The organism is Micromonospora sp. C81 (assembly GCF_018070425.1).
Classification (GTDB): Bacteria; Actinomycetota; Actinomycetes; order Mycobacteriales; family Micromonosporaceae; genus Micromonospora; species Micromonospora zamorensis.
The window spans coordinates 172,268-227,858 of sequence record NZ_JAGPXS010000008.1; the positions used below are offsets into that span (position 1 = coordinate 172,268).

The following is a 55,591-nucleotide window of genomic DNA, read 5'->3' on the forward strand; positions in this document are numbered from 1 at the left end:
CCTGCCACAGCTCGGACGAGTCCACAGCGCGCATCTGGTCGGCGCTCTTGATGAAGTAACCGCCACCCTCGAACCGGAACCGGTTCGGGTCGTCGATGTTGCTACCGGTCTGCACACAGAGCAGCACGTCGTGGGCGGTGGCCTGCGCCTCGTGGGTGTAGTGCGAGTCGTTGGTGACCACCGGCGGGATGTCCAGTTTGCGGGCGATCTCGGTGAGCCCCTCACGGACCCGGCTCTCGATGGAGAGGCCGTGATCCATGATCTCCAGGAAGTAGTTTTCCTTGCCGAAGATGTCCTGGTAGCTCGCGGCGACCTTGAGCGCCTCGTCGAACTGGCCCAGCCGCAGCCGGGTCTGCACCGCACCGGACGGGCAGCCGGTGGTGGCCATGATCCCCTCGGCGTGCTCAGCGATCAGCTCCATGTCCATCCGGGGCCACTTGACGTAGTGCCCCTCCATGGACGCGCGCGAGTTGAGGGTGAACAGGTTCTTCAGGCCCCGCGCGTTCTTCGCCCACATCGTCTTGTGGGTGATCGCGCCGTTACCGGAGATGTCGTCGCTCTTCTGCTCCGGCCGACCCCACTTGACCCGTGCCTTGTGGTAGCGCGACTCCGGCGCCACGTACGCCTCGACGCCCAGGATCGGGGTGATCCCGGCGGCCATCGCCTGGTTGTAGAAGTCGTTCGCGCCGTGCATGTTGCCGTGGTCGGTGATCGCCACGGCGGACATGCCGAGCCGCTTGGCCTCGGCGAACAGGTCCTTGAGGCGGGCCGCTCCGTCGAGCATCGAGTATTCCGTGTGCACGTGCAGATGCGCGAACGAATCGGCCATGCCTGGCGCCCCCCGGCGGTGTGGATCTTGTTGGTCGGAGCCGACCGGGACCTACCCTACCGAGGTGATCTCGGCGGCTCCACCGTCCGCGCCGACGGTCGTGGCCCTCGTCTCCTACTCGCCCGCGAGTGCGCCTAGGCTCTTGAGGATGGCGAGGTACTACGACGTGCACCCGGAGAACCCCCAGCCCCGGATCATCGGCCAGGTCGCCGACCTGATCCGCGGTGGTGGGCTGGTCGCCTACCCGACGGACTCCTGCTATGCCCTGGGCATCCAGCTGGGCAACCAGGACGGGCTGGACCGGATCCGCCAGGTCCGCCACCTCGACGACCGGCACCACTTCACGCTGGTCTGCCGGGACTTTGCGCAGCTCGGCCAGTTCGTCCGGATCAGCAACGCGGTCTTCCGGCTGGTGAAGGCGTCCACCCCGGGCAGCTACACGTTCATCCTGCCGGCCACGAAGGAGGTGCCCCGCCGGATGTTGCACCCGAAGAAGCGCACCGTCGGGGTGCGCGTACCCCGGCACACCGTCACCCAGGCGCTGCTGGCCGAGCTGGCCGAGCCGCTGGTGTCGAGCACCCTGGTCCTGCCCGGCGACGACGAGCCGATGACCCAGGGGTGGGAGATCAAGGAACGGCTCGACCACCAGCTCGACGCGGTGCTCGACGCCGGCGACTGCGGCAAGGAGCCGACGACCGTGATCGACCTGTCCGGCCCCGAGCCGGAGATCCTGCGCAGGGGTGCCGGAGACGTGTCCCGCTTCGAGTAACGCGTCGGGTGCCGGACCGTACCGGGGCGCGACGGCCGCACCGGTCGTACGCTCGGGGATCGGCACCGGCGAGCATTGGACACCCGGCATGCCCGACGCGGACGACATCGACGCGCTGGCCCGGTCCGCCGCGCACGGCGACCCGGCGGCCCTGGACGCCCTGCTGCTCGCGGTACGCCCCGAGGTGCTGGGGCTGTGCGCACGCTTCCTACCCAACCGGGAGGACGCCGAGGAGGCCTGCCAGGACACCCTGCTGGCGCTGGCCAACGGGATCACCCGGTTCGAGGGGCGCTCCTCGTTCCGCACCTGGCTGCACCGGCTGACCGCCAACCGGGCCCGCTCGACGTACCGCACGCTGCGCCGCCGCTGGCGGTTGGAGGCCGGCGGCGTACCCGTGCCCGAGCAGGCCGACCCACGACGGACCAGCGTGGTCGCGGGCACCCGCCTCGACCTGCTCGACGCCTTCGACGCGGTCCGCCCCGACCTGGCCGAGGTGGTTGCCCTACGCGACGTCCTCGGGCTGAGTTATCCCGAGATCGCGGCGCTGCTCGACGTGCCGGTGGGCACGGTGAAGTCCCGGCTGCACCTGGCCCGGCGGCAGGTCCGGCAACGACTCGGCGCCGAATGAGCCCCGCCGCGCGACTCCCCTGGATCCGCTGGCTCCTCGCCGGTGGCGTCGCCCTCGTGGCCGCCGTGGCGGTCGCGGCCTGCGGCGGCGCCGACGCGGTCGCGCCGCTGCCCGTGCAACCACCCGCCGAGTCCCGACCGTCGCCGACCCCCTCGGCGATCCCGGCGCCCACCGCATCTCCGTCCCGACCGCCGTCGACCAGCGGGCGTCCGGTCGCGGCACCGCCCGCACCGACCACCGCCAGGGGTACGCCGCACCGCCCGGCCGCCACGTCGACCGGGCCGACCACGAGCTGCCAGGGGGCCGTGCGCTACGACCTGCCGCTGGCCGAGACCGAGCTTGAGCTGCTGCGGTCCCTCTGCTTCGCCGCCGGCGCGGTGCTGCGGATCCAGGGCATCGGCCCCGGCCTGGTCACCGTCGACCGCCCGGAGCTGGTCTCGCAGAACTACGAGGCCGGCGTGGTGGACATCCGGTTCGTCCGCCCCGGCACCGTCGACGTCACGATCCCCCAGCAGGACCGGGAGCACATCATCACCGTGGTGGTCCGCTAGCCCGCCGCGATCTGACCGGCCCGCGCATGGTCGCCCGTCACCACGGAGCGCCGTTCAGCGCACCCGCACGCCGGCGAGCAGCCCGTCCACGAAGTCGGGTCCGCCGTCCAGCGGTGGCACGACCTGCACGTACACCAGAGCGCCGCGGGCGGGATGCAGGCCGGCCGACTCGACGATCCGCGGCCGGTCCCGGTCGCAGCGGTACGCCACCACGGTCCACTCGACGCCCGCCTGGCGGGTGGTGCGCACCGGCGCGGACGTGCAGTCCCCGTGTGTGCGCCCGGCCAGGAACCCGGCCGGCGTGGTGCGCGCCGCCGTGCTGACGGAGACGCCGACGAACGCGCCGGGCACCCCGGGGTCGGCGGCCCAGCGGCGGGGCTGCGGCGACATCACCAGCGCCGGTTCCGCTTCGCCGTCGGCGTCGTACTGACCGGCCCAGGTCGCCCCGGTGGCCGACCAGCCGTCCGGCAACGTCACGGTGAGCGGTCCGGCGGTGTAGGTGTCGCGTTCGGCCCCGGTGCCGCCCGGCTCGGCGCCCACGACGGCGACGGCCGCGACGGCCGCCCCGGCCAGCAGCATCCGGTACGGGCGACGGGCCATCGGCGACGACTGCCGGACGGGATCGACGGCCCGGTCGAGCGCGGCGTGCAGCGCGGCGGCGTCCGGATAGCGGTCGCCGGGCCGGTGAGCGGTGGCCCGGACGAGCACCGCCGCTACCCGTGGCGACACGCCGTCGCGCAGTCGCAGGGCGCCGGCCGACCTGGGCGGGTCGGGCCCGGGGGCCGCGGCGAGCAGGCGGATCCCGAGCCGTCCGAGCCCGTACACGTCGGCGCGGGTGTCGATCACCGCGCCCGGGTCGTCCTGCTCCGGCGCCATGTAGCCGGGCGTACCGGCCCGGGCGGTGAGGCCGGAGGCGGCGGCGAGCGCCTTGGCGAGACCGAGGTCGGCGATCAGCACCCGCTCGGCGCCGGAGGTCGCGCCGGTGGACTCGACGCCGGAGGCGTTCCCGCTGGGTTCCGCGCCGGAGGGCGACCCGGTGGGTTCCGGGCCGGAGGGCGCCGGAGTGGAGTGGAACAGGATGTTGCCGGGGGTGAGGTCGCGGTGCACGACGCCGTGGCGGTGCAGCACGCTCACGCCCGCGCAGATCTCGCCGAGCAGGCGCAGCGCCGCAGGCACGGAAATCTCAGCGAAAGCCAGCCGGTCCCGGAGGCTGCCCCCGTTCGCCCAGGCCAGCACGGCGTACGGCCGTCCGTCGGGCAGCTCACCGACGGCGTGCACCCGGACCAACCGCTCGTGCTCCAGCCGGCGCAGCAGCCGCGCTTCGTCGCGGAAGCGTTCCCGGACCCGCAGGTCGTGGCTCCAGTTCTCGGCCAGCACCTTGATCGCCACGTACCCGTCGAGCACCGGGTCGTAGCCCAGCCAGACGGTCGCGAACGATCCGACGCCCAGCAGCCGCTCGATGGAGTAGGGCCCGATCCGTTGCGGAGCCGTCACCGCGTCACCCCCGGCCAGCACGGTCGGTCGGCGTCTCTCTGCACAGTAGACCGGGCTGGTCGGAAAGCCGACGAACCGTTGGGCCGGGCGCGGTGACTAACAGGGCAGAGACCCATCACCGAAGGAGCGCATGATGAACCGACCCTCGATCCTCCTCACCACCGCCGCGCTGGCGCTCGGCACACTCGTCCCGCTGGTCGGCGCCGGTCCGGCCTCGGCGGCTCCGGTGTCGGGCGGCACCGCGCCGGCCTCGACGCACGGACCACTCGCCGCGGCCGGGCACAGCCACCCGCAGGTGCTCGGCGTCGGCGGCGCCGGGGCGTACCGGATCGGCGCCGACCTGGCGGCGCTCACCGCGGCCGGGCGCATTGGCTGGACGGCGACGGCCTGTGGCGGGGTGGTGCACGCCGGCGTGACCGGTTCCTGGGCCGGGGTGCTCATCCTGGCCTTCCGCGACGGCCGGCTGGTGGAGGTCGGTACGGCCACCGCGCCGCCACGATCCCCCGCCGGAGCAATGGTCGGCATGTCCTTCGACGAGTTGGAGGACATCTACGGCCGGCGGGGTTCGCTGATCCGCAACGACGCGGGGGACGCCGAGGCTTACCTCGTGCGGGTCGGCTCGCGGGTCGAGCTGTTCACCGGGCATCCGATCCGGCCGGGCGTGGGCTACTTCCAGGTCGGCCCGGCCAGCTTCGTCGAGCGGAACTTCCGGCAGGGCTCGACCTGCTGATCCGTGTCAGATCTCGGGGCGTCCGGCCCGTGCCGGGCGCCCCTCGTGCTGCCCGGCACGGCCACCCGTCCAGTGCATCTGTGAGTGACACGATGCTATTGGCGTAGACAACACTGTGCGCCACACAGTATGGTGTGACACATGGTTAGCGAGGACGTTCTACGGACGCACCTACAGGAGTTGCGTCGAGGCACCGTCGTGGTGGCCAGCCTGGTCGCGTTGCGCCGACCGGACTACGGCTACGCACTGCTGCAACGGCTCACCGACCACGGCTTCCCGGTCGACGCCAACACGCTCTACCCGCTGCTGCGCCGCCTGGAGGACCAGGGGCTGCTGACCAGCGAGTGGAACACCGCGGAGAGCCGGCCGCGCAAGTTCTACCGGACCAGCGACGAGGGCGAGTCGATGCTGACCCGGCTCCTCGACGACCTCGCCGCCGTACAGACCTCCATCACCGGGCTGATTCAAGGAGCCGACCGATGAACACCCTGACCGACCGCTACCTCGCCGCCACCCTGCGCTCGGTGCCCACCCAGCGCCGGGACGAGATCGCCAGCGAGCTGCGCGCCTCGATCGAGGACATGATCGAGGATCGGACCGGCAGCGGCCGGGACGCCCCCACCGCCGAGCGGGAGGTGCTCACCGAGCTGGGCAACCCGGACGAGTTGGCCGCCCGGTACGCCGATCGCCGGTTGCAGCTCATCGGCCCGACCTACTACCTGGTCTGGCTGCGCCTGCTGAAACTGCTGCTCAGCTTCATCCCGGCGCTCGTCGGCACGATCGTCGCCATCGTCAAGGTCGCCGAGGGCAGCGGTTTCGGCGCCATCGGGCCAGGTCTCGTCGTCGCCCTGCACGTGGGCGTGCACATCGGTTTCTGGCTTACCCTGACCTTTGCGATCATCGAACGCTCCCAACCGGCCGTGGACCTGCCGGACTGGACGGTCGACCAACTGCCCGACGTCCCGGCGCACCGCGACGTGTCCCTCGCCGACACCATCGCGTCGGTGGTCGTTCTGGTGGGCACGATCGGCTACCTACCGTTCCAGCACTACCGGTCCTGGGTACGCGACACCGACGGCGACAACATCCCGATCCTCGACCCGGCGCTGTGGTCCTTCTGGCTGCCGGCACTGATCGTCGTCCTGCTCGGCACCCTGGTGTTCGAGATCGTCAAGTACCGGATCGGGCAGTGGAACTGGGCGCTGTTCGGGACCAAGGCGCTGCTCAACCTCGCGTTCTCGGTGCCGCTGGTGTGGCTGGCGCTCTCCGACCGGCTGCTCAACGCGGACCTGGGCGAGCGGCTGAGCTGGCTGGCGGACGCGGACAACCGCAACCTCATCGGGGTCGCCATCGCGGTCGGCACAGCCGCGATCCTGGTCTGGGACCTGATCGACACCGCTCTGAAGACGCGCCGCCAGACGGCGTGAGCGACACCCGACACGACGGCCCGGCGCGCACCCCACGCCGGGCCGTCGCCCGTCGGCAGGAGCTGGCGGCGGCCCCGCCCGGTGGACGGGCACCGGGGGTTCCGTGGCATCGTTCCTGGATGAGCACGTCATCGCGAGAGGACTGGCGCCGACCCGGCCCGACGGCAGAGCAGCGTCGGGTCGACCTCTGGCTCGGCCTCGGGGTGACCGCGCTGGCCCTGGTGAGCCTCACCCTGGCCCGCAGCACCGGGGCGTTCATGCTGGGTCCGCCGCCGTCCGGGCCGGAGCAGCTGTTCTGGACCGTCGCGGTGACCCTGCCGCTGATCTGGCGGCGACGCTGGCCGGCCGCGACCCTGCTGATCATCTCGGTGGCGTTCATCGCCGCGCAGGCGCGCTCGGCCCCGGAGACCCAGTTCTCCTCGTGGGCCCTGTTCTGCGCCCTCTACACCGTGGGCGCCTGGGGGCAGGACCGTCAGCGGTCCCGCCGGCTGCGGATCGGCGTGATCGCCACGATGTTCGCCTGGCTGGGGATCTACTACGCGGTGTCCATCGACCACATCCCGCCCGGCGCCTTCGCCGACGCCGTCGGGCCGGTGCCACCGGTGCTCGCCGCGATGGTCACCGGCGTCCTGGTCAACGTGCTGGTCTTCGGTTTCGCGTACTTCTTCGGCGAGACCGCCTGGGTCGCCGCGCGCCGCGAACACGAGCTGCGGACCCAGGCCGAGGACCTGCGCCGGTCCCAGGCCGAGGCTCGGGAACGGGCGGTGCTCGGCGAACGGGTCCGGATCGCCCGGGAGCTGCACGACGTGGTCGCCCACCACGTGTCGGTCATGGGGGTGCAGGCGTCCGCCTGCCGCCGGGTCTTCGACCGCGACCCTGGCAAGGCCCGCACGGCCCTCACCGCCATCGAGCAGAGCGCCCGCACCGCCGTCGACGAGCTGCGTCGGATGCTCGGCGTGCTGCGGGCCCCCGCCAACGCCGACGCCGAGCCGCCAGCGACCGGCGGCGTCGAACGGATCGGCGAGCTGGTCGAGCGGGCCCGAGCCGCGGGCCTCACGGCAACCCTCGGGGTGTACGGCGACGCGGTCGCGTTGCCCGAGTCGGTCTCGCAGGCGGCCTACCGGGTGACGCAGGAGGCGGTGACCAACACCCTGAAGCACGCCGGAGCGAACGTGTTGGACGTGCGGGTCCGGTACCTGGCCCGCGAGGTGGAGGTCGACGTGACCGACGACGGACGAGCTGGCCGCCAGGTCAACGCCCTCGGGCTGGGCCTGATCGGGATGCACGAACGGGTCAGCGCCCACGACGGCGACCTGGAGGCCGGGCCGCGCGCCGGTGGCGGCTGGCGGGTACGCGCCCGCTTCCCACTGCCGGCAGCGGCGGACCCGCCGGTGGGCGCACAGCGGGCGCCGAGCGACGAGCAGCAGCCGGTCGTCGACACGGCGCGTTCGGCATGAGCGCCGCACCGACCGGCGAGACGTCGGCCCCGGGTCCGACCGTCCGGGTGCTGCTCGCCGACGACCAGCACCTCGTCCGCACCGGCTTCCGGGTCATCCTCGAGGTGGAGGACGACATCGAGGTGGTCGGCGAGGCGGCCGACGGCGAACGGGCCGTCACCATGACCCGAGCCACCCGCCCGGATGTCGTACTCATGGACGTGGAGATGCCCGGGATGGACGGCCTGGAGGCCACCCGGCAGATCACCGCCGACGGGCCCGGTGGGCCGGCGGTGCTGATCCTCACGACCTTCGACCGCGACGACTACCTCTTCGCCGCGCTGCGGGCCGGTGCCAGCGGCTTCCTGCTGAAGAACGGCACGCCGGAGGAGCTGATCGAGGCGATTCGTGTGCTGGCCAGGGGCGACGGCCTGCTCGCCCCGGAGATCACCCGGCGGGTGATCTCCACGTTCGCCCGTCCCGGTGACCCGGCGGGCACCGCCCACCGGGGACCGGAGGCCGACGCCGCGCTGGCCGGGCTGACCCCGCGGGAACGGGAGGTGCTGGTGCTGCTCGCCGGCGGGTCGAGCAACGCCGAGATCGCCGCGAGCATCCACCTGGGCGAGGCGACGGTGAAGACGCACGTGAGTCGGGTGCTGGCCAAACTGGGCCTGCGCGACCGGGTCCAGGCGGTGGTGTTCGCGTACGAGAACGGGGTGGTCCGGCCCGGCGGGTGACCGCCATCCGTCGTAGGACGGACCCACCCGCTCAGTCCTCGGACGGACGGCGTGACGCCGCATTCGATCTAGCGTGGATGCGTGACCAGAACGCTTCGCCTCGACGGCGTCGACCGCAGTTTCGGCGACCGGCAGGTGCTCAAGAACGTGTCCTTCGAGGTGGCCGCCGGCCGGATGACCGGCTTCGTCGGCGCCAACGGCGCCGGCAAGACCACCACCATGCGGATCATCCTGGGTGTGCTGTCCGCCGACGCCGGCGAGGTGAGCTGGGGTGGCAGGACCCTGACCCGGCAGGACCGCCAGCGCTTCGGTTACATGCCGGAGGAGCGCGGCCTCTACCCCAAGATGACCACCCGGGAGCAGGTGACCTACCTGGGCCGGCTGCACGGCCTGGACGCACCGGCGGCTCGGCGCGCCACCGACACCCTGCTGGAACGGGTCGGGCTCGGTGCGCGCGGCGACGACCTGCTGGAGACGCTGTCGCTGGGCAACCAGCAACGGGCCCAGATCGCCGCCGCGCTGGTGCACGACCCCGAGGTGCTGGTGCTCGACGAGCCGTTCTCCGGCCTCGACCCCCTCGCCGTCGACACCGTCGTCACAGTGCTGCGGGAACGCGCCTCGGCCGGAGCGCCGGTGCTCTTCTCCAGCCACCAGCTCGACGTCGTGGAGCGCCTCTGCGACGACCTGGTGATCATCGGCGACGGGGTGATCCGCGCCGCCGGCAGCCGGCAGCAACTGCGCGACTCGTACACCGTGCCCCGCTACGAGCTGGTGGTGGCCGGCGACGCCGGCTGGGTACGCGACCAGCCAGGGGTCACCCTGGTCGAACTGGACGGTGCTCGAGTCGTCTTCGACCTGCCGGCCGGCGCCGACGAACAGCCCGTGCTGCAGGCGGCCCTCGCCCGCGGCCCGGTCCGCGCCTTCCGCCCGGTCAGCCCCTCGCTCACCGAGATCTTCCGAGAGGTCACCCAGTGAACGTCACCCAGGCCACCCGGCTGGTCGCCGAACGCGAGATCCGCGTCAAACTCCGCGACCGCACCTTCCTGTTCGGCACCCTCTTCTTCCTGCTGATCGCGGCGGCGGGCACCATCCTGCCGCCGCTGCTCTCCGGCGGTCCGGACACTGTGGCCGTCACCCAGGAGGCAGCCGGGCCGCTGCGGGACGCCGGACTCGACGTCCGCGTGGTCGCCGACGACCGGGCCGCCGAGCAGGCCGTCCGCGACGGTGACGTGGACGCGGCGGTGGTCTCCGGTCCGAAGGTTCTCGCGATGGACGAGTCCCCCACCGACGTGGTCCAGGCGCTGAGCACCTCGCCGCCGGTGCAGTTGCTCGACCCGGACGCGGTCGACCCGGTGGTGGCGTTCCTGGTGCCGTTCGTCTTCGCGTTCGTCTTCTTCATCACGTCGCAGACCTTCGGCCTGCAGATCGCGCAGAGCGTCACCGAGGAGAAGCAGACCCGCATCGTGGAGATCCTGGTCGCGGCGGTGCCGGTGCGGGCGTTGCTGGCCGGCAAGGTGGTGGCCGGCGGCATCCTGGCGTTCGCACAGATCGCGCTCATCGCCGTGGTGGCGGTGCTCGGCATGCAGATCGGCGACAGCGGTGGCCTGCTCAGCCTGCTCGCCCCGGCGATCGGCTGGTTCGTGCCGTTCTTCCTGCTCGGTTTCGTGCTGCTCGCCGCGATGTGGGCGGCAGCCGGCGCGCTGGCCAACCGGCAGGAGGACATCGCCGCCGTGTCGACACCCGTGCAGTTCGCCGTGATGCTGCCGTTCTTCGCGGTGATCTTCCTGAACGACAACGCCACGGCGATGCGGGTGCTGTCGTACCTGCCGTTCTCGTCGCCGACGGCCATGCCACTGCGGCTGTTCACCGGTGACGCGGCCACCTGGGAACCGATCGTCTCGCTGGTCATCCTGCTGGTCGCGGCCGCTGCGTTCGTGATCGCCGGGGCCCGGGTCTACGAGGGTTCACTCCTGCGCACCAACGGCCGGACCTCGCTGCGCGCCGCCTGGCGGGAGCGCGAGACGATCGGCTGAGTCGACGGTTCGCCCCACGCGGGCGCCGGTGTCCTGACGGATGCCGGCGCCCGCCGCCGTACGGGCCCGTTCCGAGCGCTGTTCGGAGGCCGTGAACAGCGCGAACGCTCCTACGTTGAGCCGATCCTCACGGCAACGACCTGGTCGTCGCCGGTCCCTGGACCGGAAAGGCTCTCGATGTCCCCACCGATCAACACACGGCACCTTCGTCGCCTGCTCAGCGTGGTGCTCGCGGTCGCCCTCGCCAGCACCCTCACGGCCCTCGTCCGGCCCACGCCGGCCGCCGCCGCCCCGGGCGACCTCATCCTCAACGGCACGTTCGACAACGGCAGCACCCAGCCCTGGTGGACCCGGCTCGCCTCGACCAGCACGACGGTCAACGCCGGGCAACTGCGCGTCCGCACCAGCGCGACGGTCGGCAAGCCCGTCTGGGAGGACCTGGTCGGCCACTTCGAGTTCGGAGTGACGGCCGCGCAGCCGTACCGGTTGCAGTTCGACGCCGCCGCGGACGTCAGCCGCTCCCTGCGCGTCTCGGTCTCCCGGGCGGACACGCCCTTCACCTCCGCCGTCGACCAGAGCGTCGCGCTAACCCCCACGATGCGCCGGTTCACCTTCGACTTCACCTCCGCGTTCGGTGACCCGAAGGCGGTGCTCCTGTTCCACCTCGGTGGCCAGGCCTCCTCGACGGTCCGGTTCGACAACGTCTCGCTCAGCCCTTTGGCCGTCGACCCGGCCACCGATCCGATCCTGTACTGGAACGGCGTGCTGCTGCGCACCTACCAGGCGCTGGACCTGCCGCCCACCTCCTCCTCCCGGGAGGCCGCCATCCTGCACGCGGCGATGCACGACGCCGCCGTCTCGGTCACCGGCGTCGGAAATCCCTACCGGGTACGGGTGCCTGTCAGTTACCCGGGCACCATGGACAACGTCGTGGCGCCGTCCCTGCACGCCGCCATCGACCGGGCCGCGTACGACGTGCTGACCGCCCTGTACGGCGGTCAGGGCCAGTCCTACACCCAGGCCCTCGCCGGCGCTGTCGCCCTCCGGCCGTCGGGGGTGAACGCCGCCGAGGTCGCCCGTGGTGACACCGTCGGCGCGGCGGCGGCCACCGCCAACCTCCAGGCCCGCGCCAACGACGGCTCCGGCAACAACACGCCGTACCAACTGGACGCCGTGCCCGGGTCGTGGCGGCCGACCAACGGAAAGGCGGCGGTCAGCCCGAACTGGGGCCTCGTCACCCCGTTCGCGCTCACCTCCGGCCGTCAGTTCCGCCCCGGGCTACCCGCCGGGGTGACCGGAGGTTACGCCGACCTGCTCGGCGAGCAGGAATACCGCGACCAGGTGCAGGAGATCCGTGACTACGGCGGTCAGACGTCGTCGCTGCGGACCCCCGAGCAGACGCAGATCGCGTTCTTCTGGGCCAACGACCTGGGAGGTACGTACAAGCCACCGGGTCAGCTCTTCTCGCACACCCGGATCGTGTCGGAGCAACGTCAGCTCGGCATCCTGGCCAACGCCCGGCTCTTCGGGCTGGTCGCTCTCGCGCTCGCCGACGCCGCCATCGCCGCCTGGGACGCCAAGTACCAGACACCGATCGACCTGTGGCGGCCGGTGACGGCCATCGAGGCGATGGGCGGCGCCGGTTGGCAGCCGCTGTCCCAGGATCGCGCCGGGATGCCGTACACGCCGGCCTTCCCGGCCTACATCTCCGGGCACGCCACCTTCGCGGGGGCCTGGTCGGCCGTGATGAAGAGGTTCTTCGGCACCGACGCGATCGCCTTCGACGCCACCACCGACGACCCGCACGCGGAGGGCGTGGTCCGGCACATGCCCGGCTTCGACCACGCCGCCGAGGAGAACGCGCTGAGCCGCATCTACCTCGGCGTGCACTACCGGTTCGACGCGGACGCCGGACTCGCCACCGGCCGTTCCGTGGGCGCGCACGTGTACGCCAACCGGCTGCGGCCGTGAGCCGTCGGTCGGTGTGACGGGGGATGCTGCCCGCCCGGTCCGTGGACCCGGGCGGGCAGCATCACGCGTCACCGCGACGCCGTGCAGTGCCAGTGGCCAAAATCGCCGGTACGCGACCAGACGTGCCGGGCCGCCCCGATGCTCCAACCCGGGTCCAGCGCCGTCCGCCGGTCGACGCCCAACCGGGACAACTCCATGTCGCTGAACTGGAACAACCCCCAGCGCCGCGACCCGTCCCCGGCGATCTCCACGCGGTACGGGTCCAACCCGGACAGGCAGCGCGCCAGCTGCACCGCCCCGCCCGGGTCCTCCGGGAAGACCCGCCGCACCTCCTTGCCGATCCGGTCCTCCGTCCAGGTGGGCGGCACCTTCACCGCGCCGGACAACTCGTCGAGCACCCGCCCGTCCGCCGTGCCGCTGACCGGCAGGCCACCGAACGCCTGGAAGACGATCAGTCGGCTGGTGGTGTCCGGGCCGAACCAGCCGTCCACGGGCACCTCCAGTCCGCCCGCCACCAGACGCTCCTGGAGGTCCAGCACGCACGGGCCGTACATGCCCTGGCGCAGGATCAGCGGACAACCGTCGGACGGCGAGCTGTCGACGGTGGCGGCGGCACCAGGGAGCAGCACCCCGGACGCCCCGACCGTGAGCACGCCGAGCACGGCGAGCAGCGCGAGCCGAAGCCAACGGCGGGTCGGCCAGGGCGCGGTGACCCGCGGCGGCGGCGTCGGCCGGACCGGGCCGACGACGGTCCCGGCCGGTGCGCTGTTCGCAGCCGGTGGGCTGTTCGCAGCTGGTTCGCTGTTCGCGGCCGGTGCGCCGTCCACGGCCGGTGCGCTGTTCGCGGCCTGCTGGGGTGCCGCGGGTGGCGACGAGGTGGTCGGCACCGCCTGGTTCTCCCATCGATCCCGCTCGCCGAGCTGGGCCTCGATGTTCCGGCGCGTCTCCACCCACCGCCGCACGTCGGCGGGCGTGGTGCCGCAGGCCACCAGCAGGGCCACGACGGTGCGCTCCCGGGGCAGGGTGGTCCGCCCCAGCATCGTGGCGAGAGTGCTCGGCGGTAGCCAGTGCCCGGCCGCCGAGGCCTGCCTGGTGATCTCCCGGTAGGTCAGACCGGAACGCCGACGCACGTCGCGGAGCAGTGCGACGTACTCCCCCGCCGTGGCCACGTGCGTCAGCGGATCCCGGGCAGCGTCATCCATCGGATCTCCCCGTGTCGTTGATGTCGTCGGGCCCTGAATCGGTGCCCATTCGAATGCGCCAGCCGCACACCGATCAGCGGCGCGGCCATTGAGGACAGACGGTAGATAAGCCCGTCGGCGAGAACAATGCCCTGGTCAGCGCGGTGCGATGTCCGGGCAGCTCAGGACGGCATGTCCGGATCTTGTCCGACCATCTCGGACAGTCACCCCGGGCCGCCTTGCCCCCACCCGTCCCGGGTCTGGACAATCGTGCGATGACCACGGGGGAGCTACGACCGGACGAGGCGACCGACCCGGCCGAGTTCGTCGACATGCTGCGCCGGCTCAAGGACCGGTCGCGACTCACGTACCGACAGTTGGAGCAACGCGCGGCGGCGAGCGGTGACGTGCTGGCTCGCAGCACCGCCGCCGACATCCTGCGCCGATCCACACTGCCTCGACCCGAGGTGGTGGCCGCGTTCGTCCGGGCCTGTGGCGCGGAGGATCAGGTGGAGACGTGGCTGCGGGCGCGGCACCGGCTCGCGGTGGGCACCTACGCGCCGACACCGCCCCCGCCGGTGTCGCCCGCGCCGGACCGCCAGCCGGTCGACGGCGCCGCAGCCGACCACCAGACCGCCGACGGCGTCGCACCCGACCTCCGTCCATCCATCGGCACGGGGGCGGGGAGCGCGAGTGCCACCCGACCGCGCTGGTTCGCGCGGCCGGTGCCACTGATGCTGCTCGTCGGCGTCCTGCTGGCGGCGCTCGGCGTGGGCATCTGGACGCAGCGCCCCGACGACGACGAGCGGCGAACGGCACAGCTCACCGACCCGAGCACATCGGCAGGTGGGAGCCCGCCGGCCACGTCGGCGGGCGAGACCCCCTCGGCCACCCCCGAGAGCAGCGCCAGCCCGACCATCGGCCCAGACGCGCTCCTGAGCCAGATCCGTCCCGCCCGCAGCCCGCAACTCTGCGTCAGCGAGGGGCGTGACCGCACCGGCGAGTACGGCAGCCAGGTGGCGGTGCAGATCTCCTGCGCCGAGGCCACCCCGCCGGACACCTATCTGGAGCCGGCGGCCGGCGGGCTGTACTTCATCAAGTGGAACCACCCGGAGCACGGGCCGGGCTGCCTCACCGTCCGGGGCGAGAATCCCGGCCGGAATATGCTCGAACCCGTCACGAAGTGCAGCCAGGCCAACTGGTCCCAGCTGTTCCGCTTCGAGCCGACCGGGTCCGCGCCGACCTCGTACCGCATCCGGCCCACCCGCACGGACCTGTGCGTCGGGCTGCGCGACGATGACACGGAGGTGTCGGCCGAGGCGCTGGTCGAGCCGTGCACGAACGGCCCGGACCAGGTGTTCCTGATCGACGCGCTGCCGAAACGCTGACGCTCGGGGGTCGGCGGGCTGCTCAGCGGGCGGGCGGCACCTGGTCCCAGCCGGTGGGCAGCGGGGGCACCGACCAGGCCGGATCGGGGTGCCATTGCGCCCACGCCGGGTCCCACCAACGCTCGCTCGCGTCGAGCAGCGCCGCGATCCGGTCACCCTCGGCCTGGATCGCGTCAGCCATCCCGGGGTAACGCCCCTCGACGAGGCGCTGGGCGAACATCTCCACGTCCTTCCAGACGTACCGGTCGGCGTCCGCGCCCCACCACAGGTCCAGCTCGTGGTCGAGGGTGTCCACCCCGATCGGCGTACGACGCACCGGGTCCTGCAGGTTGAAGTACCAGCCGGCGAAGTCGCGCCCCGGCCCCGTCCAGAACACGTCGACCGAGTGCGCCTCGCCGGGGCGTTGCAGCATCAGCTTGCCGTGGCCGGACCAGGAGCGGTGCCCGGCGGTCTCCCACGGGTGCCGTCCGCACGGAAAGACGCCGGTCTCCGGGAAGCCGAACTCGGCTCCCGGTGGAAGGTAGAGGGCGAGCAGGTCGGGCGAGTCCTCGACGCAGATCGTCGGGCAGGCGAACCAGACCTCGCCCCGCAGCACCTCACGGCGCACCACCGTGTCACCTGGCGCGAACCGTTCTGCCGCCACTTTCCCACCTCCACGTTCGACGCCATCGCCTGGTCCACCCGGCTTTGCGAAAGTCGGGGTGTCCCAGCGCGAGGGACACCCCGACCTCCGTGGTTCCGAGTGGACCGCTCTCAGGCGTCGACCGCCGCCATCACGTCGTCGCTGATGTCGAAGTTCGCGTAGACGTTCTGCACGTCGTCGCAGTCTTCCAGGACGTCGATCAGCTTGAAGATCTTGCGGGCGCCCTCTTCGTCCAGCGGGATGTTCATGCTGGGGATCAGGGAGGACTCCGCCGACTCGTACTCGATGCCGGCGTCCTGTAGCGCAGTCCGCACCGGGACCAGGTCGGTCGGCTCGGAGACCACCTCGTACGCCTCACCGAGGTCGTTGACCTCCTCGGCGCCGGCGTCGAGGACCGCCATCATCACGTCGTCCTCGCTGGTGCCCTCCTTGGGCACGATCACCACGCCCTTGCGGGAGAACATGTACGACACCGAGCCGGCGTCGGCGAGCGAGCCGCCGTTGCGGGTCAGCGCCGTCCGCACCTCGGTGGCCGCCCGGTTGCGGTTGTCGGTGAGGCACTCGATGAGCATGGCCACGCCGTTCGGGCCGTACCCCTCATACATGATCGTCTGCCAGTCGGCGCCGCCCGCTTCCAGGCCGGAGCCGCGCTTGACGGCGCGGTCGATGTTGTCGTTCGGCACCGAGCTCTTCTTCGCCTTCTGGATCGCGTCGAAGAGAGTCGGGTTGCCGGTGGGGTCGCCGCCGCCGATCCGCGCGGCCACCTCGACGTTCTTGATCAGCTTGGCGAACATCTTGCCGCGCTTGGCGTCGATGACGGCCTTCTTGTGCTTGGTCGTCGCCCACTTTGAGTGGCCGGACATCTTCTACCTCCGTTGCTACCCGCCGTCTGCATCGACCGCACCGCTCACGCCCCACTCCCGCCGGCGCACGCGGAGGTGCCGGTCAGCTCTGGCGGAAGCCTGGCGGGCAGATGGCCCTGCCGAATCTCCGCAATCCTACCGACGTCCCCCGGGTCGCTGTCATGCACCGCGCGCGGCGACTCCGTCCCGTCCCCCCAGACCGGGGCAGACGGGACGAAATCCGCGATGGGCTACGACCCCAACAGCGCACGATCTGCCGGACGAAGCACCCGCGACCAGGTCACGACCTCGGCGAGCATCGTGGACAGCTCCGCTTCCCGACCGTCACCCGGCGCGAAGCGGCCGGCGGTCCGGTCACCAGGGTCGGCCCCGGTGAAGTCGAAGTCAGTGAAGATCGACAGCGCCACTCCGGTCGGCGCCACCACCGTCCGCACCTCGGTCAGAATCGCCCGCAGGTGATCGGCGGCCCGGGTGCCGCCCTGCACGCCGTAGCTCAGCACCCCGGCCACCTTGTCGGTCCACTCCGCGTACAGGAAGTCGATGCCGTTCTTGAGCGCTGCCGGTATCGAGCGGTTGTAGTCCGGGGTGACGAAGACGAAGGCGTCGCAGCCGTCCACCACCTCCGCCCACCGCCGGGTGTGCGGATGCCGGTAGTCGCCGAACAGCGCCGGCACCGGCTCGTCCAACAGTGGTAATGCCTGCTCGGCGAGGTCCACCAGTGTGAAGACGGCGTCCCCGGCGCGTACCGCCTCGTGCCGCTCGGCCACCTCCATGACCCAACGGGCGACCGCCGCGCCGCGCCGACCCGGGCGGGTGCTGCCCACGATCACACCGATCCGCAGCGGTCCTGTGCTCTGTGCGTTTCTCATGCCCCCGATCCTGCGAGCCACGCGGCGGCGGGGGGAGACCGCCGCGAGGATGGCCCTGCCGGGGCCACCCACCGGCCGACGCCGACTGCCAGACTGGCTCGGTGATGGACGGAGAGCTGGGCGCCTTCCTGCGCAGTCGCCGCGAAGCGCGGCGGCCGGCCGAGGTCGGCCTCCCCGAGGGCCCCCGCCGACGCACCCCCGGGCTGCGCCGGGCCGAGCTGGCGACGTTGGCGCAGGTCAGCGTGGAATACCTGACCCGACTGGAACAGGGCCGCGACACCCGGCCATCGCCGGAGATCCTCGCCGCGCTCGCCGACGCGCTGCGCCTGGACAGCGCCGACCGCGAACACCTGCGGCAACTCGCCTCAGCTCAGCACGCCCGACAGCTCTGCTCGGGCGACCGGCCGACGGTGTCCCGCACCGTCCGGCCCACGGTCCGCGCCATGCTCGACGCGCTGCGCGACACCCCGGCGTACGTGCTCAACCGGCTCGGTGACGTGCTGGCCTGGAATGAGCCATTCGACGTGCTCGCCCGCCCGCTCGGCCTGCTGGACGGGTCGCGACCGAACCTGGTCTGGTTCGTGCTGACCGACGAGCGGGCCCGTGCGCACTATCCGCAGTGGTCGGCGCTGGCCGACCAGCAGGTCGCGGAGCTGCACCTGCTGCGCCGGGGCGATCCGGCCAGCGACGCCTTCGCCGAGCAGCTGGCCCGTACGGTGGGCGCGCCGTTCGTCGACCGTTGGCGGCAGCGACCGGTCACCGCCGCGCGTACCGGTCTGCTGACGGTGCGCCATCCGGCGGCGGGGCTGTTGCGCCTCAACGTCGAGACCCTCGAGCTGGCCGATGCCGACCCGCAGCGCCTGGTGGTGCAGTTGCCCGCCGACGCCGCCACGGCGATCGCGCTCGACCAGCTGGCCGGCCGCCGCCCGGGGCAGCTGCGGGCGGTCGCCGGCTGAGCAACGGGGCACGGCCGTCAGGAGGCGGCCCGCACCAGGTCCACGAAGTACGCGTGCACGCGCAGGTCACCGGTCAGCTCCGGGTGGAACGAGGTGGCCAGCAGGTTGCCCTGCCGGACCGCCACGATCCGGTCGGCGGCCGGGCCGCCGGTCACCGTCCCGATCACCTGGACGCCGGCACCGACCCGCTCGACCCAGGGCGCGCGGATGAACACCGCGTGGAACGGCTCCCCCGGCACCCCGGCGATCTCCACCGGCGCCTCGAACGAGTCGACCTGCCGGCCGAACGCGTTGCGCCGGACGGTCATGTCGATGCCGGCGAAGCCCCGCTGGTCCGGTCGGCCGTCCAACACCACCGTCGCCAGCATGATCATGCCCGCGCAGGATCCGTAGACCGGCATGCCGTCGGCGATCCGCTTGTCGATCGGCTCGCGCATCTCGAAGATGTCGGTGAGCTTGCTGATGGTGGTGGACTCACCCCCGGGGATGACCAGGCCGTCGACCGAGTCCAGCTCGGTCGGACGCCGGACCGGGCGGGCGTCCGCGCCCGCCGCGGCCAGTGCCGCGACGTGCTCGCGGACGTCCCCCTGGAGCGCGAGAACGCCGATCACGGGTGCCGTCACGTTCACACAGTTCCTCTCCGGTTCACGCCGCCCGAAGGAGCGCTCACCAGCCGCGCTCGGCCAGGCGGTGCGGCTGCGGGATCTCGTCGACGTTGATGCCGACCATCGCCTCGCCGAGACCCCGGGAAACCTTGGCCAGCACGTCCGGGTCGTCGTGGAAGGTGGTGGCCTTGACGATCGCGGCGGCCCGCTGGGCCGGGTTGCCGGCCTTGAAGATGCCGGAGCCGACGAAGACGCCCTCCGCGCCGAGCTGCATCATCATCGCCGCGTCGGCCGGAGTGGCGATCCCGCCGGCGGTGAACAGCACCACCGGCAGCTTGCCGCTCTCGGCGACCTCCTTGACCAGGTCGTACGGCGCCTGCAGCTCCTTGGCCGCGACGTACAGCTCGTCGGTCGGCAGCGAGGACAGCCGGGCGATCTCCTGACGGATCTTCCGCATGTGGGTGGTGGCGTTGGAGACGTCACCGGTGCCGGCCTCACCCTTGGAGCGGATCATGGCCGCGCCCTCGGTGATCCGGCGCAGCGCCTCGCCCAGGTTGGTCGCGCCGCAGACGAAGGGCACCGTGAAGGCCCACTTGTCGATGTGGTTCGCGTAGTCGGCCGGGGTCAGCACCTCGGACTCGTCGACGTAGTCGACGCCGAGCGACTGGAGGATCCGCGCCTCGACGAAGTGACCGATGCGGGCCTTGGCCATCACCGGGATGGAGACCGCCTCGATGATCCCGTCGATCATGTCGGGGTCGCTCATCCGGGACACCCCGCCCTGCGCGCGGATGTCGGCGGGCACCCGCTCCAGGGCCATCACCGCGACGGCGCCGGCGTCCTCAGCGATCTTGGCCTGCTCGGCGTTGACCACATCCATGATCACGCCGCCCTTGAGCATCTCGGCCATGCCACGCTTCACGCGGGCGGTGCCGACGACGGGGGCGGTACCGGTGTTCGAGACGGTGTTTTCGGGCACGGGTCATCGCTCCTTGGACGGGCTCCTGGGGGTGGCAGCGAAAATGCTACGCGCGGGTCAACGCCGCACCGACAGCCAATCAGACCCCCGGTGGCCTGCTCTGTGGCACCGATCACCGGCCCACCGGGTCAGCTCGCGGGCACGTCCGCGGGCACCGTCAGGGTCGGGTCGTCGATGTCGAAGTAGCGCGGCCACTCCCGACCCCGCCCCATCCGCAACAACCGCACCAGCGGCCGGCTGCGCGCCGAACGGGCGTCCCGCACCAGGTCGGTGTGCACCTGGCGGGACAGCGCGAGCCGGCGACTGGCGGCGATGACCGCCCCGCAGTCCGGATCGCCCGGATCCAACGGGACGGAACGCAGCTGCCGGGTCAGGTCGTTCTCTGCCGCCTCCCGCTCGTCCGGGCTGGCGTCCAGGGCGATCCGGGCCGCCGCGTACAGCTCCACGCCGAAGCGCCGCTCGGCCAGCACGGCCGCCGCGGCCGCCCGGCGCAGCAGGTGGGCGTCGAGCGCCCGGGCCGCCAGCTCCGCGCGGCTCTGCAACCTCTCGACCCGGCCGGCGGTCCAGATGAGGTACGCCGCGACCAGCCCAACGACCACGCTCGCGGCCACCACCCACCACATGTGCGGCATCGTAGTGCTGCTCCGTTTCAGCTCCGAGTGGGTGCGGTCACGCCGGACAACCGGTCGCCACCGCACCATCCGTCACACCGGTCAGCCCAGCCCCACCCATTCCTGGTCGATGACCCGCCCGTCGGTTGCTTCGATCGCCGCTGCGTATACCTCCAGAACGCGGCGAGCAACCACGGGCCAGTCGAAATTCGCCACGACCTGATCCCCGCAGGCGGTCAGTGCGGCCCGCCCCGCCGGGTCGTCCAACAGCTCGGCCAGGGCCTCGCGCAGTCCCGCCGGGTCACCGGTGGGAAACAGCCGGCCGGCACGCCCACCGTCGAGCACCCGCCGGAACGCGTCCAGGTCGCTGGCGACGACCGTCGTACCGGCCGCCAACGCCTCGGTGAGGATCATGCCGAAGGACTCGCCGCCGGTGTTCGGTGCCACGTAGAGGTGCACACTGCGCAGCATCCGCGCCTTGTCCGGTTCGGTGACCAGGCCGAGGAACGTGACGCGCTCGTGCAGGTCGGGCGGGAACTGGTCGTACAGGTCGTCGGGAGCACCCGGGCCGGCGACGAGCAGCCGTAGCCCCGGCCTGGTGGCGGCCAGCGCCACGAACGCGTCGCGCAGCACCGGGAAGCCCTTGCGCGCCTCGGTGAACCGGCCCAGGAAGCCCAGCGTGCCGCCGGTGCCCGGGCCACACTCACCCGGCCAGCCCGGCAACGGCTCGACGTCGGCGAACTTCGCCACCGCCACCCCGTTGGGGATCTCCACCGCGCCGCCGTCCATGTGCTCGACCTGCACCTTGCGGGCCAGCGCGCTGACCGCGATCCGGGCGGTGATCCGTTCCAACACGATCTGGAGCACACCCTGCGCCGCCGCCAACACCCGCGAACGGGTCATCGCGGTGTGGAACGTGGCCACCACCGGGCCGCGAGCGGAGAGCACGGCCAGCAGCGACAGGCTCAGCGTGAGCGGCTCATGCACGTGCAGCACGTCGAAGTCGCCATTGGTGATCCAACGCCGGACCCGGGCGGTCGAGACCGGGCCGAACGCGATCCGGGCCACCGATCCGTTGTACGGCAGCGGCATGGCACGGCCGGCGGACACCACGTACGCCGGCAGCGGCGAATCCTCGTCGGCCGGGGCGAGCACGCTGACCTCGTGGCCGAGCGCGATCAGCGCCTCGGCGAGGTCCATGACGTGGTTCTGCACCCCGCCGGGGACGTCGAAGGAGTACGGGCACACGATGCCGATCCGCATGCGTCAGCGCCCCCTGTCCGTGACCGCGACCGTGGGACACCATCGCGGCGCGCCCGCCTCGCTCACGACCCCGGGGCTCCGCTGCGCTGCACTCCTCGCGCTCACCGTGCCCACCACCCCCTCAGACCTGCCCGGAGGCCGACGAGGGCAGCTCCGTGCCGTCCCCCGTCCTCCGCTGGTCCAGCCACATCCGCTGCAACATGTGCCAGTCTTCCGGATGCCGGGCGATGCCCGCCGCCAGACGGTCGGCGATCAGCTGGGTCAGCAAACGGACCCGCTGGTCCAAAGGCCCCACCTCGGGTCCGGGGACCGGCAGCGGGCCGGCGAGCGACGCGCACGCGGCGTCCGGTTCGTACCACATCGAGGCCACGTAGAGCGGCGCTCCGGTGTGCAGCGCCAGCAGTGCGGGCCCGGCCGGCATCCGGGTCTTCCCGCCGAAGAAGTCCACCTCCACCCCGCGGGCGGAGAGGTCCCGGTCGGCCAGCAGCGGCACCACCGCACCGGCGCGTACCCGGTCCAGCAGCACGTCGAACGCCGGACGTGGCCCGCCGTGCGTCGGCAGGATCTCCATCCCGAGGACCTCTCGGAAGGCCAGGAACCGCTTGTACACGCCCTCCGGCTTGAGCCGCTCCATGACGGTGGCAATCGGCCAACCGGTGGCGGCCACCCAGGCGCCCGCGGCGTCCCAGTTGCCGGCGTGCGGCAACGCCACCACCGCGCCCCGGCCGGCGGCCACGTCCGCGGCGAGCAACTCGGCGCCGTCGAGCCGGAAACCGGACAGGATCTGCGCGCGGCTCAGCGAGGGCAGCCGGAACGCCTCCATCCAGTACCGGGCGTACGAGCGCAACCCGCGCTTGACGAGATCGTCCAGCTCGGCGTCGGGCAGGTCCGGGCCGACCACCCGGCGCAGGTTCGCGCGCAGTCGGGCCGTACCCCCGCCGCCGGTGCGGTGGGCGCGGTCCGCGCCCGCCTGAAACGCCGCCGCCACCAACGGCCGAGGTAACGCGCGGACCACCCGCCAGCCGGCGACGTAGCCGAGCTCGGTGAGGTTCACGCGGCCCGGCCGCCGGTCGTCCGGCGCCGGGTCCCCGCCGCGCCGCTCACGCCTGACCGTCCGGCTGGAGCTGCTGGGCCTGGCGGTAGACGTGCGCCATCCGCTGCCCCACCGTGAAGATCGACACCGCGGCGAGCAGCCAGAGCGCGATCTCCAGCGCCGGCTTCACGTTCAGGCCGGTGAGGATTCCACCGACCCCGACGATCAGCAGCCGCTCGGTGCGCTCGGCGATGCCCACGTTGCAGGTCATGCCGAGCCCCTCGGCGCGAGCCTTCACGTAGGAGACCAGGCTGCCTGCGGCCAGACAGACCAACGCGGCGGCCACCCCGGAGTAGTTGCCCTGCGTGGCCAGCCAGTACGCGACGGCACCGAAGACGGCGCTGTCGGCGACCCGGTCCATGCTTGAGTCGAGGAACGCGCCGAACCTGGTGGAGCCGCCGCTCATCCGGGCCATCGTCCCGTCGAGCAGGTCGGTGAGCGCGAACAGGGTGACGATCAACGCGCCCGCGACCAGATGGCCGCGGGCACCGAAGCCGAGCGCGCCGACGAGCACACCAACGGTGCCCGCGACGGTGACGGCATTGGGGGTGACGCCGGCGCGCAGAAGGGCGCGGGCAATCGGCTCGACGACGCGGGTCATCCCCGCGCGGGCCGACACTTGGAAGATCTTCGCCATGGCGGTCCCCACGATAACGGTCGCCCCAGCTCCGCCGATACGGCCGGTCCCGCCGACGCGCCTGCGAGAGGCTTGTGCCTACCCGACGAGGGGTGTGAGATCGAGCCGGGAGGTGAGCCAGCTCACCCGTCCACCCGTCCCGTTCCCGCTGTGCAGCAGACCACCGGAGGATATCGCCGCGCTCTCGCCCCGGGCCGCTTCCACCTCGCGCGGCGGTCGCCACCCACCACCGGCTGAGGGAGGTGCGCCCCATGGCGCAAAAGCATGAGAAGGGTTCGACCGGCGGCACGCCGGTGCTGACCGAGCCCGAGCGGGTCCGCAACGTGGTGCTCGTCGGGCACTCCGGAGCGGGCAAGACGACACTGGTCGAGGCGCTGCTCGCGGCCACCGGCACGATCGGCCGGGCCGGCAGCGTCGTCGACGGCACCACTGTCGGCGACCACGACCCCGCGGCCGTCCGCCAGCAGCGCTCGGTCAGCCTGTCCTGCGCGCCGCTGCTGCACAACGGCATCAAGGTCAACCTGCTGGACACCCCCGGGTACGCGGACTTCGTCGGCGAGCTGCGCGCCGGGCTGCGGGCCGCCGACGCCGCGCTCTTCGTCGTCTCGGCGGCCGGCGGCATGGACGCGGCCACCGTCGCGCTGTGGGAGGAGTGCGCGGCCGTCGACATGCCCCGCGCGGTCGCGGTGGCCCGACTGGACCAGCCCCGCGCCGACGTCGACGAGACGGTGGCGCTCTGCCAGCGTCTCTTCGGCGACAACGTGATGCCGCTCTACCTGCCGATGCTCGGCGACGACGGCGTGTCCACCGAGGGTCTGCTCGGCCTGATCACCCGCCGGGTCTTCGACTACTCCGCCGGGCTTCCCGCCGACGTCCGCGATCCCGACCCGGAGCACCAGCGGGCCATCGACGAGTCCCGCGACGAGCTGATCGAGGGGATCATCGCCGAGAGCGAGGACGAGACCCTCATGGACCGCTACCTCGACGGCGAGGAGATCAGCACCGAGGTGCTCATCGACGACCTGGAGAAGGCCGTCGCCCGGGGCCACTTCTACCCGGTGGTGCCGGTCTGCGCCGCGACCGGTGTCGGGCTGGACGTGCTGTTGGAGGTGCTGACCGCCGCGTTCCCGTCGCCGCTGGAGCACGAGTTGCCGGCGGTGACCGGCGTGGACGGCTCGCCGCGTCCGCCGCTGACCTGCGACCCGGCCGGGCCGCTCGTCGCGGAGGTCGTCAAGACCACCATCGACCGCCACGTCGGCCGGGTCTCGCTGGTCCGGGTGTTCTCCGGCACGCTGCGCCCCGACCAGACCATGCACGTCTCCGGCCACGGCATGGCCGAACGCGGGCACCCCGACCACGACGCCGACGAGCGGGTCGGGCACATCTTCACCCCGCTGGGCGCCACCCTGCGGGAGGTGCCGCTCTGCGTGGCCGGCGACATCTGCGCGATCACCAAGTCGGGCAGCGCCGAGACCGGCGACACCATCTCCGCCCGGGACGAACCGCTGCTGATCGCACCCTGGGAGATGCCGGAACCGCTGCTGCCGGTGGCAGTCGTCGCCCACAGCCGCGCCGACGAGGACGCCCTGGCCCGCAACCTCGCCCGCCTGGTCGCCGGCGATCCCACGCTGCGACTGGAGCGCAACCCGGAGACCCACCAGTTGGTGCTCTGGTGCATGGGTGAGGCACACGCTGACGTGGTGCTCGACCGGCTGCGCGCCGGCGGCGTCGAACTGGACACCGAGCCGGTCAAGGTGTCACTGCGCGAGACGCTGACCGCGCCCGCGAGGGGGCATGGCCGGCACGTCAAGCAGTCCGGTGGCCACGGTCAGTACGCGGTCTGCGACATCGAGGTCGAGCCCCTGCCCCCGGGCAGCGGCTTCGAGTTCGTCGACCGGGTCGTCGGCGGCGCGGTGCCGCACAACTACATCCCCTCGGTCGAGAAGGGTGTCCGCGCCCAGCTCGAACGTGGCCTGGTCGCCGGTCACCCGGTGGTGGACCTGCGGGTGACCCTGGTGGACGGCAAGGCGCACAGCGTCGACTCCTCCGACGCGGCCTTCCAGACCGCCGGTGCGCTGGCGTTGCGCGACGCCGCCGACCGTGGCCAGCCGGCGTTGCTGGAGCCGATCGACGAGGTCACCATCCGGGTGCCCGACGGCTCGGTGGGCCCCGTGATGGGCGACCTGTCCAGCCGGCGTGGCCGGGTACTCGGCACCGAACCGGACCCGGACACCGAGGGCCGCACCCTCGTCCGCGCCGAGGTGCCGGCCACCGAGTTGCTGCGCTACGCCGTCGAGCTGCGCTCGATGACGGCTGGCACCGGCACCTTCCGCCGTCACTTCGTCCGGCACGACCCCATGCCCGCGCACCTGGCCGATCAGATCCGCAAGGAACACACCCCCTGACCATCGCCCCACCGAGCCCGCGAACCGCGAACCGCAACTCGTGCTCGACAGCGGCGGTTCGGCGGGTTGGCATGGCATGTCGCGCGCCCTGTAGAGCTGCCCCAGATACGGGGCAGCTCTACCCGCGCGCCGGGACCTGACCGAGCCGCCGCCCCAGGCACACCGCAGCTTCACAGGCCACCACCGCCGAACCAGGCCACCGCCACCAACAGCCCACCGCCACCCAACAGCCCACCGCCACCCAACAGGCCAGCACCACCCAACCTGGCCACCGCCACCAACAGGCCAGCGCCACCCAACCAGGCCACCGCCACCAACAGGCCAGCGCCACCCAACCAGGCCACCGCCACCAACAGGCCAGCGCCACTCGACCAGGCCACCGCCCCAGATACGGGGCAGCTCTACAGGGGGCCGCACTCACAGGTGGGGTCGGCACCCGAGTTCAGGACGGAACGGCGGCACGGACCGGACAGGTATCCGGACGGGTACGCCGGACGGATGCGCCGAACGGGTACGGATGCCCCGCTCAGGGGTGGATGGTGGGGTGCGTGGGAGGGGGCCAGTGGGGGCGGTCGGCGTCGCGGAGGGCTGCGGTCCGCAGAGCGGCCAACTGGCGCTCCACCTCGACGAACTGATCCGCCGGCAACGGGCCCCGGTGCAGGGCAGCGGCGTTCTCCTCGACCTGGGCGACCGTACGGCAGCCGGGGATCGGGATGGTGCGACCGCTGCGGGCCCAGATCCAGCCAAGCGCGCCTTGGGCGAGGGTGCGCCCGTCCGCGGTGAGCGCCGCACGGACCGCGCCGACCCGGCGCAGCCACTCGGGTGCGGGCCGACCACCGCGGAACCACTCCAACCAGCCGGGGGCCAACCCGCGTACGTCGTCGCGGGGCAGGGTCGACCCGGACGAGTACTTGCCGGTGAGTAGACCCATCCCCAGCGGGCCCCGGTTGACGCTGGCCAGGTCGTACTTGTCGCAGACGGCGAGCAGTTCGGGAGCGTCCCGCAGCACCGACAGGGTGTGCTGCACGGCGGTGGCACCGGCGGCGGCCTGCCCGAACGCGGTGGCCCGGTCGGGACGGTCGGTGCTCCACCCGTACGCCCGGATCAGGCCCTCGGTGACCAGGTCCTCGCAGGTGCCAATGAGCGCCTGCGCCCGCGGCACCGGCAGGTCGGCCAGGTGCAGCTGGTAGAGGTCGATCCGGTCAGTGCCCAACCGGCGCAGCGAGTCCGTGACGGCCCGGCGCAGGTACGCGGGCGACGCGTCCTCCCCGGTGGCCTGTCGGCTCGCCTCGTCGAAGGTGTAACCCCACTTGGTGGCGATCACGGCCTCGTCCCGGCGGCCGGCGAGCGCGCGGCCGAGCACCCGCTCGCTGTGCCCGGCTCCGTACGTGTCGGCGGTGTCGAAGAGGGTGATGCCCTCGTCGAGCGCCCGGCGTACCGCCCGCACGGACTCGTCGTCGTCGACCGCGCCCCAGCCCAGCGGTTGGGCGCCCTCCGCCCAGGGGCCGCCGATCGCCCAGCACCCCATGCCGAGGGCGCTGACCTCGATGCCGCTGCGTCCCAACGTCCGTGTCGTGACTGCCATCGGCCGATCGTGCCACCTTCGCCGGGTCGGGGCGTAGCAGATCCCGAGGCGGAATTGAGGATGCGCACCCACCGGTGGGGTGCGGGATGATCGACGCCATGCGACGGCTGGGTGTGGACATCGGCGGTGTGATCATCGAGCCGTACGCCGCGCTGCTGCGCGCCGGCTAGCCGGACCGGCGCGGCCCTCGCCCTCCGGCGGCGGTCAGGACGGCCAGGCGCGGGCCAGCAGGTCGCGGGTGTCACCGAGCAGTTGCGGCAGGACCTTGGTGCGGCCGATCACCGGCATGAAGTTCGCGTCACCGCCCCAGCGCGGCACCACGTGCTGGTGCAGGTGCGCGGCGATGCCGGCGCCGGCCACCCCGCCCTGGTTCATGCCCAGGTTGAAGCCGTGCGCGTTGCTCACCTTGCGGATCACCCGCATCGCGGTCTGGGTGTACGACGCCAGCTCGGTGGTCTCCGGCACGTCCAGGTCGGTGTAGTCGGCGACGTGCCGGTAGGGGCAGACGAGCAGGTGGCCTGGGTTGTACGGGTAGAGGTTGAGCACCACGAAGACGTGCTCGCCACGGGCCACCACCAGGCTCTCCTCCGGCGGCAGCTTGGGGGCCCGGCAGAACGGGCAGCCGGTCGGCTTCTCGTAGCCCTCGGCCGGGCGGTCCTCGCCGGAGATGTAGGTCATCCGGTGCGGCGTCCAGAGCCGCTCCAGACCGTCCGCCATGCCGTCGATGTCCGTGTGCCGTTCCGCCCCTGTCACGAGCCGATCCTACGGAGCCACCCAGGCGGGCCGCGACACCCGCTGTCGGGAAAACTCTTTGCTGCAAGTTCTTGACGGATCAATGCCTAAACCTGAAACTTTCTGCATCCAAGAACTTCCATGCATTGATGGAGGGCTCCATGATCCGACGGCTCGGCCGGCTCCTCGCGGCACTCGCCCTGACTGCCGCCACCACAGTGGCCGGCGTCACCCTCACTGCCGGCGCCGCACAGGCGGACGGCTGCTACACCTGGGGTCGCGCCCTGTCCCAGGGGATGTCCGGCGAAGACGTCCGGCAACTCCAGATCCGGGTCGCCGGCTACCCCGCCTATGGCGCCGTGCTCACCATCGATGGCGCGTTCGGCCCGGCCACCCGGTCCGCGGTCATCCGCTTCCAGCAGGCGTACGGGATGTCGGCGGACGGCGTCGCCGGCGCGCAGACGTTCAACCGGCTCTACGCCCTCCAGGACGACGACTGCACACCGGTCAACTTCAGCTACGCCGAGCTGAACAACTGCAACAGCACCTGGGCCGGCGGCGCGGTCTCGGCGAGCACCGCGCGGTTCAACGCGCTCGTGTCGATGTGGAAGCTCCAGGCCATGCGGCACGCCCTCGGGGACGTGAACATCGCGATCAGCAGCAGCTTCCGCAGCTACACCTGCAACAGCGCGGTCGGCGGGGCGTCGAACAGTCGACACCTCTACGGTGACGGGGTCGACCTGGTCGGGTCCCCGTCCTTCTGCCGGCTGGCCCAGCAGGCCCGCTACCACGGCTTCGGGCAGATCCTCGGCCCCGGCTACCCGGACCACAACGACCACACCCACGTGGCGGCGGTCGGCGGCTGGTCAGCACCGAACTGCGGCATCTGACGGCAGGCGCCGACTCCTGGCGTCGGCCTCCGGGCGATGATCGCGCCCAAAAATGGAAGTAGTGGCCTCCCCACGCCGGGGAGGCCACTACTTCCTGGATCGAGCGCGATCTTGCGGCGGGCGCGCGACCGCGCGGGCGGCGCTACTCCGCGGCGGCCGAGGGGCCGATGTTGGTACGCGAGCTGACCACGTCCAGCACGTGGGTCACCGCCTCGGCGACCGGCACCCCGTTGCGCTGCGAGCCGTCGCGGTAACGGAAGGAGACCGTGCCCGCGGCCACGTCGTCGTCACCGGCGATCACCATGAACGGGATCTTCTGCTGCTGCGCCGTACGGATCTTCTTCTGCATCCGGTCGTCACCCGCGTCCACCTGGGCCCGGATCCCCTCGGCGCGCAGCGCCGCGACGAAACCGTGCAGGTAGTCGGTGTGGTCCTCCCGGATCGGGATGCCCACCACCTGCACCGGCGCCAGCCAGGCCGGGAACGCGCCCGCGTAGTGCTCGGTGAGCACCCCGAAGAACCGCTCGATCGACCCGAACAACGCCCGGTGGATCATGACGGGCCGTTGGCGGGTGCCGTCGGCGGCCTGGTATTCCAACCCGAACCGCTCCGGCTGGTTGAAGTCGACCTGGATGGTGGACATCTGCCACGTCCGGCCGATCGCGTCCCGCGCCTGCACGGAGATCTTCGGCCCGTAGAACGCCGCGCCGCCCGGGTCGGGCACCAGGTCCAGACCGGAGGTCGCGGCGGCGGTCCGCAGCGCCTCGGTCGCCTCGGCCCAGTCTTCCTCGGCCCCGATGAACTTGGGCGAGTCGTCCCGGGTCGACAGCTCCAGGTAGAAGTCGTCCAGGCCGTAGTCGCGCAGCAGGTCCAGCACGAAGCTGAGCAGCGCGGACAGCTCACCGGCCATCTGCTCACGGGTGCAGTAGATGTGCGAGTCGTCCTGGGTCAAGCCACGGACCCGGGTCAGGCCGTGCACGACGCCGGACTTCTCGTACCGGTAGACAGTGCCGAACTCGAACATCCGCAGCGGCAGCTCCCGGTACGACCGCCCGCGCGACCTGAAGATCAGGTTGTGCATCGGGCAGTTCATCGCCTTGAGGTAGTAGTCCGCGCCCTCCAGCTGCATGGGCGGGAACATGGTGTCCGCGTAGTACGGCAGGTGACCGGAGGTCTGGAACAGCTGCGCCTTGGAGATGTGCGGGGTGTTGACGAACTCGTACCCCGCCTGCTCGTGCCGCTGGCGGGAGTAGTGCTCCATCTCGCGGCGGATGATGCCGCCCTTGGGATGGAAGACCGCCAGGCCGGAGCCGATCTCGTCGGGGAAGCTGAACAGGTCGAGGTCCGCGCCGAGCTTGCGGTGGTCGCGCCGGGCGGCCTCCTCCAACAGCTTCAGGTACGCCTTGAGCTCGTCGCGGGTCGGCCACGCGGTGCCGTACACCCGCTGCAACTGCGGGTTCTTCTCCGACCCACGCCAGTAGGCGGCGGCCGAGCGCATCAGCTTGAACGCGCCGATCAGGCGGGTGGTCGGCAGGTGCGGGCCCCGGCACAGGTCCGACCAGCAGACCTTGTCCTCCTTGGCGTCGAGGTTGTCGTAGATGGTCAGCTCGCCGCCGCCCACCTCCATCACCTCGTCGGTGTCCAGGCCCTCGCCCTTGACCTCGATCAACTCCAGCTTGAACGGCTCGTCGGCCAGCTCGGAGCGCGCCTCGTCCAGGCTGTCGAAGCGGCGGCGACGGAACCGCTGCCCGGACTTGATGATCTCCTGCATGCGCTTCTCGAGCTTGCTGAGGTCATCGGGCTGGAACGGCTTGTCGACGTCGAAGTCGTAGTAGAAGCCGTTCTCGATGGGCGGGCCGATGCCCAGCTTGGCCTCGGGGAAGATGTCCTGCACTGCCTGGGCGAGCACGTGCGCGGTGGAGTGGCGCAGCACGTTCAGCCCGTCGGGCGAGTCCAGACTGACCGGCTCGACGACGGTCTCCTCGGCCGGCGACCAGTCCAGGTCGCGCAGCTGGCCCTGCGGGTCTCGGACCACGACGATCGCCTTGGGGCCGTTCGCGGGCAGTCCGGCCGCGGCCACCGCGTCGGCCGCCGTCGTCCCGGCGGCGACGACGACAGGGTCGGCCACGGCGGGGGTACGGGGTGCGGACACGGTGACTCCTCCAAGTGGTACGAAACGGTGCCGATCCTCGGCTCCTGCCGATGCTATCGGTCGCCCCACCCTCGACCGGGAAGGGCACCTTCCTCACGTCCGCGTTGAACCTTTCGCGCCTCCCAGCCGAACTACAGAGTGTGGCCGGAACCGGTGCCGGTCGCGCGGACACAGATGGGGGCACGAGATGGCGAGCACGTACGGCGGCGAGCGCCGACGGCGGATCACGGCGGTGACCGCGCTGACCGCCGCCGGGCTGCTGCTCTGGCCCGGCACGGCGCACGCGGTGGACGTGACGACCACCCCCACGGAGGCCCGGCAGGGCGACGCCGTACGCCTGGAGTTCAGCGTGCCGGAGGAGCGGGCCGGTACGAAGACCAACCAGATCGAGGTCCGGTTACCGGCCGACGCGCCGATCGCCGAGGTCTACCCGATGTCGGTGAACGGCTGGGCGCCCCGGATCAGCTCCCGCACCCTGGACAAGCCGGTGGCCGGTATCCACTCGTCCGGCGTGAGCACGGTGACCACCGCGGTGACCTGGGTCCGGGTGGGCGAGAGCGATCCCGGCCCGGCCCGGCTGGCGCTGTCCATGGGGCCGATGCCGCAGGCGGAGCGGCTCACCTTCGAGGTGGTCCAGACGTACGCCGATGGCACGGTGGTCCGGTGGGCGGACGCCGCCGGCCCGCACCGGGCCCCGGCGCTCACCCTGCTGCCGGCGGCGCCCGGCGCGGCGGGCCAGGCCGCACACGGCGGGCACGGCGGTCCGGCGGCCGGTGCGCCAGCCGCTGCGGACAGCGGTGTCGACGCCCCGGCCGCTGACGCAGGCGAGGAGTCCGGCGGCGCCGACGGGATGTTGGCCGCCGGCCTGCTGGCCGGCCTGGGCGGCGGCGCGGCGATCGGTTGGCTGGTCAGCCGGTGGCGCCGACGCGACCCGGGCGAGGCCACCGCGCTGGCCGAGGTGACCGGCGGAGCGGACGAGGATCAGCCCCCGACGCTCGCCGAGGTCACCGGCCGCACGGACAAGGACCAGACCCCGACGCCCGCCGTTTCCGCGTCATCTGGGTGATCCACTCGGGTTCCCGGAAACCGCGGCATCAACGCGGCACGGACACCCCGATCTGCAGAAACCCGAGTCGATCATGACCCGGGCGGCGGTCCAGGCCAGCCGGGCCGGCAGGCCGGGTCAGGGCAGCCAGGTGGGTAGCGGCTCGCGGGCGGCCAGCCACGGCTCGGGCACGCCCCCGGGGGTGCCGACACCGGTGTACGCCGCCACCACCGCCCCGGCGATGGCGGACGTGGTGTCCACGTCCCCACCCGCCCGCACGCATGTCCGGATCGCCGTCGGATAGTCGTCGAGGTGGGTGGCGGCCACCCAGAGGGTGAACCCGACGGTGTCCTGCGCGGTCACCCGGGAGCCGTTGCCGAGCGCCGCCACCACCTGGGGCAGTGGCCGGCCGAGCAGCCCGGCTGCCCGGTTCACGCTCCGGTGCACCTCGGTGCCCGGATCGAGCGCGGCGGCGATCCCGGCGAGCAGCCGCTCCGGGGCTGGCCGGTGCCCGTCGAGGCGGGCTCGGGCGGCCAACGAGGCGGCGACAGCGACCGCGACGGCGCCGGCGATGCCCTCGGGGTGCGCGTGCGTCACCTCGGCCGAGGAGCGGGCCTGGGCTGCGGCACGCGCGGTCGAGTCGGCGAAGTACGCGCCCAGAGGGCCGACCCGCATGGCCGCGCCGTTGCCGCAGGAGCCCTGACCGTCGAACGCGGAGGCGGCGGCCAGCGGCCACGGGGTGCCGGTGCGGATCAGCCGGAGGATCAGCGTCGCGCCGGCGCCGTAGCCCCGGCGCGGCTCGCAGCGCTCGGCGAAGGCCAGGGCCAGCCGGTCCCGGTCGATGCTGCCGGAGTCGGCGAGCTCGGCGAGGACCGAGCAGGCCATCTCGGTGTCGTCGGTCCACTCCCAGGGCGATGGCGGCAACGCCTGCGGGGTGAGATCCGCAGGTGCCGACCCCGGCAGGAAATACTGGGCGCCGAGCGCGTCGCCGGTGGAGAGACCGGCGAGACTGTCCCGGGCGAGCGCCAGGCGGGCATCGGCGAACAGGGTGAACGACATCGTCGTACCAGCTTGCCCCCTCGCCAGGCACGTCGCAACGCGATCAACTTGCCAGGCCCAGTACGGTCTTGTCGTGGCCTCCGTGCTCCTGGTCGAAGACGATCACGTCGTACGCGGTGCGATGCTGCGGTCCCTCACCGACCGGGGGCATGCCGTGCACGCCGTGGGTACGGCGTTGGACGCGCTGCGCCGGGTCGCCGCGGAGACGCCCGACCTGGTGGTGCTCGACCTGGGTCTGCCGGACCTGGACGGCTCGGACGCGCTGCGGATGCTGCGCGGCATCACCGACGTCCCGATCATCATCGCCACCGCCCGCGACGACGAGCAGTCGGTGGTCAAGCTGCTGCGTGCTGGCGCGGACGACTACATGGTCAAGCCGTTCACCGGGGCGCACCTGGACGCGCGGATCACCACAGTGCTGCGCCGGGCCGGGCGGGCCAGCCGGACGGTGCAACCCGCTGTGCACAGCGTCGGCGGGCTCAAGGTGGACGTGGGCGAACGCAGTGCCCAGCTCGACGGGGAGCCACTGGCGCTGACCCGCAAGGAATTTGACCTGCTGGCGTATCTCGCCGCGCGACCTGGGCGGGTAGTGTCCCGCCGGGAACTCTTGGAGGAGGTATGGCGGCAGCCATCGGTCGGCGAGGATCAGACCATCGACGTTCACCTGTACTGGCTCCGCAGAAAGATGGGCGAGTCCGCGGCGAAGCCGCGTTACCTGCGCACCGTGCGGGGGGTCGGGTTCCGGCTGGTGGCACCGGACTGAGGACGGCGCTGGCCCTGCTCACGGCCGGCATGTGCAGTCTCGTCGCGCTCGCGTTCCTGATCCCCCTCGGCCTCAGCCTGCGTGAGCAGAGCCGGGACGAGGCGATCGCCGACGCCGCCCGGCGCAGCGCGCTGGTGACCGGCGCGCTGGCGGTCAGCACCGACCCGACGGTCGTCGAGCGTGCCGTGGTGGCCAGCGCCGAGGGTGCCCAGACCCGGCCGGTGGTGCACGGGTTGGGTCTGGACGAGTCCGCGGGCCGGGCCAGTGGCAGTGACCTGGACCGGGCCCGTGCCGACCGGCGGTCGCTGGTCGTGGACGTCGACGGCGGTGTGGTCCGGCTCGACCCGGTGGTCCTCGGTGACCGGACGGCCGTGGTCGAGGTGTTCCTCCCGGATTCGACGCTGGGTGAGGGTGCCGGCGGCACCTGGTTGCTGCTGTTCGCGGTCGGCGCGGCGATGGCCGGCGCGGCGGTGCTGGTTGTCGACCGGGTCGCCGCCCGCGCGGTGGACTCGACCCGAGGTCTGGTGAAGGCCGCACTGTCCATCGGCGACGGCGACCTGGGCGTACGGGTGGAGCCGACCGGTCCCCGCGAGCTGGCCGAGGCCGGGTACGCCTTCAACCGGATGGCGGACCGGCTCGACGCGGCCCGCACCGATGAGCGGGAGCTGGTGGCCGACCTGTCGCACCGTCTGCGTACCCCGTTGACGGTGCTGCGGTTGGACGCGGAGGCGTTGGAGTCCGACGACACCAGCGTGGGTTCGTTCAGCCCGGCGGAGCTGGACCGGCTCCGGGGCATCCGGCGGATCCGGCAGGCGATCGTCACCCTGGAGGGTGAGATCGACGTGCTGATCAAGACGACCCGCAAGTCGGTGGCGCACGAGGCCGGTCCGGCGATGTGCGACGTCAGCGAGGTGGTCCGGGACCGGATGGTGTTCTGGGCGGCCCTGGCCGGCGACCAGAACCGGCCGCACCGGGTGAACGGCGCGCAGTTGCGCATCCCGGCGCCGGTGCCGCGGGCCGAGCTGGCCGCAGCGCTGGACGCGGTCATCGGCAACGTCTTCCGTTACACGCCGCAGGGCACCGCGTTCGAGGTGGCCGTGTCCCGACGGGACGGTTACGTGGCGATCCGGATCGACGACGCCGGTCCCGGCATCACCAACCCGGACCGGGCGCTGCGCCGGGGCACCAGTGACCAGGGTTCGACCGGGCTGGGGCTGGACATCGCCAAGCGGGTGGCGTTGCAGGCCAACGGGTCGGTGAGCATCGACCGCGCCCGGCTGGGCGGGGCCAGCGTGGTGATGCTGCTCGCCGACCCGGAGGCGACGCCCCGGCAGGTGAGCCGCTTCGGTCTGGTCGGCCGGATGGCCCGCGACGCCCGGGACACGAAGTCCAGCGGACGTCGCTGGCCCCGCCAGCGACCCACCGACGAGTGACCGCAACGGCCCCGGTTGTGGGCCGGCGCAAGTCTTCCTTAGATCGCGGTTAACGATCGCGTGTGACCGGCTTCGGGCTGACAGGATCAGTGCACGAACCCACCAGTTTCACCGGTCGAGCGCACCACGCACCCCCGGCCGGTGAAGCCGCGCGCGCGGCGGGAGTCTCAGGTCCCCCCACACCCACGCTCCCGCCGCGCGCCCCGCTCCCCCGAACGGCCCAGCGGCTCAGCCGCGCTCCGGCCGCCCAGCTCAGCCGGCGGTGGCGAGGTACGCGTCGATCTCGGCGCTGATCCGCTGCTTGCCGGCGGGGTCGAGGAAGGACGCGGTCACCGCGTTGCGGGCCAGCCCGGCCAGACCCTCGCGACCGGCCCCGAGCAGACGGGCCGCCACCGCGTACTCGTCGTTGAGGGTCGTGCCGAACATCGGCGGGTCGTCGGAGTTGATGGTGACCAGCAGCCCGGCCTCGACCAACTGGGGCAGCGGGTGCTCGTCGAGGCTGGCCACCGCCCGGGTCCGTACGTTGGACGTCGGGCAGATCTCCATCCCGATCTGCCGCTCGGCCAGGTGTGTGAGCAGCTCCGGGTCCTGTGCGGCGGAGATGCCGTGCCCGATGCGCTCGGCGCCCAGCTCGTTCAGCGCGTCCCAGATCGTCTGCGGCCCGGTGGTCTCCCCGGCGTGCGGCACCGAGCGCAGACCGGCCGCGCGGGCCTGGTCGAAGTAGGGCCGGAACTGCGGTCGGGGCACGCCGATCTCCGGGCCACCCAGACCGAAACTGACCAGCCCGTCCGGGCGTTCCTCCAGGGCGATGCGCAGCGTCTCCTCGGCGGAGGGCAGACCCGCCTCGCCGGGGATGTCGAAGCACCAGCGCAGTTCGAGGCCGAAGTCGGCCAGGGCACGCCGGCGGGCGTCCTCGATCGCCTCGCAGAACGCCGGCGCGGGGATGCCCCGGCTCACGTGCGAGTACGGGGTGATGGTCAGCTCCGCGTACCGGACCTGTTGGCGTGCCAGCTCCCGGGCCACCTCGTGGGTGAGGATCCAGACGTCCTCCGGGTCGCGGATGAGGTCCACCACGCTCAGGTAGACCTCGATGAAGTGCGCGAAGTCACGGAACTCGAAGTAGGTGGCGAGCGCCTCCGGGTCGGCCGGCACGGGGGTGCGTCCCTCATGGCGGGCTGCCAGCTCGGCGACGATCCGGGGCGAGGCGGAGCCGACGTGGTGCACGTGCAGCTCCACCTTGGGCAGGCCGGCGATGAAGGTGGGCAGGTCGGTCACAGGTTCTCCTGGGCATGGTCGCCGGTGCGGGCGACGACGAAGACGCGGCGGAACGGGAAGTACACCTGACCCTGCCGCACCGGGTACGCCGCGGTGAGTCGTACCCCCAGCTCGGCCCGGAAGGCCGACCAGCCGGCGGCGTCCAGCGCGGCCCGGACCGGGCGCAGCGCGGTGCCTTCCATCCAGGTCAGCACCGGGTGCTCGGCGGCGGGCCGAGCCGGCAGCAGGTGCACGTAGGTAGTCTCCCAGGCGTCCACGGCGCAGCCGGCGGCGGTCAGCAGCGCCGCATAGTCGGCGGGGTCGTCGACTGGGTCCGCGCGCAGTAGCGGGGCGATCTCGGCCCGCCAGGCCGGCTGGTCGGCGACCTCGCGCAGGGCGCGGTGCGACGGGGCGGTGAAGTTGCCGGGGACCTGCATGGCCAGCCACGCCCCGGCGGGCAGCTCGCCGGCCCAGCGGCGCAGCAGCTCCTGGTGACCCGGCACCCACTGGAGCGCGGCGTTGCTGACCACCACGTCCTCGTCGCCGGTCGGATGCCAGTCGCGCAGGTCGGCGACCGCGAAGTCGACGGGAGTGCCGAGGGCGGCGGCCCTGTCGATCATCTCGGGTGAGGAGTCCAGGCCGAGCACCCGGCTGGTCGGCCAGCGCTGGGCGAGGGTGGCGGTGAGCTGGCCAGGGCCGCAGCCGAGGTCGACCACGGCCCGGGGCCGCTCGGCGGGGATCCGCGCGACGAGGTCGTGGAACGGCCGGGACCGCTCGTCGCCGAAGCGCAGGTAGGTGGTCGGGTCCCACATCGCAGCCTCCCAAACCGTACGTCCGTCTTGTTTCAAGATACGGCTCGCGTGGCAGGCCGGCAACCCGATCACTAGGCTCGGGGCATGGAACAGCGCAGCTTCAACCGGCTCGGCCGGACCGTCGGCGCGGTCGGCCTGGGCGCCTGGCAGCTCGGCGCCGACTGGGGCACCGTCAGCGAGGGCGACGCGATGGCGGTGCTCGCCGCCGCCGTGGACTCCGGAGTCACCTTCCTCGACACCGCCGACGTGTACGGCGACGGTCGCAGCGAGCAGCTGATCGGCCGCTTCCTGCGCTCCCGACCCGACGCCGGGCTCACCGTCGCCACCAAGATGGGCCGCCGCGTCGAGCAGCGGCCGGAGGCGTACACCCTGGCCAACTTCCGGCAGTGGACCGACCGCTCCCGAGCCAACCTGGGCATGGACACGCTGGACCTCGTCCAGCTGCACTGCCCGCCCACCGCCGTGTTCTCCTCAGACGAGGTCTTCGACGGCCTCGACACCCTCGTCGCCGAGAAGGCCATCGCCGGGTACGGGGTCAGCGTCGAGACCTGCGACCAGGCCCTCACCGCGATCGCCCGGCCGGGCGTGGCGAGCGTCCAGATCATCCTCAACGCGGTCCGCCACAAGCCGCTGGAGCGTGTCCTGCCGGCAGCCGCGGCGGCCGGCGTGGGCATCATCGCCCGGGTGCCACTGGCCAGCGGCCTGCTCTCCGGCCGGTACGACGAGAACACCGAGTTCGCCGCCGACGACCACCGCAACTTCAACCGCACCGGCGCGGCCTTCGACGTCGGCGAGACGTTCTCCGGCGTCGACTTCGCGCAGGGCCTCGCCGCCGTACGCCGGCTGGCGCCGCTGGTCGACGCGGATCGCACGATGGCGCAGTTCGCGTTGCGCTGGGTGCTCGACCAGGCGGGCGTCACCGTGGTCATCCCCGGTGCCCGCGACGCTGACCAGGCCCGGCGCAACGCCGCTGCGGCGGACCTGTCGTCGCTGAGCGACGACCAACTGGCAGCCGTACGCGAGACCTACGACGAGCTGATCCGCCCGCAGGTGCACGACCGGTGGTGACCCGCACGCCCGGGGTGCTCGCGTCGCGCCACCCGGCCGACCATGCTGGAGGGCGACGCGCCGCCTCGGGTGTCGGAGAGGGGACGCGATGAGGGGCTGGCTTTCGCTCACCCTCGGCCTGCTGGCCGTCGTGATCGGTGCCGTGTGGACGGTGCAGGGCCTCGGCTATGTCAGCGGCAGCGTGATGACCGACCAGAAGATCTGGGCGGTGATCGGCCCGATCGTGGCACTGGTCGGGCTGGTGGTGCTCTGGCTCGGCCTGCGCTCGCGCCGCCGACGCTGACCAACTGGCCCTGGTGGCCTGGCACGGAAAAGCCCCGCATCCCTGGAAGGATGCGGGGCTTTTCAACGGCCCTGTGCCGGACCGTCCCACTGACCGGCGGGGGCCGGCCATCTCACTCAGATGGGACGGACCTGCTCAGCCTGCGGGCCCTTCTGACCCTGAGCGATCTCGAACTCCACCCGCTGGTTCTCCTCCAGCGAGCGGTAGCCGCTGGTCTGGATGGCCGAGAAGTGGACGAACACGTCAGCACCCCCACCATCGACGGTGATGAAGCCGAAGCCCTTGTCAGCGTTGAACCACTTCACGGTTCCCTGAGCCATGTGTATCTCCCTCGAAAAACTGGCGGCCGTGCACGCCGTCCGGCCGATTGGCCGTTTTCGAGCGGCGGTGCCTGAGGCGGCCCCACGAAGGAGACTTCTCTCAACCCACGCCATCTCGCAACAGCGGGGACCAGCAAATCACGGAGGTAAAAAGTCTGTCACGACCTCTCCGACGAATTTCTCCGACATGTGACCTGACGGATGCCTCAGTTCCGCTGGGCGGCGTCCGAAGCCATGCGAAAGCCCCCTTCCCATCGATGCGGGAAGGGGGCTGAAGTCGCTGTGTGGTCAGTCCGGCCAGCTGCCGGTCATCCGGCGGACGCCGACCGCGCCGCCCCGGTCCACAGCGGCCCGGACGACCGCGAAGATGGCCCCCTGCAACGCCGCCGCGGCCAGGATCTCGCCCCAGCCGCGATCCTCGTCGATGGCGTTGGGTGCCTCACCGTCGCCCGCGGTGACCTTCCAGACCTGCCGGAAGATCGCCCCGGCCACCGTGCCCGCGGCGATACCCAACAACACGCCGACCGGCCGGTATGCGACCCTGCCGATGTTTCTGCTCACCTACGCCTCCCCCGCACGATCATCAGCACCACCACGGTGGCCACCGCACCGGCAGCGATCGCCGCCCACGGCACCGGGTTGCGTCGCATCAACTCGCCCTTGTCGTGCGCCTGTGCGCGCACCAACTCGCCCTTCTCGTAGGCCTGTGCGCGGGCCATTCCGGCACCACGCACGGCCTGCCCGCGAACCCGGGCGACGGTCTGCGCCGCCTGCTCGCGCATCCGCTCCTTCGCCTGCTCGGCGGAAACCTTCAGGCGCGCCTTGACGTCGGCCTTGGCGGCCAGCGCCTCCATCGTCTCGCCCAACTCGACCCGGGTGCGGCGGATCTCCTCGCGGAGCGCCTCCGTGTCGCCGGTCCCGTTGCCGGTCATTGCCGCCCCCTGTCCTTCACCGCGGCGGTGACGGTGTCCATGTCGGCCCGGAGGCTGCGGACCGTCGCCTCCGGCATCGGTGGGACCGCACGGCTGACCTGCTTCTTGCCCACCAGGGCAAGGATGCCGGCCACCAGGAAACAGGCAACCGCCACGATCAGCGCGGCGGCCCATGCGGGCAACACCAGGTCGAGCAGCAGGATCGCCGTGACGACCAACGCGCCCAGGCCGTAGAACGCCAGTGCGCCGCCGCCGCCGAAGAGCCCGATGCCAATGCCCGCGTGCTTGCCCTTCTCGGTCAACTCCGCTCGGGCCAGCGCCAGTTCGTCTCGTACGAGACGGGAGACCTGCTCGGTGGCCCGCTGCACCAACTCGGCGGTGGAGGGCTCGCTCCCGTTCTGGGATGTGCGGGCGTTCGCCACGTCAGCCATGCTGTCCTCCTTTCCTCATCACCGCGCTGTATGCCCGGAGTCGCCGCCCGTCAATCCTAAAGCGCGCCGAGCAGCTCACCGTCCGCGTTGTCGGGACGCCGCGCCGAGGACCGGCGCACCGTCCCACCCTGATCACGCCAGAGACGTCCGGCAGCACATCCCCCACCCAAGCCCGACCAAACCTCTCGCAACGGACCACCAACCCCGGTCGCGCAGCGGTGATCATGAGGTTGACGTGGACAAACCGGGCGCACCGGCCCGGCAAGTCCATGATCGCCACGGTCCTGCGGGCAGCACTCGGGCGGCGCGACGCGGCGGCCGGGCGCGGACCGGTCAGGGGCGGGTTTCTTCGGGGCCCACGAAGGCTTCACTGCGGGCGTCGCCGTCGTCGCTGCCACCGAAGACGCGAGCGTCGTCCGGTGCCTCGGTCTCCGACAGGCGGCGTGCCGGCCGCCTCGGCTGCACCCACTGCCAGGGCAGGTTGCTGCTGGAGTCGCCCAGCTCGGTGCGCATCCGGGGCATCGCGGTCGGGCGGTTGTCCCGGATCCAGGCCACCAGATGCTCGCGGACCAGGCAGCGCAGATCCCACAGGCTGCCCGCGTCGGCGGCGCTGACCAGCGCGCGCATTCGTACCATCCCGCCGGTGGCGTCGGTGACCTGAAGGACGCAGACCCGGCCGTCCCACAGCTCGGTGCCCTCGACCATGCGGCGAAGCTCCTCGCGCATCGTCTGCACCGGCACCGCCCAGTCCACGTCGAACTCGGCGGTGCCGAGCACCGCCGCCTCGGTCCGCGTCCAGTTCTGGAACGGCTTGCTGGTGAAGTACGAGGTGGGCAGGATCAACCGCCGGTCGTCCCAGATCTGCACGACCACATAACTGAGGGTCAGCTCCTCGATCCGACCCCACTCCCCCTCGACGACGACCACGTCATCGAGCCGGACGGCGTCGCTGAACGCGAGCTGGAGGCCGGCGAACACGTTGCCGAGCAGGCTCTGTGCGGCGAGCGCGGCAACCACACCGACCACACCGGCCGAGGTCAGCACACCGGCGCCGATGCCCCGCACGCTGGGGAACGTCATCAGCATCACGCCGATGGTCAGGATGACGATCACCGCGATGGTCAGCCGACGCAGCATCACCACCTGGGTCCGGACCCGCCGGGCGTGCCGGTTGTCCGGCACGTCGACCCGGAACCGCGCCAGCGCGGTGTCCTCCACGACGACCAGCAGCGAGGCCACCAGCCAGGCCGCGGTGGCGATGACGGCGAGGACGAGCAGGTGCAGCAGCAGGCGGCGCCAGCTCTCGCCGACCGCGTACCCGGTGCTGAAACGGACGGCGAACTGCACGGCGAGGACCGTCCCGGCGATCTGGAACGGGCGGTGCGCGTGGTCGGTCAGCTCGGTCATCAACAGCGAGCGACGGCCGAACCGCCGGGTCAGCCGGTGGACGACCTCGACCAGGAACAGGGCGACCGCCGCCGCGACGAGCGCGGCGACGGCCGTTTCGACATAGTTCTGCAAGGCTTCGGTGCTCCCCTTCGACCAGGCGTCGGGCACTCCGGGCAAAAGCCCAAGAGTGCCCGACGACCGTGGTATCGACCAGCTCAGACCTTGCGGTACCGGGACTGGAGGAAGCAGTAGACGCCGAAGGCGGCGATGCCCAGGGCGACCAGGGTCAGCAGGAAGGTGCCGTACGACTGCTCGCGCAGGGTGTGCAGCGCGGCGTCCAGACCACGGGCCTTCTCCGGGTCGTAGTTCACGGCCGCGACGATGACCAGCAGACCGGCGATGCCGTACGCGACGCCCTTGGCCACGTATCCGGCCATGCCGAGCCGGCGGGCCAGTTGGCGGGTCTTCGGGCTCATCTCACCGGTCTTCAGGTGCTTCTCGAACTTCTTGAGGGCGCCGTAGATGACCAGGCCGACACCGATCGCGGCGAGCACCAGCCCGGCGAGGCCGACGAGCCAGCGGCCGCCGGTGGAGGTCATCAGCTTGCCGGTCAGCGCCTCCTGCTGGTCGGCGCTGTTCGACCCGGCGTCCTTGAAGACCTTGAACGCGGTCCAGGCGAAGTAGAGGTAGACGATGGTCCGGCCGGCCGAGGCGAGCCGTTCGGTGACCCGCTCCTTGCCGCGCTCGGCGCGGTGCCCGACCGCCGCCTCCAGCGCCTGCCAGATCGCCATCGCGAGCAGGCCGACCGCGACGGCGATGACCAGGAACTTACCGAGGGGCTGTGCGGAGAGGGTACGCAGCGCGCCGGACTGGTCGCCGTCGTCGGACGACTTGTCGAAGGCGATCTGCAATGCCAGCCAGGCGAAGAGGAGGTGGACGATGCCGTAGCCGATGAAGCCGGCCCGGGCGAGGAGTTCCAGCCACCGGCTGTCCGCCGTACGGGAGGCGGTGGCTTCGGCGCTACGGGTAAGTGACATGGCGTCACAATCTCCGATTGCGAAGATTCTCAAACGTCGGCCACCGCCGCCCGCCCAGGTCAGCTGCCCGGGTTACGCGCTACGCGAATCTTGACCTGTTGGTCGGTCACGCTGTCCAGGGTCACCCCGAAACCCCCGGCCTCGGCGGCCTGCTGGCCGGTGGTGAGGGTGAGCTGTTCGCCGGCGACCTCGACGGTCACCTGGTCACCCTCGGCGCCGACCAGCTTGGCCTCGACGCCCAGGATGGTGGTCCTCGCGTCGACACCCCGATCGAAGGTGACGGTGCAGGCGTCCACCGAACAGTCTGTGGAGGCGCCCTGGGAGCTGCAGCCGGCGAGCACGGCGATGCCGAGCGCCAGACCGGCGAACAGACCGGCGGCGCGGCGGACGGTGGGCATGGGCATGGTGGCGGGTCGGTTCGTCACCTCGCCAAGAGTACGAGACGCCCGCGATGTCACAGTCGATTGGTGATCACCCGGTGGCCGGACGGGGTCGCGGGAGCACCGGCTAGGGTCCGGGACATGCCGTTCGACATCGCCCGCACCCGGGCCGCGTACCCCGCCCTGACCGAGGGCTTCGTCCACTTCGACGGGGCCGGGGGCACCCAGACCGCCGCCGGTGTGATCGAAGCGGTCGCCGACGCCATGCGCGCGGCGGTCGGCAACCGCAGCGCCGCCAACGTACCGGGCCGCCGGTCGTTGGAGCTGGTGGCCGAGACCCGCTCGGCGGTGGCCGACCTGCTCGGCGCCGACCCGGCCGGGGTGGTGCTCGGCCCGAGTGCCACCGCGCTGACGTACACCCTGGCCCGCACGCTCGGCGCGGCCTGGCGCCCGGGTGACGAGGTGGTGGTGTCCCGGCTCGACCACGACGCCAACATCCGGCCGTGGGTGCAGGCCGCCGAGGCGGCCGGTGCGACGGTGCGCTGGGCGGAGGTCGACCGGCACACCGGCGAACTGCCCGCCGCCCAGTACGCCGACCTGGTCGGCGAGCGGACCCGGCTGGTCGCGGTGACCGCCGGCAGCAACGCCATCGGCACCATGCCGGACGTGCCGGCGATCGCCAAGATCGCGCACGCCGTCGGCGCGCTCGTACACGTCGACGGGGTGCACTCCGTTCCGCACGGGCCGACCGACCTGAGCTCACTCGGCGCCGACGTGCTGGTGACCAGCGCGTACAAGTGGTCCGGGCCGCACCTGGCGGCGATGGTGGCCGACCCGGCCCGCTGGGCGGCGCTTCACCCGGCGAAGCTGGTGCCGTCCTCCGACGCGGTGCCGGACCGGTTCGAGTACGGCACGCCGAGTTTCCCGCTGCTGGCTGGGGTGACCGCGGCGGTCGATCACCTGGCCGGGCTGGACCCGGACGCGGTCGGGGACCGGCGGGCGCGGCTGCGGGCCGGTCTGGCCGCCGCCCAGGCGCACGAGGAGGCGCTGCTGGACCAGTTGCTCGCCGGGTTGGCCGAGCGGCCGGCGGTCACCGTGTACGGCTCGCCGGCCCGTCGCTGCCCGACGGTGTCGTTCCGGGTCGCCGGGATGTCGCCGGCGGCCACCCAGGAGGCGTTGGGCGCCGCCGGGTTCTGCCTGTCGGTCGGCGACTACTACGCCTACGAGTACTTCCAGATGATGGGTCTGCGGGACAGCGGCGGCGCGGTGCGGGCCAGCATCTACCACTACAACACGGCCGACGAGGTGGACCGGTTGCTCGGCGAACTCGACGCGCTGACCGGCAGCACGGGGAGAATGGCCGGATGAGCACCCTGGTCGAGGACAACCCGGCGAAGCACCGCTTCGAGATCCTGGTCGACGACGCGCTGGCCGGCTTCACCGCGTACCTGATGCGCGGGGAGGTCCTGGTCTTCACCCACACCGAGGTGGACCGGGGCTTCCAGGGCAAGGGCGTGGGTGGCGCGTTGATCCGGGGCACCCTGGACGAGGTCCGCGCCCGGGGTGGCACCGTGGTGCCGCAGTGCCCGTTCATGGCCGCGTTCATCGACAAGCACCCCGAGTACGCCGACCTGGTCGCCGACCTGCCGTAGGCGGGACGGTCGGCTCAGCGGGTGCCGGTCAGCACCTCGGCGGCGGCCCAGCCACTGGCCCGGGTCGCGCCGTGGGTGGCCAGGTGCACCGACCCGGTCACCAGCTCCGGCACGCCCAGCTCGACCACTACCGCATCCGGGCGGGCGGCCAGCGCGCGTTGCACGGCGGAGCGCATCCAGTCGTGCCGGTGCAGGTCGCGGACCACCAGGACGAGTGGGCGGGTGCCGGCCCCGGCGCCCGGATCGGCCGGCACGTCGGGCTCGGCGTAGCGGACCGTGCTGGTGCCGGGCAGCAGCTCGCCCAGTGGCGCGCCGATGCCCCACGGGGTCTCCGCGCCGATGGCGATGTTGCGCAGCGGCTCGAACTCGACGACGTGCGCCGCGCGGGTCAACGGCAGCGTCCCGGCCGCGGCCCGTGCGGTGGTGACCCGAACGGCCCGGCGGGCGGCGACCAGCCCGACGTCGGCGGCGCCGCGCACTCCGGCCGACCCGGCGGTGCGGGCGGCCATCGTCCAGGCGGCGAGTTGCCCGACCCGCTTGGCCGCCTCGGCGAGTCGTTCCTCGGGCAGCTCGCCGGAGACGACCGCGGCCACGATGGCGTCGCGCAGCTCGCGCACCGCCTGCTCGTCGGCCCGTTCGCCACCGACGCAGATCGCGTCGGCTCCGGCGGCGAGGGCGCGAACCGTCGCCCCGGCGAAGCCGTAGCGGTCGGCGACCGCGCGCATCTCCACCGCGTCGGTCACCACCACGCCGGAGAAGCCCATCTCGTCGCGCAGCAGCCCACCCAGGATGCGCTGACTCAGCGTGGCAGGCAGCTCCGGATCCAGAGCCGGCACCAGCAGGTGGCCGGTCATCACCGCCTGCACCCCGGCGGCCACGGCGGCCCGGAACGGGGCCAGCTCGCAGGCGTCCAGCCGGGCCCGGTCGGCGGTGATGCGGGGCAGGTCATGGTGTGAGTCGACCCGGGTGTCGCCGTGGCCGGGGAAGTGCTTGGCGCAGGCCGCGACACCGCCAGCCTGGAGGCCGCGTACCCAGGCGGCGGTGTGTCGGGCGACCAGCGCCGGGTCGGCGCCGAAGGACCGCACTCCGATCACCGGGTTCTCCGGGTTGGAGTTGACGTCGGCGTCCGGGGCGTAGTTGAGGGTGACCCCCGCCGCGGCCAGCTCGACGCCGAGGTCCCGGGCGACCGCCTCGGTCAGCGCCGGGTCGTCGACGGCGCCGAGGGCGAAGTTGCCGGGCCGGGTGCTGCCGTGCACCGACTCGAGTCGGGTGACGTCGCCGGCCTCCTCGTCGATTGCCACGATGACGTCCGGCCGCTCTGCGCGCAGCGTTGCGGTGAGTGCCGCCACCTGCGCGGGGTCGACGACGTTGCGGGCGAACAGCACCACCGCGCCGAGGCCCTCACCGAGCCAGCGACACACCCACGGCGGCGGGGTGGTGCCGACGAACCCGGGTTGCAGGACGGCGGAGGCGAGCGCCGGGAGGTGCCCGGCGGACGCGGTCACACCGCCCCCTCAGGACGGTCTGTCTCCAGCACCGGCGTCGGTGCGCCCCCGTCAAACCACTGGTCGCGCTCGCTCATGCGGCCCCCGTACCCCATCTCTCGCGCGCCCTCGGCGCACCGCCACCGGCAGGCGGTCATGCCATGGTCACACCGGGCGATTCAATAGTCAATAAACCTTACAGTTGCCTGGCGGCCCGCTCCCCGGGAGAGTGCGGGGATGGACCCCGCCCTGCTGGCCGACGCGACGAGCCCGGCCGACATCCCCGGCGTACGCCTGCTCGGCCTGGTGGTCGGCGCGCTGCTGCTGCTCGCCGCGATCCGGGCGATGTTCGGTCGACGCTGAGCGCCGCACACCGATCCGGGCCCGGCAAGCCGTGTGTGGCCGACCGCGCCCGGGGTACGGCATTCCCCATCAGCAGGTTCGCGCGCCGAAGGGGAAACGATGAAGATCGGATACTTTCTGTCCAGTGAGGAGTTCACGCCAGCCGAGCTGCTGGAGCAGGCGCGCGGTGCCGAACGGGCCGGCTTCGAGGCGCTGTGGATCTCCGACCACTACCACCCGTGGGTGGACGCGCAGGGCCAGAGCCCGTTCGTCTGGTCGATGATCGGCGCGCTCAGCCAGGTCTGCTCGCTCCCGGTGACCACTGCGGTGACCTGCCCGACCGTGCGGATCCACCCGGCCGTGATCGCGCAGGCGGCGGCGACCAGCGCGGTGCTGCACGGCGGGCGGTTCGTGCTCGGCGTCGGCACCGGCGAGGCGCTCAACGAGCACATCTTCGGTGACGCCTGGCCGCAGGCCGACGTCCGCCTGGAGATGCTGGAGGAGGCCGTCGAGGTGCTGCGCGCGCTGTGGGCCGGCGGCTTCGTCAGCCACCACGGCAAGCACTACACAGTCGAGCAGGCCCGGATCTACACGCTGCCCGACACTCCCCCGCCGATCTACGTCTCTGGCTTCGGGCCGAAGTCCATCGACCTGGCCGCCCGGATCGGCGACGGCTACGTGAGCACCATGCCCGACGGCGAGATGGTCCGGCGCTTCCGCGAGAACGGCGGCGGCGACAAGCCGTGCCAGGCCGGCTTCAAGGCGGCGTACGCGGACAGCGAGGACGAGGGCATGCGCATCGCGTACGAGCGCTGGCCGAACGCGGGGGTGCCGGGCGAGCTGTCCCAGGTGCTTCCCTCACCGCGCCACTTCGAGCAGGCCGCCGAGCTGGTCAAGCCGGAGATGGTCAGGGACGCGTTCGTCTGCGGCAACAGCGTCGACGCGCACCTGGAAATGATCGACAAGTACGCCAAGGCCGGCTTCGACGAGGTGTACGTGGCCAACACCGGCCCGCACTACCAGGGCCTGTTCGACCTGTACCAGCGCGAGGTCCTGCCCCGCCTGCGCTGAGCCCGGGATCAGACGAGCCGGCTACCCGATGCCCTGCCCATGATCGCCTGAATGCGTTTCGGCGGTCATGGGCTCGGGTACCTCCGGCCCTCGATGAAACTGTCCACGCATTCGATGACGTTGCGCCGCGCGGCCCGCAGCCTTTTCGGCTGGAAGGCGCTGAGGCCCAACCAGCTGGCCGCCATGCGCGCGGTCATGAAGCGACGTGACGCCCTGGTGGTGTTGCCCACCGGGGCTGGCAAGTCGGCGATCTACCAGATTCCGGCCAGCCTGATCCCCGGCCCCACCGTGGTGATCTCCCCACTGCTGGCCCTCCAGCAGGACCAGATCGCCTCCCTCAACGAGCGGCAACGCCCGGAGCTGCGGGCGGTGCGGATCAGCTCGAACGAGTCGCCCACCCAGCAGGCGGAGGCGATCACCGAGATCCGCGAGGGCCGGGCGGAGTTCCTGTTCATCACCCCGGAACAGCTCAGCAACCCGGACCGGATGGCCGAGGTCGCCGATCTGAAGCCGGCGCTGGTGGCGATCGACGAGGCGCACTGCATCTCGGCGTGGGGGCACGACTTCCGCCCTGACTACCTGGCGCTCGGGCACCTCATCGACGGCATCGGTCGGCCGCCGGTGGTCGCGCTGACCGCCACCGCCTCCCCTCCGGTACGCGACGACATCATCGCCCGGCTGCGGCTGCGCGACCCGGAGGTCGTTGTCTCCGGGCTGGACCGGTCGAACCTGTTCCTCGAGGTCGCGCACTGCCCGACCGAGGACTACCGGTGGCGGCGACTGGTCGCGCTGCTGAGCGACGACGAGCGGCCGGGGATCATCTACGTTCCGACCCGCCGCGCCGCCGAGGAACTGGCCACCCGGTTGACCGACGCCGGCTTCCCGGCGCAGTTCTACCACGGTGGAATGGCGGCCGGCGCCCGTGCTGAGCTGCACGAAGCGTTCCTCGCCGACCAGGTTCCCATCATGGTGGCGACGTCGGCGTTCGGCATGGGCATCGACAAGCCGAACATCGCCTGGGTGGCGCACATGGCGCTGCCCGACTCACCGGACAGCTACTTCCAGGAGATCGGCCGGGCAGGTCGCGACGGGCAACCGGCCCGGGTGCTGCTGCTCTGGCAGGCAGAGGACGTGGGCCTGCAGCGGTTCTTCAGCGGCGGCCTGCCCGACGTCGACGAGCTGCGCGACCTGGCCGCGCTGCTGCGCCGCAAGCCGGCCACCAAGACCGAGCTGCGCGAGACCACCGGCCTCGGGCCGCGCAAGCTGGGCCAGTACCTCTCCCTGCTGGAGCAGATCGGCGCCGCCGAGCCGCGCGCACGGCAGCGCATCGGCGCTCCCCGCTACTCCCCCGCCCCGGCGGACGCCGCCGCGGCGGCACTGGCCGAGGCGGAGCGCCAGCAGACGGTGACCCGGTCCCGCACCGACATGATGCGGGCCTTCGCCGAGACCACCGCCTGCCGGGGGCAGACGCTGCTGGCCTACTTCGGCGAGCAGATGACGCAGGTGTGCGGCCACTGCGACAACTGCCACAACGGCACCAGCGTGGCCGACCAGGGTGCGGTCGGGCCGTTCCCGGTGCACAGCCAGGTGCGTCACCCGGAGTGGGGGCGCGGCATGGTGCTCTCCTACGAGGAGGACAAGATGACGGTTCTCTTCGATGAGGTCGGGTACAAGACGTTGTCGGTGCGCGTGGTGTCCGAACAGGGCCTGTTGACCCTGGACTAGCCTGACCCGGGCTCCCGTTGTCGGGCCCGTTGATCGACCAAGCGAAGCACCGAGTGACCAAGCAGAGCAGGGCGGAAGGGGCATTGCCGTGATCGAGCAGCCGGCGTACACCGGTTTCGGTTTCTCCGACGGGGAGTGGGGGTTGCTGGTCGGCCTGCCGCAGTCGGTTCTGACCGCGGCGAGCGCCGCCGAGTCCGACGGCACCCGCCGGACCATGGCGGAGACCGCTGCCGGCCTGGAGACCATCGCCGCCGGCCGGGAGTCGGCCAGCCCGCTGGTCGCGGCCGTGGCCGGCGAGATCGTGACCCGGGTCGGTGACCCGGAGACCGGTGCGGAGCTGCCGGTCATCGCGCCCACCGACCCGAAGGCCATGATCGACGACGTGCTGCTGCGCGCCGGCGAGGCCTCCGCGCTGCTGGCCGCCCGGGTCGACGAGGGCGAGGCCGGTGCGTACAAGCACTGGCTCGTGAAGATCGCCGAGCAGGTCGTGGGCGCCGCGTCCAGCGGTGGGCTGCTGGGCATCGGAGGCGAGTCCGTCAGCGACTCCGAGCGGCGCTTCCGCGACCGGCTCGCGCACGTGCTCAACGACTGACGCCCCCGAGCAGCCACCCTGGTGGCGCGACCGCCCGTGGTGCGCCACGTTGATCGACTCGGTTTCCTGGAAACCGTGGCATTCCCGCGTTCGGGACGCCCCGACTTCCGGGAAACCGAGTCGATCATTTGGGGCGGCTACGCCTCGGCCGGCGCCGGCAGCGCGGTCGGCGTCGGGTCGCTCGGGAGCGCCGCAGTCGGGTCGGCCGGCTGGACGCCGCGCAGCGTGACCAGCGCGGCGACCGCGCCCAGCACCATCGCCACCATGGCGGCGACCGCCGCGAGGTGCAACCCGTCGGTGAACGCGACCCGGGCGGCGTGCAGCACCGCGTCGGCCAGATCCGCCGGCAACTCCTGGGCCACCGCGAGCGCGCCGCCCAGGGTCTCCCGGGCAGCGTCACCGCTGTCGGCGGGCAATCCCGCCGGCAGGCCGTCGAGGATCTCGCGCCGGTAGACCGCCGCGCCCACGCTGCCGAGGATCGCCATTCCCAGCGCGCCGCCCAGCTCACTGCTGGACTCGGTCAGCGCCGACGCGACTCCGGCCTGCTCGGGCGGCGCCGCGCCGAGCACCAGCTCGGTGACGAGCGACATCACCATCACCAGACCACCGGCGTAGACACTGGCGCCGACGAGCAGCAGCCACAGCGGCGACTCCGGCGTGACACGGGTGAGCACCGCGAAGCCGAGCACGGCGATCCCGAACCCCGCTCCGATCAGGTACGCCCGCTCGACGCGCTGGGCGAGCGCGGCGGCGGCCGGCGCCACACCGCCCACAGCGAGGGATGGCACCAGGCTCCACAGTGCCGCTCGCAGCGGGCTCAGGCCGAGCACCAACTGGAGGTGCTGGGTGGTGAAGATGGCGAAGCCGACCAGCGCGAACATCGCCAGCAGGTTGACCGCGAGCGAGCCGGCGAAGCCGCGGCGACGGAACAACGCGAGGTCGATCATCGGGTACGCCCGGGTCCGCTGCCGGTGCAGGAACAGCGCGCCCATCAGCAGGCCGACGACGATGGCGAGCACCCGCGCCGGACTGAGGCCGTCGCGGGCCATCTCCTTGATGCCGTAGATCACCGGCAGCAGCGCGCCGAGGGACAGCGCGGCGCTGAACAGGTCGAACCGCCCGGTCGCCGGGTTGCGTGACTCCGGCACGAGGACCGGGGCGAGCAGGAGCAGCATCAGCATCGCCGGGATGTTGATCAGGAATATCGAGCCCCACCAGAAGTGCTCCAGCAGGATGCCGCTGAGCACCGGGCCGAGCGCGATGCCACCGGTGAGAGTGGCGGTCCAGATGCCGATGGCGGTGCCCCGCTGCTTGGCGTCGTGGAACAGGTTGCGCACCAGGGCGAGCGTGGACGGCATCAGGGTGGCCCCACCGATGCCGAGCACGGCGCGCGCGGCGATCAGCGTCGCGGCGCTGTCGGCGTACGCGGCCAGCAGCGACGCCGCCCCGAAAGCGGCGGCGCCGATCAGCAGGAGCCGGCGTCGGCCGATCCGGTCGCCCAGAGCACCCATGGTGATGAGCAGCCCGGCCAGCACGAATCCGTAGATGTCGAAGATCCAGAGCTGCTGGGTGGCCGTGGGGCGCAGCTCCTCGCTGATGAACGGGACGGCGAAGTAGAGCACCGACACGTCCATCGAGACCAGGAGCAGCGGCAGCATCAGCACCGTGAACCCGATCCACTCCCGTCGGCCCGCCCGTGGTGCCGGTGTGGTCGTCGCCATCATGACCAGTCCCCCTTCTGCGTATGTCGTACGCTGTTATGCGTAGACCATACGCAGAACTAGGATGGCGAGGCAAGGAGGAAATGTGGCGGCACAGACGGACGACAGCGGGCCAGCGATCCCGGCCTCCATCGAGAGCGCCTGGGGGCTGCGGGAACGACCACCCAAGGGCCCCCGGCCCGGGATGAGCGTGCCCGCCATCGTGGACGCCGCCGTACGGGTGGCCGACGCCGACGGGCTGGCAGCCGTCTCCATGAGCCGGGTCGCCAAGGAGCTGGGCGCCGCCACCATGGCTCTCTACCGCTACGTCGGCTCGAAGGACGAGCTGCTGATGCTCATGGTGGACACCGGCTACGGCCCGTCGCCGGGACCGCCTCCGCCGGAGACCGACTGGCGCGCCGGCCTGACCCGGTGGGCCTGGGCCGAGCACAGGGTGCTGCGGCACCGCGCCTGGTTGCTGCACGTGCCGATCACCGGCCCGCCGATCACCCCGCAGCAGCTCGGCTGGATGGAGGACGGGCTGCGCTGCCTCGACGGCACCGCCCTCGGTGAGGGCGAGAAGATGTCGGTGCTGCTGCTGCTCACCGGGTACGTCCGCAACGAGGCCACCCTCACGTCGCAGGTGGCCGAGGGCAGCAAGGCCGCCGGCGTCGCGCCCAGCGAGATGATGCCGGCGTACGGTCGGACGGTGGCCCGACTCATCGACCCGACTCGCTTTCCGGCGCTGCACCGCGTGCTGACCGCCGGCGTGCTCACCCAGGACGACGACCCCGACGACGAGTTCGCCTTCGGCCTGGACCGGATCCTCGACGGCGTCGAGGCCCTGATCCAGCGCCGAGCCAGCTGAAGGAACCGGATGCTGCCGAGAGACACCATCGACACCACGGTCCTGCCCCCGGGCGAGCGGTTCGGGATGTGGCTCGACCTCGTCGCGCGCACCTCCGCGCCGCTGCGCATCCAGTCCGCGCACGCCGACGACTTCGCCGCCCGCGCCGACTTCATCGAGCTGGGCCCGATCCAGCTGGTGGAATACCAGTACCCGTCGCTGGACGCCACCCGCACCCGCAAGCTGGTCCGCCAGTCCGACCCGGAGCTGTACATCCTCGCCCTCACCACCGGCGGCATCGGCACGTCCAGCCAGGACGGTCGCCGCAGTGAGATCCTGACCGGCGAGTTCACCTTCTACGACGGGTCCCGACCGCACGACGTCTGCCACCACGCGACCGAGCCGGAGCGGGACCAGGCGAGCTCGATCATCACGTTGATCCCGCACGCCGCGCTGCCGTTGCCGCCGCAGCGGATGGCCGCGCTCTACGGCGGTCGGATGTCCGGCAGCGAGGGGATCGGGGCGCTGCTGGCGCAGTTTCTGTTGCAGGTGACCGGGCATCCCGAGCAGTACCATGCCGCCGACGCCAGCCGGCTCGGCACCGTGGGACTGGACCTGGCCACCACCATGCTCGGCCGGCACCTGGTCGCCGAGGACGCCGTGCCCACCGAGGTCCGCCGACGGGCGCTGCTCACCCAGGTGCAGGCGTACGTCCACCGGCACCTCGGTGACGCGACGCTCGGCCCACAGGTCCTCGCCGACGCCCACCACATCTCGGTGCGGTCGCTGCACCGGCTGTTCGAGGCCGAGCACACCACCGTGGCGTCGTACGTCCGGGGTCTGCGACTGGCCCGGTGCCGGCGTGACCTGTCCGACCCGGCGCTGCGCAACCAACCCGTACAGACCATCGCAGCGCGTTGGGGGTTCTCCGACAAAGCTCATTTCAGCCGGGCGTTCCGGGCGGCATACGGGGTGAGCCCGCAGGAACACCGCGACGGAGGCTCGCATCCGGCGCGGATCGTCAACCGGCCGGCATCAACGGTCAACTCACTGCCGGCAGACTGACACCAGCGCGTCCATCGTTCGATCGGTGGGCCGCCAACGGGGGCCGTGGCGCGGCGCCCGCCGCGAAAACGCGGCGGGCGGCCGCCCGGTGCACCCCTCATGCCTGAGGCCCCGGTCCCGCCACCTCCCCCCAGGATCGTTGGCGGGGCCGGTCAGGTCTTCTCCAGCAGCTCCAGGACCACCCGCTCGGCCTCCTCGCGTGGCGCCTGCGGGTCCACCGACGCCACCACCCCGTCGTGGTACAGGTCAACGACCCGCGGATCCACGTAGGACGTCCGCGCCACCGTCGGGGTGTTGCCCAGCAGCTCGGCCACCTCGCGCATCACCGCAACCACCGCCTTGCGACGGGCGGTGACCGAGCGGGCCGGGCCGACGGTCGCCAACTCGGTGGCGGCGAGCACCGTGGCGTGCCAGGTGCGGAAGTCCTTCGCGGTCATCTCCCCGCCACTGGCGTCACGCAGGTACCCGTTGACCTCGTCGCTGCGCACGTCGCGCCATTCCCGGCCGTCCCAGTAGCCGAACAGCCGGTCCGCCCACCGCCGACGACGGCGCAGATTGACCAGCACCTGGCACAGCTCCGGGTCCTCGATCCGGCGTACCTGCTCGATGCCACCCTTCGCGGGGAACACGAAGACCACGCAGCCGCCCCGGGACCGGGCATGCTCGGGACGCAGGGTGGACACCCCGTACGTCGGGTCGTCGCCGGCCGCGTACTGGTCGCTGCCGACCCGGAACATCCCCATGTCCAGCAGTCGGGCCACCGTCGCCAGCACCCGGTCCCGGCCCAGCCCTCGGCCGTCCAGGTCGCGCCCCACCCGCTCGCGCAGCACCGGCAGCCGGCGTGCCACCTCCAGCATGTGGTCGAACTTCGCCTCGTCCTGCTTCTCCCGCCACCGGGGGTGGTAGACGTACTGCTTGCGCCCGGCCGCGTCGATCCCGATCGCCTGGATGTGCCCGTTCGCGTGCGGCGAGATCCAGACGTTCTGCCAGGCCGGAGGAATGACCAGCTCCCGCAGCCGGGCCAGGACCTCCGGGTCACGGACGGGATCGCCGGCCGGGTTGACGAAGGCCCAGCCCCGTCCACGTCGACGCCGCCCGTACCCCGGTCGACCCGGGTCGCTACGCCGCAACCGCACCGGAGACACGCACCAGCCTTTCCACCTCAGCCACGGCGGCCAGCACCGCGTCGAGACGCAGGGCCGCCATCGTCGGGTGGCTTCCTACCCCGTCCCACCTGGGCCAATCCCCGTCGCCGGCCCAGAGCACCCGGTGCCGGGGCCGGTCCGGTGGCGGCCCCCAGTGCGCCGGCGGGACCGGCCCGAAGAGCACGACCGAGGCGGTGCCGTACGCGGTGGCCAGGTGGGCGACCCCGGTGTCCCCGCTGACCACCAGCCGGGCGTGCGCCACCAGCGTGGCGAGCGCGCCGAGATCGGTGCGGCCGGCCAGCACG

Annotated in this window: 58 protein-coding genes (2 of these 58 cut by a window edge); 28 read left to right on the forward strand and 30 right to left on the reverse strand. The window is 72.1% G+C overall.

The window, feature by feature from the left end:
- A protein-coding gene (gene dnaE, locus KBX46_RS15900) for a DNA polymerase III subunit alpha (RefSeq protein WP_141908796.1) crosses the window boundary here: on the reverse strand, positions 1-829 show its 5' end (the start). 2,702 nt of this gene lie to the left of the window's left edge; the window shows 829 of its 3,531 coding nt (coding positions 1-829); its start codon is at positions 827-829; the stop codon falls past the left edge of the window.
- 148 nt (positions 830-977) lie between these two features.
- Between dnaE and KBX46_RS15905 the strand changes: the two genes are divergently transcribed.
- The 3 genes from KBX46_RS15905 to KBX46_RS15915 all read left to right on the forward strand — a co-directional run bounded on the left by KBX46_RS15905 (position 978) and on the right by KBX46_RS15915 (position 2,777).
- Positions 978-1,598: an L-threonylcarbamoyladenylate synthase gene (locus KBX46_RS15905; protein ID WP_099852173.1), complete on the forward strand. Its 621-nt coding sequence runs from the start codon at positions 978-980 to the stop codon at positions 1,596-1,598.
- An 88-nt stretch (positions 1,599-1,686) separates the two neighbouring features.
- The gene (locus KBX46_RS15910) at positions 1,687-2,226 is read left to right on the forward strand and encodes an RNA polymerase sigma factor (protein ID WP_210793070.1); all 540 of its coding nucleotides are present in this window, start codon (positions 1,687-1,689) and stop codon (positions 2,224-2,226) included.
- Entirely contained in the window at positions 2,223-2,777 is a 555-nt protein-coding gene (locus KBX46_RS15915) for a hypothetical protein (protein ID WP_210793071.1), read from the forward strand. The genes KBX46_RS15910 and KBX46_RS15915 overlap by 4 nt, the downstream gene beginning before the upstream one ends.
- Before the next feature lie 54 nt (positions 2,778-2,831).
- On the opposite strand, the gene KBX46_RS15920 is transcribed toward KBX46_RS15915, so the two are convergent.
- On the reverse strand, positions 2,832-4,271 hold the full coding sequence (locus KBX46_RS15920) for a serine/threonine-protein kinase (RefSeq protein WP_210793072.1): 1,440 nt from the start codon (positions 4,269-4,271) through the stop codon (positions 2,832-2,834).
- Between the two features lie 133 nt (positions 4,272-4,404).
- Here KBX46_RS15920 and KBX46_RS15925 point away from each other — a divergent pair, with 133 nt between their 5' ends.
- The 8 genes from KBX46_RS15925 to KBX46_RS15960 all read left to right on the forward strand — a co-directional run bounded on the left by KBX46_RS15925 (position 4,405) and on the right by KBX46_RS15960 (position 12,605).
- Positions 4,405-5,001, forward strand: a complete 597-nt coding sequence (locus tag KBX46_RS15925) for a hypothetical protein (RefSeq protein WP_141908792.1) — start codon at positions 4,405-4,407, stop codon at positions 4,999-5,001.
- A 141-nt stretch (positions 5,002-5,142) separates the two neighbouring features.
- Positions 5,143-5,484 carry a PadR family transcriptional regulator gene (locus tag KBX46_RS15930; RefSeq protein ID WP_088947375.1) on the forward strand — a complete coding sequence of 114 codons (342 nt, stop codon included), beginning with the start codon at positions 5,143-5,145 and terminating at the stop codon, positions 5,482-5,484.
- The gene (locus tag KBX46_RS15935) at positions 5,481-6,428 is read left to right on the forward strand and encodes a permease prefix domain 1-containing protein (RefSeq protein WP_210793073.1); all 948 of its coding nucleotides are present in this window, start codon (positions 5,481-5,483) and stop codon (positions 6,426-6,428) included. The genes KBX46_RS15930 and KBX46_RS15935 overlap by 4 nt, the downstream gene beginning before the upstream one ends.
- 119 nt (positions 6,429-6,547) lie before the next feature.
- Entirely contained in the window at positions 6,548-7,885 is a 1,338-nt protein-coding gene (locus KBX46_RS15940; protein ID WP_210793074.1) for a sensor histidine kinase, read from the forward strand.
- A complete protein-coding gene (locus tag KBX46_RS15945; protein ID WP_088947372.1) occupies positions 7,882-8,601 on the forward strand; it encodes a response regulator transcription factor in 720 nt (239 codons plus the stop codon). Before KBX46_RS15940 ends, KBX46_RS15945 begins: the two co-directional genes overlap by 4 nt.
- An 81-nt stretch (positions 8,602-8,682) precedes the next feature.
- Positions 8,683-9,576, forward strand: coding sequence for an ABC transporter ATP-binding protein (locus KBX46_RS15950; RefSeq protein ID WP_141908788.1), 894 nt, complete (start codon positions 8,683-8,685; stop codon positions 9,574-9,576).
- On the forward strand, positions 9,573-10,634 hold the full coding sequence (locus KBX46_RS15955; protein ID WP_210793075.1) for an ABC transporter permease: 1,062 nt from the start codon (positions 9,573-9,575) through the stop codon (positions 10,632-10,634). The genes KBX46_RS15950 and KBX46_RS15955 overlap by 4 nt, the downstream gene beginning before the upstream one ends.
- Positions 10,635-10,811: 177 nt before the next feature.
- Positions 10,812-12,605 (forward strand): carbohydrate binding domain-containing protein, encoded by a 1,794-nt coding sequence (locus KBX46_RS15960; RefSeq protein ID WP_210793076.1) that lies wholly within the window; start codon positions 10,812-10,814, stop codon positions 12,603-12,605.
- A gap of 68 nt (positions 12,606-12,673) precedes the next feature.
- Here KBX46_RS15960 and KBX46_RS15965 read toward each other — a convergent pair whose 3' ends face one another.
- On the reverse strand, positions 12,674-13,807 hold the full coding sequence (locus KBX46_RS15965) for a peptidoglycan-binding protein (protein WP_210793077.1): 1,134 nt from the start codon (positions 13,805-13,807) through the stop codon (positions 12,674-12,676).
- Between the two features lie 254 nt (positions 13,808-14,061).
- Here KBX46_RS15965 and KBX46_RS15970 point away from each other — a divergent pair, with 254 nt between their 5' ends.
- A complete protein-coding gene (locus KBX46_RS15970) occupies positions 14,062-15,174 on the forward strand; it encodes an RICIN domain-containing protein (protein WP_210793078.1) in 1,113 nt (370 codons plus the stop codon).
- Positions 15,175-15,196: 22 nt separating this feature from the next.
- Here KBX46_RS15970 and KBX46_RS15975 read toward each other — a convergent pair whose 3' ends face one another.
- The 3 genes from KBX46_RS15975 to KBX46_RS15985 all read right to left on the reverse strand — a co-directional run bounded on the left by KBX46_RS15975 (position 15,197) and on the right by KBX46_RS15985 (position 17,549).
- Positions 15,197-15,817 carry a DUF402 domain-containing protein gene (locus tag KBX46_RS15975; RefSeq protein WP_210793079.1) on the reverse strand — a complete coding sequence of 207 codons (621 nt, stop codon included), beginning with the start codon at positions 15,815-15,817 and terminating at the stop codon, positions 15,197-15,199.
- Positions 15,818-15,927: 110 nt separating this feature from the next.
- Positions 15,928-16,680, reverse strand: a complete 753-nt coding sequence (locus KBX46_RS15980) for a YebC/PmpR family DNA-binding transcriptional regulator (RefSeq protein WP_088947365.1) — start codon at positions 16,678-16,680, stop codon at positions 15,928-15,930.
- A gap of 230 nt (positions 16,681-16,910) precedes the next feature.
- Positions 16,911-17,549 (reverse strand): NADPH-dependent FMN reductase, encoded by a 639-nt coding sequence (locus KBX46_RS15985; protein WP_099852157.1) that lies wholly within the window; start codon positions 17,547-17,549, stop codon positions 16,911-16,913.
- A gap of 104 nt (positions 17,550-17,653) precedes the next feature.
- On the opposite strand from KBX46_RS15985, the gene KBX46_RS15990 reads away from it, so the two are divergent.
- Positions 17,654-18,505, forward strand: coding sequence for a helix-turn-helix transcriptional regulator (locus KBX46_RS15990; RefSeq protein WP_247667635.1), 852 nt, complete (start codon positions 17,654-17,656; stop codon positions 18,503-18,505).
- A gap of 17 nt (positions 18,506-18,522) precedes the next feature.
- Here the strand turns inward: KBX46_RS15990 and pdxT are convergent, their stop codons facing one another.
- The 6 genes from pdxT to pgsA form a co-directional block, all read right to left on the reverse strand.
- Positions 18,523-19,128 carry a pyridoxal 5'-phosphate synthase glutaminase subunit PdxT gene (gene pdxT, locus KBX46_RS15995; RefSeq protein WP_210793081.1) on the reverse strand — a complete coding sequence of 202 codons (606 nt, stop codon included), beginning with the start codon at positions 19,126-19,128 and terminating at the stop codon, positions 18,523-18,525.
- 43 nt (positions 19,129-19,171) lie between these two features.
- Entirely contained in the window at positions 19,172-20,089 is a 918-nt protein-coding gene (gene pdxS, locus KBX46_RS16000) for a pyridoxal 5'-phosphate synthase lyase subunit PdxS (RefSeq protein WP_099852153.1), read from the reverse strand.
- Positions 20,090-20,217: 128 nt separating this feature from the next.
- Positions 20,218-20,721, reverse strand: a complete 504-nt coding sequence (locus tag KBX46_RS16005; RefSeq protein WP_088951617.1) for a hypothetical protein — start codon at positions 20,719-20,721, stop codon at positions 20,218-20,220.
- Between the two features lie 81 nt (positions 20,722-20,802).
- Positions 20,803-21,963, reverse strand: coding sequence for a glycosyltransferase family 4 protein (locus KBX46_RS16010; protein ID WP_210793082.1), 1,161 nt, complete (start codon positions 21,961-21,963; stop codon positions 20,803-20,805).
- Between the two features lie 121 nt (positions 21,964-22,084).
- Positions 22,085-23,017 (reverse strand): phosphatidylinositol mannoside acyltransferase, encoded by a 933-nt coding sequence (locus KBX46_RS16015; RefSeq protein ID WP_210793083.1) that lies wholly within the window; start codon positions 23,015-23,017, stop codon positions 22,085-22,087.
- A gap of 46 nt (positions 23,018-23,063) precedes the next feature.
- The gene (gene pgsA, locus KBX46_RS16020; RefSeq protein WP_141908779.1) at positions 23,064-23,693 is read right to left on the reverse strand and encodes a phosphatidylinositol phosphate synthase; all 630 of its coding nucleotides are present in this window, start codon (positions 23,691-23,693) and stop codon (positions 23,064-23,066) included.
- 251 nt (positions 23,694-23,944) lie between these two features.
- Here pgsA and KBX46_RS16025 point away from each other — a divergent pair, with 251 nt between their 5' ends.
- Positions 23,945-26,098: an elongation factor G-like protein EF-G2 gene (locus KBX46_RS16025; RefSeq protein WP_210793084.1), complete on the forward strand. Its 2,154-nt coding sequence runs from the start codon at positions 23,945-23,947 to the stop codon at positions 26,096-26,098.
- Positions 26,099-26,268: 170 nt separating this feature from the next.
- Here KBX46_RS16025 and KBX46_RS16030 read toward each other — a convergent pair whose 3' ends face one another.
- The 3 genes from KBX46_RS16030 to KBX46_RS16040 all read right to left on the reverse strand — a co-directional run bounded on the left by KBX46_RS16030 (position 26,269) and on the right by KBX46_RS16040 (position 28,400).
- Entirely contained in the window at positions 26,269-26,478 is a 210-nt protein-coding gene (locus tag KBX46_RS16030; protein ID WP_210793085.1) for a hypothetical protein, read from the reverse strand.
- 146 nt (positions 26,479-26,624) lie between these two features.
- Entirely contained in the window at positions 26,625-27,683 is a 1,059-nt protein-coding gene (locus KBX46_RS16035) for an aldo/keto reductase (RefSeq protein ID WP_099852145.1), read from the reverse strand.
- 204 nt (positions 27,684-27,887) lie between these two features.
- Positions 27,888-28,400 carry an HIT domain-containing protein gene (locus KBX46_RS16040; RefSeq protein ID WP_172862178.1) on the reverse strand — a complete coding sequence of 171 codons (513 nt, stop codon included), beginning with the start codon at positions 28,398-28,400 and terminating at the stop codon, positions 27,888-27,890.
- 176 nt (positions 28,401-28,576) lie between these two features.
- Here KBX46_RS16040 and KBX46_RS16045 point away from each other — a divergent pair, with 176 nt between their 5' ends.
- Positions 28,577-29,305, forward strand: a complete 729-nt coding sequence (locus KBX46_RS16045) for a D-Ala-D-Ala carboxypeptidase family metallohydrolase (RefSeq protein ID WP_210793086.1) — start codon at positions 28,577-28,579, stop codon at positions 29,303-29,305.
- 142 nt (positions 29,306-29,447) lie between these two features.
- Here KBX46_RS16045 and thrS read toward each other — a convergent pair whose 3' ends face one another.
- A complete protein-coding gene (thrS, locus tag KBX46_RS16050; protein WP_210793087.1) occupies positions 29,448-31,457 on the reverse strand; it encodes a threonine--tRNA ligase in 2,010 nt (669 codons plus the stop codon).
- A gap of 187 nt (positions 31,458-31,644) precedes the next feature.
- On the opposite strand from thrS, the gene KBX46_RS16055 reads away from it, so the two are divergent.
- Positions 31,645-32,523: a DUF1775 domain-containing protein gene (locus tag KBX46_RS16055; protein WP_210793088.1), complete on the forward strand. Its 879-nt coding sequence runs from the start codon at positions 31,645-31,647 to the stop codon at positions 32,521-32,523.
- A gap of 117 nt (positions 32,524-32,640) precedes the next feature.
- On the opposite strand, the gene KBX46_RS16060 is transcribed toward KBX46_RS16055, so the two are convergent.
- Positions 32,641-33,561: an ADP-ribosylglycohydrolase family protein gene (locus KBX46_RS16060; RefSeq protein WP_088947352.1), complete on the reverse strand. Its 921-nt coding sequence runs from the start codon at positions 33,559-33,561 to the stop codon at positions 32,641-32,643.
- Positions 33,562-33,634: 73 nt separating this feature from the next.
- On the opposite strand from KBX46_RS16060, the gene KBX46_RS16065 reads away from it, so the two are divergent.
- Both KBX46_RS16065 and KBX46_RS16070 read left to right on the forward strand, forming a co-directional pair.
- Positions 33,635-34,324 (forward strand): response regulator transcription factor, encoded by a 690-nt coding sequence (locus KBX46_RS16065; RefSeq protein WP_099852139.1) that lies wholly within the window; start codon positions 33,635-33,637, stop codon positions 34,322-34,324.
- 29 nt (positions 34,325-34,353) lie between these two features.
- Positions 34,354-35,757 (forward strand): HAMP domain-containing sensor histidine kinase, encoded by a 1,404-nt coding sequence (locus tag KBX46_RS16070; protein WP_172861995.1) that lies wholly within the window; start codon positions 34,354-34,356, stop codon positions 35,755-35,757.
- A 252-nt stretch (positions 35,758-36,009) separates the two neighbouring features.
- On the opposite strand, the gene KBX46_RS16075 is transcribed toward KBX46_RS16070, so the two are convergent.
- Together KBX46_RS16075 and KBX46_RS16080 are read right to left on the reverse strand one after the other, a co-directional pair.
- Positions 36,010-37,032: an adenosine deaminase gene (locus KBX46_RS16075; protein WP_210793089.1), complete on the reverse strand. Its 1,023-nt coding sequence runs from the start codon at positions 37,030-37,032 to the stop codon at positions 36,010-36,012.
- Positions 37,029-37,823, reverse strand: coding sequence for a trans-aconitate 2-methyltransferase (locus KBX46_RS16080; RefSeq protein ID WP_210793090.1), 795 nt, complete (start codon positions 37,821-37,823; stop codon positions 37,029-37,031). Before KBX46_RS16080 ends, KBX46_RS16075 begins: the two co-directional genes overlap by 4 nt.
- Before the next feature lie 84 nt (positions 37,824-37,907).
- Here KBX46_RS16080 and KBX46_RS16085 point away from each other — a divergent pair, with 84 nt between their 5' ends.
- Entirely contained in the window at positions 37,908-38,891 is a 984-nt protein-coding gene (locus tag KBX46_RS16085; RefSeq protein ID WP_210793091.1) for an aldo/keto reductase, read from the forward strand.
- A gap of 88 nt (positions 38,892-38,979) precedes the next feature.
- The gene (locus KBX46_RS16090) at positions 38,980-39,174 is read left to right on the forward strand and encodes a hypothetical protein (RefSeq protein WP_088947347.1); all 195 of its coding nucleotides are present in this window, start codon (positions 38,980-38,982) and stop codon (positions 39,172-39,174) included.
- Between the two features lie 116 nt (positions 39,175-39,290).
- On the opposite strand, the gene KBX46_RS16095 is transcribed toward KBX46_RS16090, so the two are convergent.
- The 7 genes from KBX46_RS16095 to KBX46_RS16125 form a co-directional block, all read right to left on the reverse strand.
- Positions 39,291-39,494 carry a cold-shock protein gene (locus KBX46_RS16095; protein WP_030338233.1) on the reverse strand — a complete coding sequence of 68 codons (204 nt, stop codon included), beginning with the start codon at positions 39,492-39,494 and terminating at the stop codon, positions 39,291-39,293.
- Positions 39,495-39,782: 288 nt separating this feature from the next.
- The gene (locus tag KBX46_RS16100; RefSeq protein WP_371409995.1) at positions 39,783-40,043 is read right to left on the reverse strand and encodes a DUF4235 domain-containing protein; all 261 of its coding nucleotides are present in this window, start codon (positions 40,041-40,043) and stop codon (positions 39,783-39,785) included.
- 8 nt (positions 40,044-40,051) lie between these two features.
- Positions 40,052-40,426, reverse strand: a complete 375-nt coding sequence (locus tag KBX46_RS16105; protein WP_210793092.1) for a DUF3618 domain-containing protein — start codon at positions 40,424-40,426, stop codon at positions 40,052-40,054.
- Complete coding sequence (locus KBX46_RS16110) at positions 40,423-40,857, reverse strand: phage holin family protein (protein ID WP_210793093.1); 435 nt, start codon at positions 40,855-40,857, stop codon at positions 40,423-40,425. The genes KBX46_RS16105 and KBX46_RS16110 overlap by 4 nt, the downstream gene beginning before the upstream one ends.
- 333 nt (positions 40,858-41,190) lie before the next feature.
- A complete protein-coding gene (locus KBX46_RS16115; RefSeq protein WP_210793094.1) occupies positions 41,191-42,378 on the reverse strand; it encodes a mechanosensitive ion channel family protein in 1,188 nt (395 codons plus the stop codon).
- A gap of 83 nt (positions 42,379-42,461) precedes the next feature.
- A complete protein-coding gene (locus KBX46_RS16120; RefSeq protein WP_210793095.1) occupies positions 42,462-43,283 on the reverse strand; it encodes a DUF1206 domain-containing protein in 822 nt (273 codons plus the stop codon).
- 59 nt (positions 43,284-43,342) lie between these two features.
- The gene (locus tag KBX46_RS16125) at positions 43,343-43,708 is read right to left on the reverse strand and encodes a hypothetical protein (RefSeq protein ID WP_141908766.1); all 366 of its coding nucleotides are present in this window, start codon (positions 43,706-43,708) and stop codon (positions 43,343-43,345) included.
- 96 nt (positions 43,709-43,804) lie between these two features.
- Between KBX46_RS16125 and KBX46_RS16130 the strand changes: the two genes are divergently transcribed.
- Both KBX46_RS16130 and KBX46_RS16135 read left to right on the forward strand, forming a co-directional pair.
- A complete protein-coding gene (locus KBX46_RS16130) occupies positions 43,805-45,031 on the forward strand; it encodes a cysteine desulfurase-like protein (protein WP_210793096.1) in 1,227 nt (408 codons plus the stop codon).
- On the forward strand, positions 45,028-45,315 hold the full coding sequence (locus tag KBX46_RS16135; protein ID WP_088947340.1) for a GNAT family N-acetyltransferase: 288 nt from the start codon (positions 45,028-45,030) through the stop codon (positions 45,313-45,315). Before KBX46_RS16130 ends, KBX46_RS16135 begins: the two co-directional genes overlap by 4 nt.
- Before the next feature lie 14 nt (positions 45,316-45,329).
- Here the strand turns inward: KBX46_RS16135 and KBX46_RS16140 are convergent, their stop codons facing one another.
- Positions 45,330-46,820, reverse strand: a complete 1,491-nt coding sequence (locus KBX46_RS16140) for a glycoside hydrolase family 3 protein (protein WP_210793097.1) — start codon at positions 46,818-46,820, stop codon at positions 45,330-45,332.
- Between the two features lie 216 nt (positions 46,821-47,036).
- On the opposite strand from KBX46_RS16140, the gene KBX46_RS32885 reads away from it, so the two are divergent.
- From KBX46_RS32885 to KBX46_RS16155, 4 genes are all read left to right on the forward strand, one after another.
- Positions 47,037-47,162 carry a hypothetical protein gene (locus KBX46_RS32885; RefSeq protein WP_255421242.1) on the forward strand — a complete coding sequence of 42 codons (126 nt, stop codon included), beginning with the start codon at positions 47,037-47,039 and terminating at the stop codon, positions 47,160-47,162.
- Positions 47,163-47,261: 99 nt separating this feature from the next.
- Positions 47,262-48,212, forward strand: coding sequence for a TIGR03557 family F420-dependent LLM class oxidoreductase (locus KBX46_RS16145; protein ID WP_210793098.1), 951 nt, complete (start codon positions 47,262-47,264; stop codon positions 48,210-48,212).
- A 93-nt stretch (positions 48,213-48,305) separates the two neighbouring features.
- A complete protein-coding gene (locus KBX46_RS16150) occupies positions 48,306-49,937 on the forward strand; it encodes an ATP-dependent DNA helicase RecQ (protein ID WP_088951614.1) in 1,632 nt (543 codons plus the stop codon).
- Positions 49,938-50,025: 88 nt separating this feature from the next.
- Positions 50,026-50,529, forward strand: coding sequence for a hypothetical protein (locus tag KBX46_RS16155; protein ID WP_088947337.1), 504 nt, complete (start codon positions 50,026-50,028; stop codon positions 50,527-50,529).
- Positions 50,530-50,666: 137 nt separating this feature from the next.
- On the opposite strand, the gene KBX46_RS16160 is transcribed toward KBX46_RS16155, so the two are convergent.
- The gene (locus KBX46_RS16160; RefSeq protein ID WP_210793099.1) at positions 50,667-52,253 is read right to left on the reverse strand and encodes an MFS transporter; all 1,587 of its coding nucleotides are present in this window, start codon (positions 52,251-52,253) and stop codon (positions 50,667-50,669) included.
- Positions 52,254-52,335: 82 nt separating this feature from the next.
- Here KBX46_RS16160 and KBX46_RS16165 point away from each other — a divergent pair, with 82 nt between their 5' ends.
- Positions 52,336-53,097 carry a TetR/AcrR family transcriptional regulator gene (locus KBX46_RS16165; RefSeq protein WP_210793100.1) on the forward strand — a complete coding sequence of 254 codons (762 nt, stop codon included), beginning with the start codon at positions 52,336-52,338 and terminating at the stop codon, positions 53,095-53,097.
- 9 nt (positions 53,098-53,106) lie between these two features.
- Entirely contained in the window at positions 53,107-54,141 is a 1,035-nt protein-coding gene (locus KBX46_RS16170) for a helix-turn-helix domain-containing protein (RefSeq protein WP_210793101.1), read from the forward strand.
- Positions 54,142-54,293: 152 nt separating this feature from the next.
- Here the strand turns inward: KBX46_RS16170 and KBX46_RS16175 are convergent, their stop codons facing one another.
- Both KBX46_RS16175 and KBX46_RS16180 read right to left on the reverse strand, forming a co-directional pair.
- The gene (locus tag KBX46_RS16175) at positions 54,294-55,277 is read right to left on the reverse strand and encodes a DNA topoisomerase IB (protein ID WP_210793102.1); all 984 of its coding nucleotides are present in this window, start codon (positions 55,275-55,277) and stop codon (positions 54,294-54,296) included.
- Positions 55,261-55,591 carry the end of a glycosyltransferase family 9 protein gene (locus KBX46_RS16180; protein WP_210793103.1) on the reverse strand. 623 nt of this gene lie beyond the right edge of the window, so 331 of the gene's 954 nt are visible here — the last part of the coding sequence; its start codon lies off the right edge, out of view; its stop codon occupies positions 55,261-55,263. Before KBX46_RS16180 ends, KBX46_RS16175 begins: the two co-directional genes overlap by 17 nt.

Bases quoted from the DNA above. Each gene is read 5' to 3' on its own strand.
- KBX46_RS15970 (WP_210793078.1), top strand. From the start codon at position 14,062: ATGACCACGGGGGAGCTACGACCGGACGAGGCGACCGACCCGGCCGAG.
- KBX46_RS16085 (WP_210793091.1), top strand. From the start codon at position 37,908: ATGGAACAGCGCAGCTTCAACCGGCTCGGCCGGACCGTCGGCGCGGTC.
- KBX46_RS16150 (WP_088951614.1), top strand. From the start codon at position 48,306: ATGAAACTGTCCACGCATTCGATGACGTTGCGCCGCGCGGCCCGCAGC.
- KBX46_RS16035 (WP_099852145.1), bottom strand. From the start codon at position 27,683: ATGGCAGTCACGACACGGACGTTGGGACGCAGCGGCATCGAGGTCAGC.
- KBX46_RS16170 (WP_210793101.1), top strand. From the start codon at position 53,107: ATGCTGCCGAGAGACACCATCGACACCACGGTCCTGCCCCCGGGCGAG.
- KBX46_RS16145 (WP_210793098.1), top strand. From the start codon at position 47,262: ATGAAGATCGGATACTTTCTGTCCAGTGAGGAGTTCACGCCAGCCGAG.
- KBX46_RS15980 (WP_088947365.1), bottom strand. From the start codon at position 16,680: ATGTCCGGCCACTCAAAGTGGGCGACGACCAAGCACAAGAAGGCCGTC.
- KBX46_RS16110 (WP_210793093.1), bottom strand. From the start codon at position 40,857: ATGGCTGACGTGGCGAACGCCCGCACATCCCAGAACGGGAGCGAGCCC.
- KBX46_RS16080 (WP_210793090.1), bottom strand. From the start codon at position 37,823: ATGTGGGACCCGACCACCTACCTGCGCTTCGGCGACGAGCGGTCCCGG.
- KBX46_RS16070 (WP_172861995.1), top strand. From the start codon at position 34,354: ATGTGCAGTCTCGTCGCGCTCGCGTTCCTGATCCCCCTCGGCCTCAGC.
- KBX46_RS15940 (WP_210793074.1), top strand. From the start codon at position 6,548: ATGAGCACGTCATCGCGAGAGGACTGGCGCCGACCCGGCCCGACGGCA.
- KBX46_RS16040 (WP_172862178.1), bottom strand. From the start codon at position 28,400: ATGGCGGACGGTCTGGAGCGGCTCTGGACGCCGCACCGGATGACCTAC.
- KBX46_RS15915 (WP_210793071.1), top strand. From the start codon at position 2,223: ATGAGCCCCGCCGCGCGACTCCCCTGGATCCGCTGGCTCCTCGCCGGT.
- KBX46_RS16120 (WP_210793095.1), bottom strand. From the start codon at position 43,283: ATGTCACTTACCCGTAGCGCCGAAGCCACCGCCTCCCGTACGGCGGAC.
- KBX46_RS16045 (WP_210793086.1), top strand. From the start codon at position 28,577: ATGATCCGACGGCTCGGCCGGCTCCTCGCGGCACTCGCCCTGACTGCC.
- KBX46_RS15935 (WP_210793073.1), top strand. From the start codon at position 5,481: ATGAACACCCTGACCGACCGCTACCTCGCCGCCACCCTGCGCTCGGTG.
- KBX46_RS15925 (WP_141908792.1), top strand. From the start codon at position 4,405: ATGAACCGACCCTCGATCCTCCTCACCACCGCCGCGCTGGCGCTCGGC.
- KBX46_RS16095 (WP_030338233.1), bottom strand. From the start codon at position 39,494: ATGGCTCAGGGAACCGTGAAGTGGTTCAACGCTGACAAGGGCTTCGGC.
- KBX46_RS15945 (WP_088947372.1), top strand. From the start codon at position 7,882: ATGAGCGCCGCACCGACCGGCGAGACGTCGGCCCCGGGTCCGACCGTC.
- KBX46_RS16025 (WP_210793084.1), top strand. From the start codon at position 23,945: ATGGCGCAAAAGCATGAGAAGGGTTCGACCGGCGGCACGCCGGTGCTG.
- KBX46_RS16130 (WP_210793096.1), top strand. From the start codon at position 43,805: ATGCCGTTCGACATCGCCCGCACCCGGGCCGCGTACCCCGCCCTGACC.
- KBX46_RS16135 (WP_088947340.1), top strand. From the start codon at position 45,028: ATGAGCACCCTGGTCGAGGACAACCCGGCGAAGCACCGCTTCGAGATC.
- KBX46_RS15965 (WP_210793077.1), bottom strand. From the start codon at position 13,807: ATGGATGACGCTGCCCGGGATCCGCTGACGCACGTGGCCACGGCGGGG.
- KBX46_RS16060 (WP_088947352.1), bottom strand. From the start codon at position 33,561: ATGTCGTTCACCCTGTTCGCCGATGCCCGCCTGGCGCTCGCCCGGGAC.
- KBX46_RS15910 (WP_210793070.1), top strand. From the start codon at position 1,687: ATGCCCGACGCGGACGACATCGACGCGCTGGCCCGGTCCGCCGCGCAC.
- KBX46_RS15960 (WP_210793076.1), top strand. From the start codon at position 10,812: ATGTCCCCACCGATCAACACACGGCACCTTCGTCGCCTGCTCAGCGTG.
- KBX46_RS15905 (WP_099852173.1), top strand. From the start codon at position 978: ATGGCGAGGTACTACGACGTGCACCCGGAGAACCCCCAGCCCCGGATC.
- KBX46_RS16090 (WP_088947347.1), top strand. From the start codon at position 38,980: ATGAGGGGCTGGCTTTCGCTCACCCTCGGCCTGCTGGCCGTCGTGATC.
- KBX46_RS16160 (WP_210793099.1), bottom strand. From the start codon at position 52,253: ATGATGGCGACGACCACACCGGCACCACGGGCGGGCCGACGGGAGTGG.
- KBX46_RS16055 (WP_210793088.1), top strand. From the start codon at position 31,645: ATGGCGAGCACGTACGGCGGCGAGCGCCGACGGCGGATCACGGCGGTG.
- KBX46_RS16105 (WP_210793092.1), bottom strand. From the start codon at position 40,426: ATGACCGGCAACGGGACCGGCGACACGGAGGCGCTCCGCGAGGAGATC.
- KBX46_RS15990 (WP_247667635.1), top strand. From the start codon at position 17,654: ATGGACGGAGAGCTGGGCGCCTTCCTGCGCAGTCGCCGCGAAGCGCGG.
- KBX46_RS15930 (WP_088947375.1), top strand. From the start codon at position 5,143: ATGGTTAGCGAGGACGTTCTACGGACGCACCTACAGGAGTTGCGTCGA.
- KBX46_RS32885 (WP_255421242.1), top strand. From the start codon at position 47,037: ATGGACCCCGCCCTGCTGGCCGACGCGACGAGCCCGGCCGACATCCCC.
- KBX46_RS15985 (WP_099852157.1), bottom strand. From the start codon at position 17,549: ATGAGAAACGCACAGAGCACAGGACCGCTGCGGATCGGTGTGATCGTG.
- pgsA (WP_141908779.1), bottom strand. From the start codon at position 23,693: ATGGCGAAGATCTTCCAAGTGTCGGCCCGCGCGGGGATGACCCGCGTC.
- KBX46_RS16005 (WP_088951617.1), bottom strand. From the start codon at position 20,721: ATGCCGCACATGTGGTGGGTGGTGGCCGCGAGCGTGGTCGTTGGGCTG.
- KBX46_RS16010 (WP_210793082.1), bottom strand. From the start codon at position 21,963: ATGCGGATCGGCATCGTGTGCCCGTACTCCTTCGACGTCCCCGGCGGG.